The sequence below is a fragment of the Arthrobacter sp. AD-310 genome, from assembly GCF_054656615.1.
In genome coordinates this window covers 1-55,170 of the sequence record NZ_BAAHNO010000028.1, presented here as the reverse complement: position 1 = coordinate 55,170, position 55,170 = coordinate 1, and the positions used below count along the sequence as shown (strand labels likewise).

The 55,170-nt window shown below is 67.2% G+C and carries 52 protein-coding genes, 1 tRNA gene and 1 other RNA gene (1 of these 54 only partly in view); 30 read left to right on the top strand and 24 right to left on the bottom strand.

Annotated elements, in window-relative coordinates:
* A protein-coding gene (locus ACYQ1Z_RS16115) for an acyl-CoA dehydrogenase family protein (protein WP_459793552.1) crosses the window boundary here: on the bottom strand, window positions 1-1,106 show its 5' portion. 106 nt of this gene lie to the left of the window's left edge; the window shows 1,106 of its 1,212 coding nt (coding positions 1-1,106); the start codon lies at window positions 1,104-1,106; its stop codon lies beyond the left edge, outside the window.
* Window positions 1,103-1,936, bottom strand: a complete 834-nt coding sequence (locus ACYQ1Z_RS16110) for an SDR family NAD(P)-dependent oxidoreductase (RefSeq protein ID WP_459793551.1) — start codon at window positions 1,934-1,936, stop codon at window positions 1,103-1,105. Before ACYQ1Z_RS16110 ends, ACYQ1Z_RS16115 begins: the two co-directional genes overlap by 4 nt.
* A 150-nt stretch (window positions 1,937-2,086) precedes the next feature.
* Between ACYQ1Z_RS16110 and ACYQ1Z_RS16105 the strand changes: the two genes are divergently transcribed.
* Complete coding sequence (locus ACYQ1Z_RS16105; RefSeq protein ID WP_459793550.1) at window positions 2,087-3,325, top strand: glycoside hydrolase family 76 protein; 1,239 nt, start codon at window positions 2,087-2,089, stop codon at window positions 3,323-3,325.
* On the opposite strand, the gene ACYQ1Z_RS16100 is transcribed toward ACYQ1Z_RS16105, so the two are convergent.
* The 3 genes from ACYQ1Z_RS16100 to ACYQ1Z_RS16090 form a co-directional block, all read right to left on the bottom strand.
* Window positions 3,322-4,680, bottom strand: coding sequence for an HNH endonuclease (locus tag ACYQ1Z_RS16100; RefSeq protein ID WP_459793549.1), 1,359 nt, complete (start codon window positions 4,678-4,680; stop codon window positions 3,322-3,324). The two genes, ACYQ1Z_RS16105 and ACYQ1Z_RS16100, sit on opposite strands and share 4 nt — an antisense overlap.
* A 282-nt stretch (window positions 4,681-4,962) precedes the next feature.
* Entirely contained in the window at window positions 4,963-6,996 is a 2,034-nt protein-coding gene (locus tag ACYQ1Z_RS16095) for a glycoside hydrolase family 32 protein (RefSeq protein WP_459793548.1), read from the bottom strand.
* Between the two features lie 123 nt (window positions 6,997-7,119).
* Window positions 7,120-7,722, bottom strand: a complete 603-nt coding sequence (locus ACYQ1Z_RS16090; protein ID WP_459793547.1) for a YdeI/OmpD-associated family protein — start codon at window positions 7,720-7,722, stop codon at window positions 7,120-7,122.
* 131 nt (window positions 7,723-7,853) lie between these two features.
* Here ACYQ1Z_RS16090 and ACYQ1Z_RS16085 point away from each other — a divergent pair, with 131 nt between their 5' ends.
* From ACYQ1Z_RS16085 to ACYQ1Z_RS16060, 6 genes are all read left to right on the top strand, one after another.
* On the top strand, window positions 7,854-8,594 hold the full coding sequence (locus tag ACYQ1Z_RS16085; RefSeq protein WP_459793546.1) for a VOC family protein: 741 nt from the start codon (window positions 7,854-7,856) through the stop codon (window positions 8,592-8,594).
* 9 nt (window positions 8,595-8,603) lie between these two features.
* Window positions 8,604-9,143: an NUDIX hydrolase family protein gene (locus ACYQ1Z_RS16080; protein WP_459793545.1), complete on the top strand. Its 540-nt coding sequence runs from the start codon at window positions 8,604-8,606 to the stop codon at window positions 9,141-9,143.
* Between the two features lie 88 nt (window positions 9,144-9,231).
* A complete protein-coding gene (locus tag ACYQ1Z_RS16075; RefSeq protein ID WP_459793544.1) occupies window positions 9,232-10,311 on the top strand; it encodes a DUF6707 family protein in 1,080 nt (359 codons plus the stop codon).
* 48 nt (window positions 10,312-10,359) lie between these two features.
* Window positions 10,360-11,088 (top strand): SRPBCC family protein, encoded by a 729-nt coding sequence (locus ACYQ1Z_RS16070; protein WP_459793543.1) that lies wholly within the window; start codon window positions 10,360-10,362, stop codon window positions 11,086-11,088.
* A gap of 58 nt (window positions 11,089-11,146) precedes the next feature.
* Window positions 11,147-12,454, top strand: a complete 1,308-nt coding sequence (tgt, locus tag ACYQ1Z_RS16065; RefSeq protein ID WP_459793542.1) for a tRNA guanosine(34) transglycosylase Tgt — start codon at window positions 11,147-11,149, stop codon at window positions 12,452-12,454.
* Between the two features lie 157 nt (window positions 12,455-12,611).
* Window positions 12,612-13,547 carry a type IV toxin-antitoxin system AbiEi family antitoxin domain-containing protein gene (locus tag ACYQ1Z_RS16060; RefSeq protein WP_459793541.1) on the top strand — a complete coding sequence of 312 codons (936 nt, stop codon included), beginning with the start codon at window positions 12,612-12,614 and terminating at the stop codon, window positions 13,545-13,547.
* 112 nt (window positions 13,548-13,659) lie between these two features.
* Here ACYQ1Z_RS16060 and ACYQ1Z_RS16055 read toward each other — a convergent pair whose 3' ends face one another.
* Window positions 13,660-14,388 (bottom strand): queuosine precursor transporter, encoded by a 729-nt coding sequence (locus tag ACYQ1Z_RS16055; RefSeq protein ID WP_459793540.1) that lies wholly within the window; start codon window positions 14,386-14,388, stop codon window positions 13,660-13,662.
* Between the two features lie 211 nt (window positions 14,389-14,599).
* Between ACYQ1Z_RS16055 and ACYQ1Z_RS16050 the strand changes: the two genes are divergently transcribed.
* The 3 genes from ACYQ1Z_RS16050 (at window position 14,600) to ACYQ1Z_RS16040 (ending at window position 17,164) form a co-directional block, all read left to right on the top strand.
* A complete protein-coding gene (locus tag ACYQ1Z_RS16050; protein WP_459793539.1) occupies window positions 14,600-15,256 on the top strand; it encodes a TetR family transcriptional regulator in 657 nt (218 codons plus the stop codon).
* A gap of 44 nt (window positions 15,257-15,300) precedes the next feature.
* Window positions 15,301-16,212 (top strand): TIGR01777 family oxidoreductase, encoded by a 912-nt coding sequence (locus tag ACYQ1Z_RS16045; protein WP_459793576.1) that lies wholly within the window; start codon window positions 15,301-15,303, stop codon window positions 16,210-16,212.
* A gap of 94 nt (window positions 16,213-16,306) precedes the next feature.
* Window positions 16,307-17,164 (top strand): hydroxymethylpyrimidine/phosphomethylpyrimidine kinase, encoded by an 858-nt coding sequence (locus tag ACYQ1Z_RS16040; RefSeq protein ID WP_459793538.1) that lies wholly within the window; start codon window positions 16,307-16,309, stop codon window positions 17,162-17,164.
* 135 nt (window positions 17,165-17,299) lie between these two features.
* Here ACYQ1Z_RS16040 and ACYQ1Z_RS16035 read toward each other — a convergent pair whose 3' ends face one another.
* Entirely contained in the window at window positions 17,300-18,718 is a 1,419-nt protein-coding gene (locus ACYQ1Z_RS16035) for an MFS transporter (protein WP_459793537.1), read from the bottom strand.
* 215 nt (window positions 18,719-18,933) lie between these two features.
* On the opposite strand from ACYQ1Z_RS16035, the gene ACYQ1Z_RS16030 reads away from it, so the two are divergent.
* Genes ACYQ1Z_RS16030 through ACYQ1Z_RS16020 form a run of 3 tightly spaced genes read left to right on the top strand, consistent with a single transcriptional unit; the run spans window position 18,934 to window position 22,026 of the window.
* Window positions 18,934-19,602, top strand: a complete 669-nt coding sequence (locus tag ACYQ1Z_RS16030) for a response regulator transcription factor (protein ID WP_459793575.1) — start codon at window positions 18,934-18,936, stop codon at window positions 19,600-19,602.
* On the top strand, window positions 19,599-21,041 hold the full coding sequence (locus ACYQ1Z_RS16025) for a sensor histidine kinase (protein ID WP_459793536.1): 1,443 nt from the start codon (window positions 19,599-19,601) through the stop codon (window positions 21,039-21,041). The genes ACYQ1Z_RS16030 and ACYQ1Z_RS16025 overlap by 4 nt, the downstream gene beginning before the upstream one ends.
* Complete coding sequence (locus tag ACYQ1Z_RS16020) at window positions 21,034-22,026, top strand: TAXI family TRAP transporter solute-binding subunit (RefSeq protein WP_459793535.1); 993 nt, start codon at window positions 21,034-21,036, stop codon at window positions 22,024-22,026. The genes ACYQ1Z_RS16025 and ACYQ1Z_RS16020 overlap by 8 nt, the downstream gene beginning before the upstream one ends.
* 139 nt (window positions 22,027-22,165) lie before the next feature.
* Here ACYQ1Z_RS16020 and ACYQ1Z_RS16015 read toward each other — a convergent pair whose 3' ends face one another.
* The gene (locus tag ACYQ1Z_RS16015; RefSeq protein ID WP_459793534.1) at window positions 22,166-23,653 is read right to left on the bottom strand and encodes a helix-turn-helix domain-containing protein; all 1,488 of its coding nucleotides are present in this window, start codon (window positions 23,651-23,653) and stop codon (window positions 22,166-22,168) included.
* Between the two features lie 176 nt (window positions 23,654-23,829).
* Here ACYQ1Z_RS16015 and aceA point away from each other — a divergent pair, with 176 nt between their 5' ends.
* From aceA to ACYQ1Z_RS16000, 3 genes are all read left to right on the top strand, one after another.
* On the top strand, window positions 23,830-25,146 hold the full coding sequence (gene aceA / locus ACYQ1Z_RS16010; protein ID WP_459793533.1) for an isocitrate lyase: 1,317 nt from the start codon (window positions 23,830-23,832) through the stop codon (window positions 25,144-25,146).
* A 279-nt stretch (window positions 25,147-25,425) separates the two neighbouring features.
* Window positions 25,426-27,078 carry a malate synthase A gene (gene aceB, locus ACYQ1Z_RS16005; RefSeq protein WP_459793532.1) on the top strand — a complete coding sequence of 551 codons (1,653 nt, stop codon included), beginning with the start codon at window positions 25,426-25,428 and terminating at the stop codon, window positions 27,076-27,078.
* 298 nt (window positions 27,079-27,376) lie between these two features.
* The gene (locus ACYQ1Z_RS16000; protein WP_459793531.1) at window positions 27,377-28,300 is read left to right on the top strand and encodes an oxygenase MpaB family protein; all 924 of its coding nucleotides are present in this window, start codon (window positions 27,377-27,379) and stop codon (window positions 28,298-28,300) included.
* Window positions 28,301-28,354: 54 nt separating this feature from the next.
* Here the strand turns inward: ACYQ1Z_RS16000 and ACYQ1Z_RS15995 are convergent.
* Window positions 28,355-28,439 (bottom strand) — tRNA-Ser (locus tag ACYQ1Z_RS15995).
* A 321-nt stretch (window positions 28,440-28,760) separates the two neighbouring features.
* On the opposite strand from ACYQ1Z_RS15995, the gene ACYQ1Z_RS15990 reads away from it, so the two are divergent.
* From ACYQ1Z_RS15990 to recR, 4 genes are all read left to right on the top strand, one after another.
* Entirely contained in the window at window positions 28,761-29,111 is a 351-nt protein-coding gene (locus ACYQ1Z_RS15990; protein ID WP_459793530.1) for a hypothetical protein, read from the top strand.
* A gap of 15 nt (window positions 29,112-29,126) precedes the next feature.
* Window positions 29,127-29,223, top strand: an RNA gene (gene ffs, locus ACYQ1Z_RS15985) — signal recognition particle sRNA small type.
* Window positions 29,224-29,273: 50 nt separating this feature from the next.
* Window positions 29,274-32,504, top strand: coding sequence for a DNA polymerase III subunit gamma and tau (locus ACYQ1Z_RS15980; RefSeq protein WP_459793529.1), 3,231 nt, complete (start codon window positions 29,274-29,276; stop codon window positions 32,502-32,504).
* Between the two features lie 75 nt (window positions 32,505-32,579).
* Complete coding sequence (recR, locus tag ACYQ1Z_RS15975; protein ID WP_459793528.1) at window positions 32,580-33,179, top strand: recombination mediator RecR; 600 nt, start codon at window positions 32,580-32,582, stop codon at window positions 33,177-33,179.
* 15 nt (window positions 33,180-33,194) lie between these two features.
* Here the strand turns inward: recR and ACYQ1Z_RS15970 are convergent, their stop codons facing one another.
* The 3 genes from ACYQ1Z_RS15970 to ACYQ1Z_RS15960 all read right to left on the bottom strand — a co-directional run bounded on the left by ACYQ1Z_RS15970 (window position 33,195) and on the right by ACYQ1Z_RS15960 (window position 36,460).
* The gene (locus ACYQ1Z_RS15970) at window positions 33,195-34,286 is read right to left on the bottom strand and encodes a hypothetical protein (protein ID WP_459793527.1); all 1,092 of its coding nucleotides are present in this window, start codon (window positions 34,284-34,286) and stop codon (window positions 33,195-33,197) included.
* A 96-nt stretch (window positions 34,287-34,382) separates the two neighbouring features.
* Complete coding sequence (locus ACYQ1Z_RS15965; protein WP_459793526.1) at window positions 34,383-35,513, bottom strand: ABC transporter permease; 1,131 nt, start codon at window positions 35,511-35,513, stop codon at window positions 34,383-34,385.
* Window positions 35,510-36,460 (bottom strand): ABC transporter ATP-binding protein, encoded by a 951-nt coding sequence (locus ACYQ1Z_RS15960; RefSeq protein ID WP_459793525.1) that lies wholly within the window; start codon window positions 36,458-36,460, stop codon window positions 35,510-35,512. Before ACYQ1Z_RS15960 ends, ACYQ1Z_RS15965 begins: the two co-directional genes overlap by 4 nt.
* Before the next feature lie 218 nt (window positions 36,461-36,678).
* Here ACYQ1Z_RS15960 and ACYQ1Z_RS15955 point away from each other — a divergent pair, with 218 nt between their 5' ends.
* Window positions 36,679-38,037 carry an aspartate kinase gene (locus ACYQ1Z_RS15955; protein ID WP_459793524.1) on the top strand — a complete coding sequence of 453 codons (1,359 nt, stop codon included), beginning with the start codon at window positions 36,679-36,681 and terminating at the stop codon, window positions 38,035-38,037.
* Window positions 38,038-38,150: 113 nt separating this feature from the next.
* On the opposite strand, the gene ACYQ1Z_RS15950 is transcribed toward ACYQ1Z_RS15955, so the two are convergent.
* Complete coding sequence (locus ACYQ1Z_RS15950) at window positions 38,151-38,369, bottom strand: hypothetical protein (protein WP_459793523.1); 219 nt, start codon at window positions 38,367-38,369, stop codon at window positions 38,151-38,153.
* A 174-nt stretch (window positions 38,370-38,543) separates the two neighbouring features.
* Window positions 38,544-38,738: a hypothetical protein gene (locus tag ACYQ1Z_RS15945; protein WP_459793574.1), complete on the bottom strand. Its 195-nt coding sequence runs from the start codon at window positions 38,736-38,738 to the stop codon at window positions 38,544-38,546.
* Between the two features lie 126 nt (window positions 38,739-38,864).
* Between ACYQ1Z_RS15945 and ACYQ1Z_RS15940 the strand changes: the two genes are divergently transcribed.
* The 4 genes from ACYQ1Z_RS15940 (at window position 38,865) to ACYQ1Z_RS15925 (ending at window position 41,254) form a co-directional block, all read left to right on the top strand.
* Window positions 38,865-39,332, top strand: coding sequence for a MarR family winged helix-turn-helix transcriptional regulator (locus tag ACYQ1Z_RS15940; protein ID WP_459793522.1), 468 nt, complete (start codon window positions 38,865-38,867; stop codon window positions 39,330-39,332).
* A 122-nt stretch (window positions 39,333-39,454) separates the two neighbouring features.
* Entirely contained in the window at window positions 39,455-40,012 is a 558-nt protein-coding gene (locus ACYQ1Z_RS15935) for a subtilase-type protease inhibitor (protein WP_459793521.1), read from the top strand.
* Entirely contained in the window at window positions 39,984-40,922 is a 939-nt protein-coding gene (locus ACYQ1Z_RS15930; RefSeq protein WP_459793573.1) for a 3-methyladenine DNA glycosylase, read from the top strand. Before ACYQ1Z_RS15935 ends, ACYQ1Z_RS15930 begins: the two co-directional genes overlap by 29 nt.
* A complete protein-coding gene (locus ACYQ1Z_RS15925) occupies window positions 40,919-41,254 on the top strand; it encodes a subtilase-type protease inhibitor (RefSeq protein ID WP_459793520.1) in 336 nt (111 codons plus the stop codon). Before ACYQ1Z_RS15930 ends, ACYQ1Z_RS15925 begins: the two co-directional genes overlap by 4 nt.
* Before the next feature lie 176 nt (window positions 41,255-41,430).
* Here the strand turns inward: ACYQ1Z_RS15925 and ACYQ1Z_RS15920 are convergent, their stop codons facing one another.
* Together ACYQ1Z_RS15920 and ACYQ1Z_RS15915 are read right to left on the bottom strand one after the other, a co-directional pair.
* Window positions 41,431-44,538 (bottom strand): S8 family serine peptidase, encoded by a 3,108-nt coding sequence (locus tag ACYQ1Z_RS15920; RefSeq protein WP_459793572.1) that lies wholly within the window; start codon window positions 44,536-44,538, stop codon window positions 41,431-41,433.
* Between the two features lie 277 nt (window positions 44,539-44,815).
* Complete coding sequence (locus tag ACYQ1Z_RS15915; protein ID WP_459793519.1) at window positions 44,816-45,001, bottom strand: hypothetical protein; 186 nt, start codon at window positions 44,999-45,001, stop codon at window positions 44,816-44,818.
* A gap of 290 nt (window positions 45,002-45,291) precedes the next feature.
* On the opposite strand from ACYQ1Z_RS15915, the gene purS reads away from it, so the two are divergent.
* From purS to ACYQ1Z_RS15895, 4 genes are all read left to right on the top strand, one after another.
* Window positions 45,292-45,543 (top strand): phosphoribosylformylglycinamidine synthase subunit PurS, encoded by a 252-nt coding sequence (purS, locus tag ACYQ1Z_RS15910; RefSeq protein ID WP_050056479.1) that lies wholly within the window; start codon window positions 45,292-45,294, stop codon window positions 45,541-45,543.
* A 1-nt stretch (window position 45,544) separates the two neighbouring features.
* The gene (gene purQ, locus ACYQ1Z_RS15905) at window positions 45,545-46,318 is read left to right on the top strand and encodes a phosphoribosylformylglycinamidine synthase subunit PurQ (RefSeq protein WP_459793518.1); all 774 of its coding nucleotides are present in this window, start codon (window positions 45,545-45,547) and stop codon (window positions 46,316-46,318) included.
* Complete coding sequence (gene purL / locus ACYQ1Z_RS15900) at window positions 46,315-48,624, top strand: phosphoribosylformylglycinamidine synthase subunit PurL (RefSeq protein WP_459793517.1); 2,310 nt, start codon at window positions 46,315-46,317, stop codon at window positions 48,622-48,624. The genes purQ and purL overlap by 4 nt, the downstream gene beginning before the upstream one ends.
* Window positions 48,625-48,811: 187 nt before the next feature.
* Window positions 48,812-49,618, top strand: coding sequence for an SGNH/GDSL hydrolase family protein (locus tag ACYQ1Z_RS15895; RefSeq protein WP_459793516.1), 807 nt, complete (start codon window positions 48,812-48,814; stop codon window positions 49,616-49,618).
* A gap of 10 nt (window positions 49,619-49,628) precedes the next feature.
* Here the strand turns inward: ACYQ1Z_RS15895 and ACYQ1Z_RS15890 are convergent, their stop codons facing one another.
* From ACYQ1Z_RS15890 to ACYQ1Z_RS15875, 4 genes are read right to left on the bottom strand one after another with little or no spacing between them, the layout of a single operon-like run.
* Complete coding sequence (locus ACYQ1Z_RS15890) at window positions 49,629-49,922, bottom strand: DUF503 domain-containing protein (protein ID WP_459793515.1); 294 nt, start codon at window positions 49,920-49,922, stop codon at window positions 49,629-49,631.
* The gene (locus ACYQ1Z_RS15885) at window positions 49,922-50,239 is read right to left on the bottom strand and encodes a putative quinol monooxygenase (RefSeq protein ID WP_459793514.1); all 318 of its coding nucleotides are present in this window, start codon (window positions 50,237-50,239) and stop codon (window positions 49,922-49,924) included. The genes ACYQ1Z_RS15890 and ACYQ1Z_RS15885 overlap by 1 nt, the downstream gene beginning before the upstream one ends.
* Window positions 50,236-50,781, bottom strand: a complete 546-nt coding sequence (locus tag ACYQ1Z_RS15880; RefSeq protein WP_459793571.1) for a DUF1990 family protein — start codon at window positions 50,779-50,781, stop codon at window positions 50,236-50,238. The genes ACYQ1Z_RS15885 and ACYQ1Z_RS15880 overlap by 4 nt, the downstream gene beginning before the upstream one ends.
* Window positions 50,782-50,786: 5 nt before the next feature.
* Complete coding sequence (locus ACYQ1Z_RS15875; RefSeq protein ID WP_459793513.1) at window positions 50,787-51,242, bottom strand: MmcQ/YjbR family DNA-binding protein; 456 nt, start codon at window positions 51,240-51,242, stop codon at window positions 50,787-50,789.
* A gap of 45 nt (window positions 51,243-51,287) precedes the next feature.
* On the opposite strand from ACYQ1Z_RS15875, the gene ACYQ1Z_RS15870 reads away from it, so the two are divergent.
* On the top strand, window positions 51,288-52,316 hold the full coding sequence (locus ACYQ1Z_RS15870) for an isopenicillin N synthase family dioxygenase (RefSeq protein WP_459793512.1): 1,029 nt from the start codon (window positions 51,288-51,290) through the stop codon (window positions 52,314-52,316).
* Between the two features lie 29 nt (window positions 52,317-52,345).
* On the opposite strand, the gene ACYQ1Z_RS15865 is transcribed toward ACYQ1Z_RS15870, so the two are convergent.
* The 4 genes from ACYQ1Z_RS15865 to ACYQ1Z_RS15850 all read right to left on the bottom strand — a co-directional run bounded on the left by ACYQ1Z_RS15865 (window position 52,346) and on the right by ACYQ1Z_RS15850 (window position 54,866).
* A complete protein-coding gene (locus ACYQ1Z_RS15865; RefSeq protein ID WP_459793511.1) occupies window positions 52,346-52,771 on the bottom strand; it encodes a CoA-binding protein in 426 nt (141 codons plus the stop codon).
* A gap of 48 nt (window positions 52,772-52,819) precedes the next feature.
* The gene (locus ACYQ1Z_RS15860; protein WP_459793510.1) at window positions 52,820-53,680 is read right to left on the bottom strand and encodes a hypothetical protein; all 861 of its coding nucleotides are present in this window, start codon (window positions 53,678-53,680) and stop codon (window positions 52,820-52,822) included.
* Window positions 53,677-54,228, bottom strand: a complete 552-nt coding sequence (locus ACYQ1Z_RS15855; protein ID WP_459793570.1) for an RNA polymerase sigma factor — start codon at window positions 54,226-54,228, stop codon at window positions 53,677-53,679. The genes ACYQ1Z_RS15860 and ACYQ1Z_RS15855 overlap by 4 nt, the downstream gene beginning before the upstream one ends.
* Before the next feature lie 287 nt (window positions 54,229-54,515).
* Window positions 54,516-54,866 carry a YegP family protein gene (locus ACYQ1Z_RS15850; protein WP_459793509.1) on the bottom strand — a complete coding sequence of 117 codons (351 nt, stop codon included), beginning with the start codon at window positions 54,864-54,866 and terminating at the stop codon, window positions 54,516-54,518.
* Between the last annotated feature and the right edge of the window lie 304 nt (window positions 54,867-55,170).

The window sequence follows — 55,170 nt, the reverse complement described above, 5'->3', positions numbered from 1 at the left end:
CGTGCCATCCGGTAGTCGGTGAGGATGCCGTTGCCGCCGAGGATGGACCGGCCCAGCGCCACGGTTTCGCGCATCCTGGCGCTGAGGTAGGACTTTGCCAGGGCCACCTGCGGCATGTCCGCCATGCCCTGGTCCTGCAGCCGCGCCAGTCCCACCATCATGCCCATGCTCGCCACCGCGTTGCCGAGCATGGTGACGAGCTGTTGCTGAATGAGCTGGAAACTTGCGATGGGGCGGCCGAACTGGTGGCGTTCGACGGCGTACTGCCGGGCAACGTCGAAAGCGGCGAGTTGCTGCCCCACAGCCTGCCACGCCACGCTGATCCGCGAGCCGCGCAGCAGCTCCCTGGTGTCGTCAAAGCTGCTGATGGCGGCGAAGCGGTCAGCCTCTGCAATGCGGACGTCCTCGAAGACGATGTCCGCATTCTGCACAGTCCGGAGTGCGGTCTTGTTCTCGATCCGGCTCCGGTGCACGCCCGGGAGTGTGCCGTCCACGATGAAGCCGCGGACTCCCCCGTCCGCCTCATCCCGGACCCATACCAGCATGTAGTCACAGAACGTCCCGTTGCCGATCCACCGTTTGGCGCCGTTCAGCACCCAGGTGTCGCCGCCGTCGTCGGGCATTCCCGTTGCCGAGGAGATCCGCCGGGCGCGGGTCTCCATCCCGCCGGCCACGTCCGAGCCGTGCCCGGGCTCGGTGAGGGCGAAGGCCCCGGTGATGCGCAGGTCCGAGGCGTCCGCAAGCAGCCGCTGCTGCTGTTCGGGGCTGCCAAAGGTGTGGAGCGCCTCAACGAACAGGCCGTGGTGGACCAGGAAGAACGTGGCGATGGACGTGTCCGCGCGGGTCATTTCCGCAATCACCAGGCCTGCGAAAAGGTTGCTGTAGCCGCGGCGGGCGGGCGTGTTCAGTTCCAGGGCGGCCAGCTTGGGCAGGATGTGGGCGGGGAACTCGGCATTGTTCCACCACTCCCCTGCACATGGCGTGACTTCCGCGGCCAGGAAGGCGCGCAGTTCCGCGAGCTTGTCCCGTTCCTGCTGGCTCAGCAGGGCTTCGTAGGAGTAGAAGTCGGCTGTGGGCAGGTCCGGCAGGCTGGCTGAGTCGCTCATTTGGGTCCCATCCGGATGGCGCCGTCGAGCCGAATGGTTTCGCCGTTCAGCATGGCGTTGGCCACGATGTGTTCCACAAGCATTGCGTATTCCCCGGGTTTGCCCAGCCGTGAAGGGTGCGGGACCTGGGCTCCCAGCGATTCCTGCGCATCCCTGGGCAGGCCGGCCATCATGGGTGTTTCGAAAATCCCCGGGGCAATGGTGACCACTCGGACCAGCGAGCGCGCCAGTTCGCGGGCGATGGGGAGGGTCATGGCCGCCACCGCCCCCTTGGACGCCGCATATGCGGGTTGTCCGATCTGGCCTTCGAACGCCGCCACGGAGGCGGTGTTGATGATGACGCCCCGTTCGGGCCCGCCGAGGTCCGTGACGACCGGCTCGGTGGCCACCATCGCCGCGGCTGACAGGCGCAGCACGTTGAACGTTCCCACCAGGTTGACCTGGACCACGCGGTTGAAGGCCTCGAGCGGCAGGACACCTTCACGTCCCAGCACCTTCCCGGGGGTGGCGATGCCTGCGCAATTGACCACAACGCGCAGCGGCCCCAGCGCGGTGGCGGTGTCGACGGCGGCCTGGACCTCCGCCTCGATGGTCACGTCGGCGGGGGCAAAGGTGGCGGACTGTGCGGTGCGGCCTGGCGCGGGGCTGCCCGCTTCGCCCTCCGGCTTTGGAAGTGAAGCGTTCAGCTCATCGGCCAGGGCAGCCCCGGCTGACGGGGGAAGGTCCAGGACCACGACGGAGGCGCCGGCATTGAACAGTGCGCGTGAGGTGGCTGCACCCAGGCCGGAAGCACCTCCCGTGACCAGTGCGACGCTGCCTGCAATGTCCATCCATCCTCCTTGATGTGGCACCCCGCGCCCCGGCCTGGCGGCGGCGCATCAGTTAGTGAATGTTAACTGAAATGTTCCGCCCGCGCACGCCCCGCAGGTTGCCTGGCAGGTTGCCTGCGAGGCCGGACCGCCGTCGCTAGGGTGGGACCTATGACTTCCCGGGACGCCGCTGAACACCCCTGGCAGGAACGAGCCACCCACGCCGCACGGTCCGTGACGGCCCTTTTCGGCCGGAAGCTGCTCTTCCTGCCGGGCACGCACCTGGGCGCTGTCACCTGGCAGCCGGGCCAGCGGCACCGCTCGTGGCATGGGTGGCTCCCGGGGGCTACGGCGCGCGCCGCACTGCTCAGCCCGTGGCATTACTGGTGGCAGGCCCATTACGTCGACTGCCTGGTGGACACCGGCCGGCGGGAACTCGGTGGCGGAACAACGCCGCCCGCCCGGTTCAACGGTCCCGGCTGCCCCAGCGCCGGCCGGCTCGCTTCCCGGCTGGTGACCGCTGTCCGCCTCCGCAATGCCTTCACTTTCGTAAACAACTACTACGACGACATGGCCTGGCTGGCCTTGGCGACCCTCCGGCTGGACAGGCTGGCCGAAGAGACGCGGAAGCCGGGCCGCCGGCGCAACGCCGCGGTACGGAAGACACTGGCCCTGCAGTTCGATGCCGCCAGCACCGACCATATGGGCGGCGGCGTGTTCTGGAGCAAGAAGCGGGACTTCAAGAACACCCCCGCCACGGCACCCGTTGCGCTGTTCTATGCCCGCACGGGCCAGCGGGCTAAGGCGCAGGCCCTGGTCGACTGGCTGGACCGGACCCTCTTCGACCCGGTGCAGCACCTCTACCTCGATGGGGCACGGTCCGACGCTGCCGGAAACGTCACCATCGACCGGGCTGTGTACACCTACAACCAGGGACCGGTGCTGGGAGCCCTCCTGGAACTGGGCGGCGACGCGAACCTCGCCCGCGCTGCCGAACTCGTGGGCGCAGTGGACCGGCATCTCACCGTGCCGCCCCGGCCAGGCAGCGGGTCCGACGACTGGACCGTCCTCCGCTGCGAGGGCACCGGCGACGGCGGCCTGTTCACGGGAATCCTCTGCCGCTACCTGGCGCTCGCGGCCTTGGACTCCCGCCTGCCAGGCCAAACGCGTTCCACCGCGGCACGCCTTGTGACGGACACTGCCGAGGCGTTCTGGCAGGGACGGCGCAGCCTGGAGGCCGGCGAGGCCCCGGCCAGGTACGCGGCCAGGTACAGGGGCGGAAGCATCTTCTCGATCCATGCCGCCCGGCCCGCGGCGGACACCTACCCGCCGGGCACCGCCGTCGAGCTTTCCACGCAGCTGCAGGCGTGGATGACCCTGGAGGCCGCAGCCGCCATCAACCGCGCCTAACCTCCGCTTCCAGCCGGGGCCAGGTGTTTGAAGTGGGCCCGCTTCAGTGCCCGCGTCCGCTTGAGATGCGGACGACGCCGACTCGGCGGCGGGTTGTTGGATCTGTAAGTATGGCCGGTTGGAGTCTGAAGCTGGACGGTATGCCGGGCTCCAGGTACTGGAACCGGTTTTGCCGACCAGCCGGGGGCTTCCTTGTGATGGTTGCAGGCTTCGCACAGCCCTTGGCCGTTGCTGGCGGTGGTGGGGCCGTTGTTGTGCTGGGCGATGATGTGGTCGTCGTGCCGGATGGGCGCGTCGCAGTACGGGGTCCGGCAGACATCATCCCTCACCTGGATGAAACGGCGCAGCCTTGGCGGGAAGAACCTGGCTTTCGAGTCCATCGCCACCAGCTCACCAGTTGCTGGTGCTGTGTAGAGCCGGCGGACCCAGACAGTCAACTCCTGTTGACCGGGTCTGGTCGTGGACCCAGTTTCTTCCGGGCTTTCGCCGGACGCGGCGCCCATGTCCGCCCGAGGCTCAGGGAGAACCTCCGCGCTTCCGGCTCCCTCACCTTGCTGGACCGCCCAGTTCCGGAGCGCGTCCCGCGCCCATCCGGCGGGGACAATGCCATACCCGGTCAATCTAGCCGGTTCGCTGTCGCCCTGGAAGAGGCTGCGGTCAGTCATCACAAGCTGGAGCTCGATGCTGCTGACCCCGCCCGCGACACCGGTGGCACGCTCCACGAGGATGTCGGCCATGATCGCACCCTTGGACCGCTCATCCCCACTGGAGCGCAACGCGTCGGCTTCCTTGGTTAGCGATGCATAGACGGCCACGCCCGAGGCGACGGGCACCAATGCCGTCACGTAGGCCATGGTGTCCGGTGCCGGGCGTATCGTCACGGTCCGTTCGGTCACGGCATGGCTGGCCCGTTTCACGACCGATCGCGGGTCCTGCCGGTACGCCGCCGCTTTCACCGCGGAGATGATGGTGCGGTCCCCGGCGCCGTCGAAGGCGCCGGTGTCGGCGGCGAGTTCCTCATCCACCGCAGCCCGGTCCTCCACGGACAGGCACGCCGTCTCCCGAACCACCAAAGTGGTCCGCCACTCATTCAGCCGCCCGGTTCGGAAGGCCGCGAACGTCCGCGGCATCCCTGTCAACGCTTTCGCCAGGCCAAGCAATCGTCCGCCGCGGGCCGGGGACTCCCGCCGTGCCAACGCCACTTGCGCACCGACCCCGGCACCCTGCTCCTCCGTAGGGACCCCGGCTGCGGCCTGCTCCCGCCGCTGCCGGCGATCGAATGCCACAGTGATCTCCGCCTGCTTCGCAGCCGCCAAAGACTTGGCATCCTCTAGGTCACGGAGCTGGTCGATCATCCCCGGCGCATCAACCGCAACAGGGACAGCGGCAAGAATTCGAAGGGCGTCGGCTACAGTTGGCGCACTGCCCCGACCGGACATAAGAGAAGGGGGACCAGCAACAGTCAGCGAGTCAGGACCAAGGGGCACACCGCGGTGCCCCGCCCTCCCAACCCATGCCCCTGTCGCCTCCATGAACAAAGTCTTCCAGCACCCACCGACAATCCCGAGGACCAAAAGCCCTATGTGGAAAACTTGGAATCAGGAAGGCAACAGGAAGCCAGAATGGACGCCGCGGATTTACCGGATGCCCGCCAGCGGAGTTACGGTGCCGCCCTTCACCGTCACTTCCCCGCCGTCAGCCACGATCTGTGCTTCCTTCTTTCCGGGCTGCGGGAACACCAGTGAGGTCAATGTCTCGCGGCCGCCGTCAACGAAGACCTCGACGGAGGACCGGTCGATGTAGGCAGTGAGCCGCACGGAGTCGCCGTCCTTCGGCCCTTCCAAGGCCCGGGTTTCCCGATAAACGGGATCTACGCCCTTCCTCCCGGCGGAGTCTGCAACGGCATCGCCGTCCCGGACCACAAAGGCTTTGTTCGTGCCGAAGTCGTAGCCGACAGTGGCGTAGGTCCTGCCACCGCTTCGCAGGAGCAGGCGCCCCTCACCGTCCCCGGATGCCGGCCGTTCGAACTCCACATCCAGTTTGAACGCCCCGCTGTCCGGCACCGCCAACACCCCGCCCCCGGATGCGCCTCCGTCGGCAGGCAACGGTCCGGGAGGCACCGCAGCGGGCTCCCCCTCCAGCGTCCGCAGCCCCGGCGTCGGCGTGGACACCAAAGCCGGCCGCCCGCCGTCGGACGCCAACCTCAGATCCCGCACGACGGAGGCCGCCCCGAACCAGTTGTTGGTGGGCAGGTTTCTGGCGTACGCCCAGTTGTTCATCCAGCCGATGGCGTGCCGCGAGGCCTTCCGCTGCCCGTCCGTCAGGCGCGGATCATCCCAAGTGACGGCGGCGTAGAAGTCCGATCCGCCGTCGAGCCACTGGTGGCCGCCATCCGGCGTGAAGCCCTTGCCGTCAAAGGTCCCCGTCCAGTAGGCCAGCCCCGTGGTCCGGCCCTCCTCCGCCCCGTTGGCGCTGGCTGCCAGCACCCAGGTCCGCTTGGCGGGATCGCCGTCCACGTCCATCTGGAAGAAGTCCGGGCACTCCAGGATGCCCAGCCCGTCGCGCTTGAACGAGGAGACGTACGTCCACTTCTTCAAATCCGGGGACGTATAGAAGCCGATCTTGTGGCCCTCCGCGAGCAGCATCAGCCACTGGTTGTTGGCATCGTCGCGCACGATCCTCGGATCCCGCCAGTGCTCGGCGCCGGGGTTCTCCATCACGGGATTCTGCTCATAGTTCTGGAAGCTGTAGCCGTTGTCCGTCGAGTAGAACAGGGACTGCCGCTGGACCCCGTCATGCTGCTGCGTGAGGACCGCGATCACGGCGCCCTTGCCAAAGCCCGCGGTCCCCTCCGTGTCCACCACCGCCGAGCCGGTCTCGATGTCACCCAGCCCGTTGCGGAACTTCTCGATCGCCACGCCCTCGTTGTTCCAGTGCACCAGGTCTGTGCTGGTGGCGTGGTACCACTCGGTGCCGTTCCCCTCCGGGTAGTCCACGTTGTAGAGGTAGTAGTAATGCCACAGCCCGTCCAGGAAGAACGGCCGCTGGGGATCGTTCATCCAGCGCTGGTCCGGGGTGAGGTGGTAGGCGGGGCGGAAGCCGGGGTCCTCCGCGGGCGCCTCCAGCTTGGCGGCCTCCGGCGCCGGCCAGGCTTTGTCCACGCCGAGGTCGGTGAGCAGGGCATCGCGGGCTTCCGGGCTGATGCAGTCCGGAAGCCCGACGGCGGCGGCGTCCTCTTCCACGGCATCGTCCACGCTGCTGCGGAGGAAGACCGTCCCGCCCGCCCGGGTGCCCGCCAGCCAGCCGGTGCCGCACTCGATGCTGCGCACGTCCTCCACACCCTCGGTGAGGATGTCGCCGCCGCGCTCCGTGAGGGTGGCGTCGTTGCCCCGGAGCCAGAAGGACGCATAGGTGCCGTTCCGGTCCCTGGCCTCCGTTTGGGCCGCGGCCATACTGTCCAGGGTGCGCCCTGCGGCCTCAGCGGGACCGGACTTCGCGTTCCCGGCGAGGACCAGGGACACGCCCAGGACCAGTACAACCGTGGCCGCCGCCACCCACAAAAGCGGGCGCAGGAGCGGGCGGCGCAGGAGCGGCGCAGGGCTGCCGGGGAAGCGCCGGCGGGCGAAGCGTTGAAGGGCGGGAAGTACGGTTCCGAGGGGATTTCGGGGCATGGCTACATTTCCGTCGCTGAACGCACAAGTGCCGTCCCCCGGGAGTTGGGGAACGGCACCAGCGCAACTGAACCATCAATTTTACCGGTTCGTTATCAGGATCCCCAACTCTGTTGCGCCCAGTCAGGGCGCATCCACAGGACGCGCCTTCTGGGGGAAGAGGGTCTCCCCGCGCGCCAGCATGGCCACGAAATCCGCGATCCGCCGTGCCCTGGTGGCAGGCTGCTTGGCCGTGATCGTCCGGTAGATCAGGGCGTAACGGTTGGTCCTGGTGAGGACGTCGAACATGGCCTGGGCTGCCGGAACGGCGGCGATGGCTTCGGCGAGGTCCGCCGGCACTTCCGCCGTCGCCTGTCCGCCATAGGCGTTGTCCCAGCGGCCGTCCGCCTTCGCTGCCTCGACAGCGGCGCGTCCGGCGTCCGTCATCCTGCCTTCGGCCTCCAGCCGGGCAACGTGCCCCACGTTCCTGGCCGACCACGGGCTCTTGGCCGTGCGGCGCGTCCACCGCTGGAATGACGAGTGCTCGTCCCGGCGCCGCGTCTGCCCGTCGATCCAGCCAAAGCACAGCGCCTCGTCCAGGGCGGCCGCATAGTCCAGCTGCGTGACCTGCCCGCCCTTCTTGTGCAGGACCAGCCACACCCCGGGGCTGCTCTGGTGGTTCGCCTCCAGCCACGCCCGCCACGCTGCCGCGTCGGGCAGCAGCAGTTCCTCGAGTTCGATCGCCATGCGCCTATTCTGCTCCCAACGGGGCCCGGCACAAGCAGCCCGCAAGCAGAGCAACGGAAGCGGCTCCTCCTTGGGAAGACTCCGTGGCATCATGGCCTTAACGTCCCGTTGCCGAGATGAAGGCGAGTCCCATGCTCCGCGTCCGCCCCTTGCATTTCACGTCCAACATCGAGCCCTGGGACCGGCTGCTCAAGGCCCTGGGCCTGGTCCTGAGCGGCGGCGACGGCGGTTTACGCGTCTACGACGCCGGAGGGGGCAGGCTCGCCCTGCGCGAGGTTCCGGAAGGAGCGGAGCAGGACGGGACCACGGCGCTCGCCGTAGAGGTCGGCGACCTTGCGGAATTCGCCCGCCGCACCAACCTCGCCGCGGAAGACGAAGGCACCACGCCCGCGGAACTGGTCACCGCCGACCAGGGCGATGCATGCCGCATCACCGCCCCGGACGGCTTCAGCTTCCTTGCGGACAAAGCCGGGGACGGCAGCGAAGGCGCCGCGGACGCGGACCCGGCGCTCGCCGTCGTCGGCGTGTGGTTCACCGGCGACACCGGCGCCGCAGCCCGCACTCTCCGGCACGTGGGCGCGCGGCCCCGGCCAGTCCCGGACAATGACGAGACCGCCGACTTCACCGCCAAGAACGGCGGCGTCCTCCTGGTGCGGCCGGCGTCCGGACCGCCGCGGTCCGGCCTGGGCTTTGAGTACGACGGCGGCCTGGAGGCGCTGCGGGAACGCCTCGCCTCAGCCGGGTTCAGCGTGAGCCTTACCGAGGAGGCGTTCGGAAGCACCCTGCACGTCGCAAACCCCGACGCCACCGGCACCGACGCGCCCTCCGTCCCCGCGACGGTGTGGATCTCGCAGCACCGCCCCATGGGGTAGAAATAAACCATGAACGTGCGTACCCCTGACCCGAATCCCGGCTGGCTCTCCGAAGAAGACCTCTTTGAGGCGCGCGGGCGGCTGCCCATGGTCTATGTGGAGGCCGTTCCGGTCAGGCTGGATCCGCTGGGCTACGTGAACGAGGTCGGCACGCTGCTGCAGGCGGACGAGGACGGCACCATGGTCCGGTCGCTGGTCTCCGGCCGCGTCATCTACCGGGAAACCATCCGCGCGGCACTGCTGCGCCACATGGAAAAGGACCTTGGCCCGCTGGCCTTCCCGCAACTGCCCATCAGCCCCGTACCGTTCACGGTGGCCGAATACTTCCCCGCACCGTCGCAGACCGGCTTCACGGACGACCGGCAACACGCCGTCTCCCTGGCCTACGTCATCCCCGTCACGGGCGAGTGCGAACCCCGCCAGGACGCCCTGGAACTGACCTGGATGACGCCCGAGGAAGTCCTCAGCCCCGGCGTCCAGATGGAGTTTTCCGGCGGCCGCGGCGGGCTCATCCGGCAGGCCCTCGCCTTCGCCGGCGTCGGTTCCTGACGCCACCGCCGGGGCCGGGGGGTCCCCGGAAACAGGCGCCTGCCTTTGTAGACTTGAGGGCGGACCGCAAGAGAACTTAAGGACTCCCATGACCGAAACACCAGCCGCCCGTCACCATCGCGAACAGCAGGCTGGATCCCTGACCACCGGCAGCCTGATCCTCCTGCCGGACGGTGAACGGACGGCGGAGATCCATCAGGTGGAACTGGAGCGGGACGATTTCGGCGCCCCCGCGCTGGTGCTCGCCAGCCTTTCCGGCGGCGGTACCCTGCGCATCGCGGTCGGCTCCGCGGTGACGGTTGTCGATCCCTCCACGGCGGCGTCCGACGGCGTCGCGCACCTTCCGCTGGCAGCTGCCCGGCAGCTCGGGGTTTCCTCTCCGTCCGGCGAAGGACAGGCCCACGACGCTTCGCAGGCAATGGAACCCGGCCAGGAAACCGCAGCCGGGCAGGAGCAGCCCGGCGCCGGGGCGGCTTCCGCACCCGCGCCCGCCGCCGTCGTCGTGCCTCCCCTGCCTCCCCTCCCGCCCGCCGCCAACGGGCCCAGCGAGGAAGAACTCGCGCTCATCCCTGCGCCGGACGGCACCCCTGAGTCCGTGGTGGAGGCCGCCGCCGCCGCGCACCCGGACGCGATGGGCGTCCTCCTGCTGACGGACCGTCTCTCCAAGGGTGTCAACTTCAAATCCGGCAGCTGCCTGAAGGACCTCAGCGATCTCGCGCATGAACTGTTCGTCACGCTCAAGGACGACGACAACGCGCTGGCGGTTGCCGATCTCCTCACCGTCCTCCCCTACGACGGGAACCACGGCCGCTGGTCCTCGGTGGAGGCCTCTCTTGCCCTGGCCAGCTACATCTGCCGGCAGGACGGCCAGGACGAGCGCGCGGCGGTGTACGAAAAGCTGATCCGCACCCCGGAGAACCAGGAAACAGACCCATTCAAGGCCCGGATGGCCGCCAAGGTCCGGCAGCGTTCGCTCAACGAGCCCAACCTGTACGACAAAGAGATTTTCCGGTCCATCGACAACTCCAACCACGACGCCGAGCGGGAATGGCGGCTCCTGCGGCTGGAATCCCTGCTGTTCCTGCGCGCGCACGGCGGGTCGGAAACGATCGGGATGGCTGAACTGGAACGCCGGATCGGCAACGAACTCGAGGCCGTGCGCTCCTGAGCAAATTGCCCCTATCGGGCGCCGGGCCTGAGTTGTACATTCGGGGCTATGACGAACAATCTCAGCGTAGTGATTAACGCCGACGCGCCGCAGGTCTGGACCATGCTGCGCGAACCGTCCAGGGTGGCCCAGTGGCATGGCTGGCAAGCCGAGGACCTGGACGCCGAGATCAAGGAGATCTACTTTTCCGGCGACGTGGAGGAAGCCCCGGACCACACCAGCCTGACCGTCCACGGCGGGGACACCTTCGAGCTTCATCCGGTTCCGGGAGGCACCCGCGTCAGCATCACCCGCGGAGCGCTGGACCACAACTCGGAGTGGGCGGCATGGGATGAGGACATCACCCAGGGCTGGCTGACGTTCCTCCAGCAGCTGCGGTTCGCGCTGGAGCGGCACCCGCACGGCAAACGCCACACCCTGTTCCTGCACCTGACCGAGGGGCAGGGCTCGGCGATCGAGAAGCTTGGGCTGTCCGACCTGCCGGCGCCGGGTGAGCCGTACCAGGTGACCCTGGACACCGGAGAGCACATCAGCGGGAAGGTGTGGTTCAAGACCAGCCACCAGGTGGGCCTCACGGTCCACGACTACGCCGAACACGGCGAGGGGCTCCTTATCGTCGCCGACCACCCTGCCATCAAGGACGTGCGGGCGGAGGGTGACGGCTCCCTGGTCATTGCCTCCACCTACGACCTCGGCGCTGCGAAGGTTGACGCCATCCGGTCGTCGTGGGACTCGTGGCGGGCCACGCACTATGCCTCCTCGGAGCCGGTGAGCTAAGCCGACCCGCTGACCTCCCGGTTCCCGGCACCGGAAGGATTGCTGGCACACTGGTACGGTGCCAGCCAAGCCCGATACCGCCGCGTCCCTTCCTGCCCCCGCACCGCCCGCCAGCCAGGCCGCATTCTCGTTCGCGGTAGGAACCCGGCTGACGGAAACCTGCCCGCCGTCGGCCACGCAGGTTTCGGAGAACGGCGGGAAGTTCCTGGGCCGCACCGGCACCATTACCACCCCGCATGGCCAGATTCAGACGCCCGCGTTCATCGCCGTCGGGACCAAGGCCACGGTCAAGGCCGTGCTGCCGGAGTCCATGGCGGACCTCGGCGCCCAGGCACTGCTGGCCAATGCCTACCACCTGTACCTGCAGCCGGGAGCGGACGTCCTGGATGAAGCGGGCGGGCTGGGCGCCTTCATGAACTGGCCCGGCCCTACGTTCACGGACTCCGGCGGGTTCCAGGTGATGAGCCTGGGCTCGGGGTTCAAGAAGGTCATCGACATGAAGTCGGTGGACGCGTCCGGACCCGACGATGCCGTGGCTCCCGGCAAGGAACGCCTCGCGCACATCGACGACGACGGCGTCTGGTTCAAGTCCCACCTGAACGGGGACCGGCACCGCTTCTCCCCGGAAATTTCCATGCGGGTCCAGCACCAGATCGGCGCGGACATCATGTTCGCCTTCGATGAGCTGACCACGCTGCAGAACTCGCGCGGCTACCAGGAGGAGTCCCTGGAACGGACCCGGCTCTGGGCAGAGCGGTGCATCGCGGAGCACTTCCGGCTGACCGACGAGCGCGTGGGGAAGCCGTACCAGGCGCTGTTCGGCGTGATCCAGGGGGCCCAGTACGAGGACCTCCGGCGGAAGGCCTGCCGGGACCTGGGGGCCATGCCGTTCGACGGATTCGGGATCGGCGGGGCGCTGGAGAAGGAGAATCTCGGGACCATCGTGCGCTGGTGCAACGAGGAACTTCCGGAGGACAAGCCGCGCCACCTGCTGGGCATTTCCGAGCCGGACGACATCTTCACGGCCATCGAGAACGGCGCCGACACGTTCGACTGCGTCTCCCCCACCCGGGTGGCGCGCAACTCCGCGTTCTACACGCCCACCGGACGGTACAACCTCTCCGGTGCCAAGTACAAGCGTGATTTCGGGCCGCTGCAGGACGGCTGCGACTGCTACACCTGCTCCAACTACTCACGGGCCTACATCCACCACCTATTCAAGGCCAAGGAAATGCTGTCTGCCACCCTGATTTCGATCCACAACGAGCGGTTCGTGGTGAAGATGGTGGACGACGCCCGGCTGGCCATCGAGTCCGGCACGTTCTTCGACTTCAAGGCGGAGACCCTGGGCCGGTACTACTCCTGAGGCGGGTCTGAGGCGGGTCCCGCCGTCGGAATCGCTGGAACGGTGCGGGGACGCTGAACCGGATCAGCGTCCCCGCACCATTCCAGCGTCCCGGCGGTTTTCCACATAACGACGGCGGCACCTGGGCCACGCGCGGATCCCCCCTGAAGCTGGGTGGATGACACAGCTTCCTCCACTCCGGGTCCAGCTTCCGGCCACCCGAAACCTCTGGCGGACGGACCAACTTCGTACCGCGGGACTCAACTCGCGTGCGGTTCGCCGGCCGGTCAGCAGCGGGAAACTGGTCCGGCTGCGGTACGGCTGTTACATCCGGGGCGAAGTGTGGGAGAAGCAGTCCGCTTCCCTTCGCAGCCTGCAGCTGATCCATGGCCATGCCTACGGGACGTTGACGACGTCGACCGGCGGCTTCGTTTACAGCCACACCTCGGCTGCCCGGCTCCACGGCCTCTTCCTGTGGAATGTGGACGACGTGATCCACCTGCTGTTCCGGGTGCGGCCGTCCCGTGAACGCCTCGGCAGTGATATCCGTGGCCACATCCGCCCCTACACCGAGGCAGACGTCGTCACCTTTGGCAGCCTCCGCGCCACCTCCCTTGAACGGACCGTTGTGGACTGCGCGCTGACGCTTGACTACCGCCAGTCCCTGATACTCATGGACAGTGCGCTACGCCTCGGCGCAGATGCGGGCCTTATGCAGGCTGCGGCGGACGGGCTCGCCGGGTATCGCGGGATACGGAACCTCCGGGCGGCATTGGCCAGTGCAGATGCCCGGGCCGAATCGGCCGGCGAAACACTCACGCGGGAAGTCATCACGCGGCTGAAACTTCCAAAGGCCGAGGCCCAGGTAGAGGTCAGGAGCCGCGTCGGCTGGCACCGGCTCGACTTCGCCTGGAAGGAGAAGAAGGTGGCCCTCGAATTCGATGGGAAGGTCAAATACTTCGACTACAAGCCCACTGCCGAAGTCCTGTTCCAGGAGCGGCGCCGCGAAAAGGCGCTTACCGAGGACGGGTGGCTCTTCGTCCGCGTGGAATGGAAGGACCTGTTCCGGGAGCAGGAGTTCAAGCAGCGCGTCCTCACAGCCCTTCGGCGCTAGCGGCGCGTCCACCCCTGGGCGGCCTCCCGCCGTCGAAATCGCTGGAACGGTGCGGGGACGCTGAACCGGAACAGCGTCCCCGCACCGTTCCAGCGTCTCCGGTGTAGGAACCTTACGCGGAAGCCACCGTGCCGTAGCTGGGCTCGCGCTTCTTGACCCATCCGATAACCAGCGACGTCACCGGCACAAAGATGAACTCCACCAGAGTCTTGTACACAAAGCCCGCCACCACGTAGTTCATGAAGGTCCCCAGGTCCGTGATCCCGATGACAGAGGCGGCAATGCTGCAGAAAATCAGGGTGTCAACGAACTCCCCGGCCCCTGAGGAACCCATCAGGCGGGCCCACAGGGACTTCTCCCCTGTGCGTGCCTTCATCCGAACCAGGATCCATGAGTTGATGGTCTGCCCGGCAAGGAACGCCAGCAGCGACGCCAGCACGATCTGCGGCACGGGACCGAGGGCGCCTTCGAGCGCGGCCTGTTTGGAGGCGCCGAACTCGTCACCGAACCCGGGAAGGGCGATGATCACCCAATAGCAGAGGGATGCGAAGACGGACAGCGCAAACGTGGTGAAAATGGCCTTGCGCGCCACGTTGAACCCGTATACCTCGCTGATGACGTCGCCCAGGATGTAGGCCAGCGGGAACAGGAAGAAGCCGCCGTCGGTGACGATGGGGCCCAGGACCACACCCTTCGACGCACCGATGTTGGACAGGATCAGCACCACGGCCATAACGGCCAGCATGATCCCGAAGTATGGGGATCCGATGGCCGCGAATTTCGCGGCGGTCCCGGACGGTGTGGTTCCGGGCAGGGTGTACTTGCCGGAGGCAGGTGACATAGGAGGACGTCCGTTCATAGTGGTTCGCTCGGCGCCCGGCGGGGGCGGGGCCGGCTGTATTAGCACTGTCGCCCAATTGTCCCATCACTGTGCACGGGGACCCTCCCCACTGGGCCCAATAACCCGCCGCGCCGGCCAGCGCCCCAATTTCTGAACGCGTTCAAAAGGTATGGAATACTGTTTCTTGAACACGTTCAAATAAGAGGAATCCATGGCAGCCAAGAGCGAGCAGACCCGGCAGAAACTGGCCGAGGTGGCCCTGCGCATGTTCCGCGAAATCGGCTTCGAAAAGACCACCATGCGCGCCATCGCCGCCGAAGCCGGGGTGTCCGCGGGCAACGCCTATTACTACTTTGCCTCCAAGGATGACCTCGTCCACGAGCTCTACGTCCAGGTGCAGGCGGAGCACGCCGCCCGCGCGGCCGCTGAACTGCAAGCACCGGGGAGCCTGGCCCGGCGGCTCAAGGCCGTCCTCCACGCAGCGCTGGACGTAATGGCGCCCTACCACCGTTTCGGTGCCGATTTCATGGCCACCGCCATCCGCCCCAGCTCTCCGGTCAATCCTTTCTCCGCAGCGTCGTCCCCCGCCCGGGAGGCCTCATTGGAGATCTTCCGGCGGGCAGTGGATGGTGCCCGCCCCGCGGTACCGAAGAAGCTGCGGGGCGACCTGCCTGAGCTGCTGTGGCTTTGCTACATGGGCGTCACCCTGTTCTGGGTGTACGACACCTCCGACCAGCAACAGAAGACGAGGCGGCTGGTGGATGGCGCCGCCCCGCTGATCGCGCGCGGACTTGCGCTGGCACGCATCCCCGGAGTCGGCAAGGTCCTGGACGACGTCCTCAGCCTGAGCCGAAGCATCCGAGGCTAGCAACCCGGCAGCACATCATCGAGAGCAACAAAGTGGGGGAAATGATGAACAGAACCAAGACCGTGGTGCTGGCGGGGGCCTCGGGCTTCATTGGCAGGTACATCCGGGCACGCTTCCAGCAGGATGGCTGGACTGTGCGGACCATCGGGCGGAAGGGAGCGGGAAGCAACTCAGCACGGTGGAACGACGACGACGCCATGACCCGGGTGCTCGACGGCGCCGACCTTGTGGTCAACCTCGCCGGGCGGTCCGTGTCCTGCCGCTACAGTTCCCGGAACAAAGCCGCCATCCTGGAGTCACGCGTCCGGACGACCGAAGTGCTCGGCCGCGCGATCGCACGGTGCCCGCAGCCGCCGTCGACGTGGCTGAATGCAAGCACCGGGACAATCTACCGGGACGCCCGTGACCAGCCGCAAAGCGAGAACGACGGCGAACCCGGCACAGGATTCTCGGTCGACGTTGCCCGCGCCTGGGAGTCCGCGCTGGAAGCTGCCGCCACCCCGCAAACCCGCAAGATCCCGCTGCGGATCGCGATCGTGCTGGGCCCGGGCGGCGGCGCGCTAAGGCCGTTCTCGGTCCTGGCGCGGCTGGGCCTGGGCGGGCCCATGGGTGACGGAAACCAGAAGTTCAGCTGGATCCACCTGGAGGACCTGTACCGGAGCATGCGGTTCCTGCACAAGAGGACGGACATCACCGGCCCCGTCAATGTGGCCTCGCCCGACGTGGTGAGCAACCATGAACTGATGCGGCTGGTCCGCCGCGCCTACCGGGCACGCTTCGGGGTTCCCACCCCGGCGTGGCTCCTCAGCGCCGGCGCGCTGATGATCCGGACCGAAACGGAGCTGGTGCTCAAGAGCCGCTGGGTCCTGCCGCAGAAACTCCTGTCGTCGGGATTCATCTACCGCCATGCGGAACTCGGCGGCGCGCTCCAGCAGATTGCGAAAAGCCGCGGGTGAGCAGGCCGCGCTTGGGGTCCTGAACACAGCGGCGCCCCGTCCGCTGTACGGGCACACAAGGAAAACGCCCGACGCCGGATGGCAGGATGGGTGCATGACTTCCGTTTCCAGCAGCGCGGTCCGGCCCGCCAGTACTCCGGCCGTCGTCCTCACCATCGCAGGTTCCGAAGCTACCGGTGGCGCCGGCGCGCAGGCAGACCTGAAGACTTTCCAGGAACTCGGCGTCTTCGGTATCGCCAACCTGACCTGCATTGTGTCGTTCGATCCGAAGGACAGCTGGAACCACCGCTTTGTACCGGTGGACCAGCAGGTGATTGCCGACCAGCTGGAGGCGACCGCGGCGGCGTACGGTCCGGCGTCGGGTGCGCCTTCCGTGCTGGACACCGTGAAGATCGGCATGCTTGGCAGCCCCGCGACCATCGCCACCGTGGCCGGATCCCTGAAGGCCAACGCGTTCGGCAACGTGGTCCTGGACCCGGTCCTGATCTGCAAGGGCCAGGAGCCCGGCCACGCCCTGGACACCGACCAGGCACTGAAGGCGGAGATCCTGCCGCTGGCCACGTTCGTGACGCCCAACCACTTCGAAGCGGAGTCCCTGTCCGGCATGGACATCACGGATGTGGAGTCGCTGAAGGCTGCGGCCATCCGCATCCACGAACTCAGCGGCGCTGCGGTGCTCGCCAAGGGCGGGGTGCGGCTGGAAGGCCCGGACGCCGTCGACGTTTTCTACGACGGCGAAACCCTGGAAGTCCTGAGCGCACCCAAGGTGGGCGAGGTTGCCGTCTCCGGCGCCGGCTGCTCCCTGGCCGCAGCGGTGACCGCGGAACTGGCCAAGGGATCCTCGCCCCTGGAAGCCGCCCGGGCAGCGAAGGAATTCGTAACCGCCGGGATCCGGAACCGCGTGGCTTCAGGCGCTCCGTTCGATGCGCTGTGGCAGGGCGGCGCCCGCTAACCACAACCCCCTATCACTTTTGGCACAAAACCCTGGAACCCTCCTGCACGGATTGCAGGAGGGTTCCCGGTCTATCGGCGATTTCTGATGGAGCGTTGGGGGCGGCCCGATAACACCCGATGCTCCGTGGCGGACCTAGCGGCTGGCAGCTGCCAGGCGGTCGCCGTCGTCGTCCTTTTGCTCGGCCATGCCGGCGTCCCAGGCGTGGCCCTGTTCCTGGTCCAGGTGCGTGGCCTTCTTGTTCTTGAGGGCGAAGATGTAAACCAGCAGGGACAGGGCGATGGCGATGGTCACGTAGGTGAAGAACAGGTCCACCTGGCCGGCCTTCTGCAGCGCGGCGCCGATGAGCGGAACAGTCCCGCCGAACAGCGAGTTGGCGATGGCGTAGCCCAGCCCCACGCCCAGGGCGCGGATGGAGGCCGGGAAGAGTTCCGCCTTCACCAGGGCATTGATGGAGGTGTAGCCGCCCACGATCAGGAGGCCGCCGAGCATCAGCAGGAACGCGGTGAACGGGTCCTTGGTGCCGGACAGCGTGGACAGCAGCGGCCAGGTGAAGAGCACACCGGTGATGCCGAACCAGAGCAGCAGCGGCTTGCGGCCCACCTTGTCCGAAATCATGCCGTACACGGGCTGCAGGAGCATAAAGATGAAAAGCGCCCAGAAGTTGATCACCGAGGTGTCCGTCTTGGGAATGCCGGACGTATCGTTCATGAACTTGAGGATGAAGTTGGTGTACGTGTAGAACGCCACGGTGCCGCCCAGGGTGACGCCGATGCAGATGAGCAGCGGCTTCCAGTAGCGGGTGAAGAGCAGTTTCAGGGTGCCCGGCTGGGCCTCTCCCGCGACCGGGACGTGCGCGGCGCGGATCTGGTCTGCGGAGACCGTTTCCTCCATGGAGCGGCGGAGCCAGAGCACCACCAGCGCGGCGGCGCCGCCCAGGGCGAACGGAATGCGCCAGCCCCACTCGGTCAGGGCGTCGTTGCCGAGGGTGTTCTGCAGGATCACCAGGACCAGCAGCGCAAGCATCTGGCCGCCTACCAGCGTGACGTACTGGAAGCTGGAGAAGAAGCCACGCCGCCGGGACGTTGCCGCCTCCGACATGTAGGTGGCGCTGGTGCCGTACTCGCCGCCCACGGAGAAGCCCTGAACCAGGCGGACAAGGACCAGCAGCACCATGGCCCAGATCCCGATGACATCCTGGGTGGGCAGCACTGCGATGGCAAAGGAACCGGCAGACATCAATGTCACGCTGAGGGTCAGGGCTGCCTTGCGGCCGTTGCGGTCGGCATAGCGGCCGAAGAACCAGGCGCCGATGGGGCGCATGAGGAACGACGTCGAGAAGACGGCCATCGCCTCCAGGCCGGCCTGCAGGTCGTCCTTGGAGTTGAAGAAGTGCGCCTGGAAGTAGGCGGCAAAGACGGTGTAGACGTAGAGGTCGTACCACTCCACGAGGTTGCCGGCGGAACCCTTGAGGATGTTGCCCACGGCCCGGCGGGTCTGTGCCGCCTCAGACGGCGCTTCCCCCTTCAGCGGCGCTGCTTGTTCGGTGCTCATCATGAACCTTCCTTGGTCTGAAAGTCTTCCGGAAGCCGGAGGACCCCCACCAAAATATGGGTGATGCAGGGCACAACCCAACGCGGAACGGGTTTCCTAACACTTCCTTAGGTTTCGGGGCGGTAATGCCGCCTGCAGCCGGGAAAACGGTGCAGGCGGTAGTCTCCAATGGCGGGGGACGGCTCAACCCCGGCTTTAAGGACAAAGACATGGCAATGGACGTGCTGATCGTCGAGGACGACGACGCCATGGCAGGTGCGCTCGCGGCGGGTGTGGCGACGGCGGGCCTGAAGGCGACCAGGGTGTCCCGCGGGTCGGACGCCCTCCTGGCGCACCGCGATTACGAGGTGATCCTGCTGGACCTCGGGCTGCCGGACATGGACGGGCTGGACGTGCTGCGCAAACTGCGCCAGGTCACCGACTGCCCCATCCTGATTTTGACTGCCCGCGACGACGAACGCAGCGTGGTGCTGGGCCTGCGGTCCGGAGCCGACGACTACCTGGTCAAGCCGGTCAAGCTGGTGGAACTTCTGGCCCGCATCGAGGCGGTCACCCGCCGGGTGCGCCGCGGCAGCGGAAGCACAACGCACACCATCACGCTGGGCGACCTTGAGATCGACCTGGACAGGAGGACGGCCGCCAAAAACGGCGAGGTACTCCCGCTGACCGCCACCGAGTACGAGCTGCTGGCCCTGCTGGCCCGCAACGCCGGGTCGGTGGTGACCCGGGAACAGATCCTGGACGCGTTGTGGGGCGACGCCTTCCTCGCATCCTCCCGCTCACTGGACGTGCACCTGACCGGACTGCGGGCAAAACTGCAGAAGCCGGGCTTCATCATCAACGTCCGGGGCGTGGGCTACCGCGTGGAAACGGACCCGGCGTGAGGCTCCGTGTCCTGGGCGTCCTCAGCGTGCTGTGCCTGCTGGTGGTCTTCCTGGTATCCGGCACGATCCTGGGTTCCGCTGCCCGGGAACTGACCCAGGAAGTCCAGATCAACCGGGCCGCATCGCTGAACCGGCTGGCGCAGGTAGCTTTCGACGCCGCATCCGACGGTGACACGGTGCGGCTGCAGCGGGAAATGGACACCTACTCGTCGCTGTACGGCGAAGGGATCGTGGTGCGGCTCCAACAGGCAACACTGACCTCCGGGGGCCTCAGCGACGGCAGGCCCGATGTCCGGGACGCACTGTCCAGGACCGGACTCAACGTCAGCGATACCACGCTGGCACCGCTGGAGCCCTTCGGTTCCGGCGCGGAACTCATCTTCCGCCCGTTTGGCAGCGCCAGCCAGGTGCTCGGCGGCGTCGTCCTGGAAGCGGACCTCGACACAGCCCGCCAGAAACTCCGCGAGCGCTGGCTCCTCGTGGCCGCGGCCGCCGTCGTACTCGCCGCGGTGCTCCTGCTGGCGGCGTCCCGCGTTACGGGCTGGGTGCTCCGGCCCGTCCTGCGGCTGAACACGGCGGTGACCGAACTGGCCACGACGGGGCGGGCAGGGCGCCTGCCCGAGGACGGTCCGCCGGAACTGCGGGAGCTCAGCCGGTCCTTCACCGCCATGGCCCGCACCGTGGGTGACAGCATCGAAGCGCAGCGCCAGCTGATCGCGGACACGTCCCACCAGCTGCGGAATCCCATCGGCGCACTCCGGCTGCGGCTGGACGTGCTGCAGCTGGAACTCAAGACGGCACGGGACCACGACGCGGCAGGCAATGTGATGGCTGAGCTGGAACGGGTCGAGGAAATCCTGGACGGCGTGCTGAAGCTTGCTGCAGCCGAACACCGGGCCAGCGAAGACTCGGTGCGCGCCTTTGGCAGCCCGGTCGCCCGGCCCGCTGCCGGACCGGTTGATCCGTTCCCCGTCCTGCAGGGCGAAGTGGAGCGTGCCACCCCCGCCGCGGAACGGGCTGGAGTGCGCCTTGTCCTGGCCCCGCCGCCGCGGGACCCGGCGCTGGTTGCATGCCAGCCCGCCGAACTGGCGCAGATGGCCGGTGAGCTCCTCAGCAACGCCATCAAGTACGCCCCGGGGGCCACAGTGAACGCCTCGGTTACGGTGGCCCGGGGCGCGGTTGCGGTGGAAATTGCCGACGACGGGCCCGGGCTTTCAGAGCAGGAACGCACCTATGCTGCCACACGGTTCTGGCGCTCGCCCCGCCACGCGGCGGTCCGGGGAACAGGCCTGGGCATAACGATCGTGGACGAGCTGGCCGCTGCAAACGGCGGGCGTCTGGTGCTGGGCGCCGCCGCCCCGCACGGCCTGTCCGCCCGGCTGGAGTTTCCCCTCGCGGCCGGCACCCCGGGCACTGGACTGGGCGGTGGGCGTGGCTGACTTACGCCTGGACCTTCCGCGAAGGACCGCCCTCAAAGCCGGCCTCGGCCTTGTGGCGGCTGTAACCCTTCCCTCCGTCCTCGCCGCCTGCACGGCCGACCGCCCGGATGAGCTGACCGTGGCCGGGGGCGAACCCGGGGGCTTCTACCTGGAATTTTCCACCCTGCTCGCGGCATCCCTGGAACGCCATGGCGTGGCCGGCTCGGCGCGGGCGCTGTCCACAGGCGGGAGCCTGGACAACATTGCCGAACTGCGGGCCGGGCGGGCAACATTCGCTGTTGCCCTGGCGGACGCCGCCGGGCAACCCCAGGATCCGGGCGGAGCGGATGTAGCTGCCCTCGGCAAGGTCTATGAGAACTACGTGCACTGTGTGGTGCGCCGGGACAGCGGAATCACCGCCATCTCCGGCCTGGCCGGACGCAGGGTGGCCACCGGACAGCCAGGCTCCGGAACCTCCCTCACTACCCCCCGGCTGCTGGCGGCAGCGGGGCTCAGTACCTCTGCCGACGGCGCCCCGGCCGGGGACGGGACTGTCGCCGTCGTAAGCCTGGGACTGAACGACGGCCTCACCGCCCTGAAGGCAGGCACCGTGGACGCCTTGTTCTGGTCCGGCGGCGTGCCGACCGCCGCGATCACCGCGGCCGGGCAGGACGTGGCCCTGGCCTTGCTGGACCTGTCGCCGCTCCTGCCGGAACTGCGGCGGCTGCACGGAGCCCAGTACGACCGCGTGCTCATTCCCGAAGGCAGCTACCCCGGCGTTCCCGCGGTGTGGACGGTGGGAGCCGCGAATTTGCTCCTGTGCCGGGCCGACCTGGACCCCGCCACTGTAGAGCGGACGGTCCAGCTTCTGGTGCACCACGCCGGTGAACTGATTCCCCAGTCCAGCCTTGGCGTCCAGTTCCTCAGCCCGGAAACCCTGATCAACACCGCCGGCGTCCCGCTGCACCCGGCCGCGGCGGATGCCTACCGGGCGTTGCACGGGTAAACCAACACGCCATCACCTCCCGCCCCAAAACCCCAAGCGCGCCATCACTTTCGTCAGGAAAGTGATGGGGCATCAGGCAAAGGCGCGCAGGAACTGATGGCGCGTCAGGAAAAGGCGGGCAGGATCTGATGGGGCGTTTCTAAGATGCCGAGTGGGCCTGCAGGAAGCTGTACACCTCGGTCTCGTCCACGCCGGGGAAGGCGCCCGGCGGCATGGCGGCCAAGAGGTGGGAGTGGGCCCGGGCCGACGGCCAGGCGTTTCCGGCCCATGCCGTGGCCAGCTCTGCGGGTGGACGCTTGCAGCAGGTCGGATCCGGGCAGTTGGAGGTGGCCCGGGCCGTCGTTTCCCGCCCGCGGAACCACTTCACGTGCTGGTACGGCACACCGATGCTCAGTGAGAACTCGCCGGTCGCCGAGCGCTCGGTGCGCGCAGTGCACCAGTACGTGCCGGACGGGGTGTCCGTGTACTGGCTGTAGGCGCTGAACTTGTCCGGCACATCGAACACGGCGCGGGAGGTCCAGGCCTTGCAGGACGGCTGGCCCTCGATGGCGCCCGTGTGGTCCTGGGGGAAGTTCACACCGTCGTTCTCATAGGCCTTGTAGATGATGCCACTCTGGTGCGTCTTCTGGAAATGCGTGGTGATGCCCAGGTGCTTGGTGGCCAGGTTGGTGAAACGGTGGGCGGCGGTCTCGTAGGAAACGGCGAACGCGTCCCGGATGTCCTCCACGGCGATTTCCTTGGCCGCTTTCGCTTTTTGCAAAAATTCCACGGTGGCTTGTTCCGGGAGCAGCAGCGCGGCGGCGAAATAGTTGGTGGCCACGCGCTGGGCCAGGAAGTCACCGTAGTTCTTGGGCGTCTCGTGGCCCAGGACGTAGTGCCCCAGGGCCTGCAGCAGGACTGAGCGGGGGTCATGGTCCTGCCGCTGGCTCTGCGTGAGGTAAATTTTGCGGTTCTTCAAATCCGTCACAGACCGGGTGGAATGCGGCAAATCCCCCACATGGTGCAGGGTGAATCCGAGGTGCGCCGCGATGTCCGCGATGACGTGCTGGCTCAGCGGACCGGTGGTGTAGCCCACCTCCTTGAGGACCTTCTGCGCCTCGGCCTCGTACTCCGGGAAGTAGTTGCCGCGCTCCCGCATCATGGCCCGCAGTTCGCCGTTGGCGCGGCGGGCTTCTTCAGGGGTGGCCACCTGCTCGTTCATCTTGCGTTCCAGCTCGTGCAGGAGCCCCACCTGTGCCTCAAGGACATCCAGCGGAAGCCGCGAACTGATGCGGATTTTGGGCAGGTTCAAGGACTCGTAGAGCGGCCCGCGCTGGTACCGTTCCAGCTCGATCTCCAGGGCCGCGCGGCGGCTGGGCGGCTCCGCCCCGAGCAGCTGGTCGATGCTGACACCGAGCGCAGATGCGAGGTGCTGCAGCAGTGTGAGCTTGGGCTCCCGCTTGCCGTTCTCGATCAGGCTCAGCTGGCTGGGAGCGGTTCCGACGGCGGCGCTCAGGTCATCGAGGGTCAGCCCGGCCTGCTTGCGCAGGTGGCGCACCCGGCGGCCCAGCGCGATGACGTCCAGTTCGCCCGCGGAGGATGCGGGCGGCGGCTGCGAAACTTCCCTGTTCCAGCTTGAAGGCGACATTTCTGAAGAATACGTGAAGAAGTGCGTTTCTTTCCAGGGTTCTTCTCTAGAAAGGGGGTTGAAAGTGCTGAAAAGTAGTTGTCACGGAAAGAAACACCGCACCGGAAAAGCCGGTGGGAACCTCAACGACGCGGTTCCCGCCAACCACCTCCGGAGCTCAATCAAGGAGATCAACGATGACTGCAGCATTTGAGCCCACCTCGCAGACGCCGGAAGCGCAGGCTGCCGCCCTGGAGCTTGAATGGGCCGCCAACCCCCGCTGGGAAGGTGTGACCCGGGACTACTCAGCCTCCGACGTCGTCCGCCTCCGCGGACGTGTCTCCGAAGAACACACCCTTGCCCGCCGCGGCGCCGAGAAGCTGTGGAAGCAGCTCACCGAGGAACACAAGACCGGCGACTACACCAACGCCCTGGGCGCCCTGACCGGCAACCAGGCCGTGCAGCAGGTCAAGGCCGGGCTGCGTGCCATCTACCTCTCCGGCTGGCAGGTCGCCGCGGACGCCAACAACTCCGGCCACACCTACCCGGACCAGTCCCTCTACCCGGCCAACTCGGTCCCCACCGTTGTCCGCCGCATCAACAACGCCCTGCTGCGGGCGGACCAGATCGAATTTTCCGAAGGCGTCCAGTCCGTTGAGGACTGGCTGGTCCCGATCGTGGCCGACGCCGAGGCCGGCTTCGGCGGCCCGCTGAACGCCTACGAGCTGATGAAGTCCATGATCCAGGCCGGCGCCTCCGGTGTGCACTGGGAGGACCAGCTCGCCTCGGAAAAGAAGTGCGGCCACCTCGGCGGCAAGGTCCTGATCCCCACCCAGCAGCACATCCGCACCCTGAACGCAGCCCGGCTCGCGGCCGACGTCGCCGGCACCCCCACCGTCGTCATCGCCCGCACCGACGCCGAGGCAGCCACCCTGATCACCTCCGACGTCGACGAACGGGACCAGGAGTTCATCACCGGTGAGCGCACGGCCGAGGGCTTCTACAAGGTCCGCAACGGCATCGAACCCTGCATCGCCCGCGCCAAGGCCTACGCCCCCTACTCCGATCTGATCTGGATGGAAACCGGCACCCCGGACCTGGAACTGGCCCGCAAGTTCGCCGAAGCCGTCAAGGCCGAGTTCCCGGACCAGATGCTCTCCTACAACTGCTCGCCGTCATTCAACTGGAAGAAGCACCTGGACGACGCCACGATCGCCAAGTTCCAGCGTGAACTCGGCGCCATGGGCTTCACCTTCCAGTTCATCACCCTGGCCGGCTTCCACGCCCTGAACTACTCGATGTTCGACCTCGCCCACGGCTACGCCCGCGAAGGCATGAGCGCCTACGTCGAACTCCAGGAGAAGGAATTCGCCTCCGAGTCCCGCGGCTACACCGCAACCAAGCACCAGCGCGAAGTCGGCACCGGCTACTTCGACACCATTTCCACCGCGCTCAACCCGAACGCGTCCACCCTCGCCCTGGTCGGATCGACCGAAGAGGGCCAGTTCCACTAGCAACTTACGACGGCGGATCGGTCACCTTCGCCTTCGGAGCGGCAATGCTCTGCCTGCTATTCCCCGATGCCTCCCCAGCTTCGCAAGCTCAGCCGGGGCCCCCCGGCATCGTGGGCCCACCATGCCCGCCCCATGACCTCGTAGAACTCGGTCGGGGGCGGGCACAGGGCCCCTTTACGCAGGCTGCCGCATCACCGCTCCTTCGGCTTTGCGCGTTCCTCGCCCTTGGTGCCGCTACCCGCCGTCGAACTTCCCTTTTCGTCTTTAAGGAGACTTGAAATGAACCGCTTTACCGACTCATTTACGATCAACGGCATTACGATGACCGCGCAGCCCGTCTGCCGGCAGGATGAGGTGCTGACCCCGGACGCACTGTCCTTTATTGGCAAGCTGCACCGGGCTACAGCCGGCCGCCGCCAGGAACTGCTGCAGGCGCGCCGGACCCGGCGCGCGGAGATCGCAGCCGGCCAAGATCCGCGGTTCCTCCGGGAGACCGAGCACATCCGCAACGACCCGTCCTGGCGGGTCGCTCCCCCGGCCCCCGGCCTGGAGGACCGCCGCGTGGAGATCACCGGCCCGGTGGACAAGAAGATGACCATCAACGCGCTGAACTCCGGCGCCAAGGTCTGGCTCGCGGACATGGAAGACTCCTCCACCCCCACCTGGCGTAACGTCATCAAAGGCCAGCTGAACCTCACCGACGCCCTGGAACGCCGCATCGACTTCACCACCGACGAAGGCAAGGAATACAAGCTCAAGCCCGCCGGCGACCTGCCCACCATCGTGGTCCGGCCCCGCGGCTGGCACCTGCCCGAGAAGCACATGCTCATCGACGGCGAACCCATCGCCGGCGGCATCGTGGACTTCGGCCTGTTCTTCTTCCACAACGCCCGGCGCCTCCTCGCCCAGGGCAAGGGCCCGTACTTCTACCTGCCCAAGATCGAGAACCACCTCGAAGCCCGGCTCTGGAACGACATCTTCATCCTCGCCCAGGACCTGCTCGGCATCCCGCAGGGCACCATCCGCGCCACCGTGCTGATCGAAACCATCACCGCGGCCTTCGAAATGGAGGAAATCCTCTACGAACTGCGCGACCACGCCGCCGGCCTGAACGCCGGCCGCTGGGACTACATCTTCTCGCTCATCAAGAACTTCCGCACCCGCGGCCCGCGCTTCGTCCTGCCGGACCGGGCCCAGGTGACCATGACCCAGCCCTTCATGCGCGCCTACACCGAACAGCTGGTCCGGGCCTGCCACAAGCGCGGCGCAATGGCCATAGGCGGCATGGCCGCAGCCGTCCCCAACCGCAAGGACCCCGAGGCCAACACCATCGCCCTCGAAAAGGTCCGGGCAGACAAGACCCGCGAAGCCAACGACGGCTTCGACGGCTCCTGGGTGGCCCACCCGGACCTGGTGCCCGTCTGCCGGGAAGTGTTCGACGGCATCCTCGGCGACAAGCCGAACCAGCTGGACCGGCTCCGCGAGGACGTCACCCCGGACGACCGCGCCCTCATCAACGTGGCCGCCACCACCGGCACCATCACCGAACAGGGCATCCGCAACAACATCGAAGTGGGCATCCGCTACATCGAATCCTGGCTCCGCGGCAACGGCGCAGTGGCCATCCACAACCTCATGGAAGACGCCGCCACCGCCGAAATTTCCCGCTCCCAGCTCTGGCAGTGGATCTACGCCCGCGCCATCACCGACCACGGCGAGATCGTCACCCACGAATGGGTCGAGGAACTCCTGGACGCAGAATTTGCACGGCTGGAACGCTTCGACGGCGACCGGTTCGAAGACGCCCGCGACATCTTCGAAGAAGTCACCCTCGCCCGCGAATTCCCGACCTTCCTCACCCTCCCCGCCTACTCCCGCTACCTCACCGAGGCCCGGGAAAAGGCCACCGTAGAGGAATTCGCCGCGGCCTGACCAGGTTTCCGTCCGCCGGGCCGGCACGCCCTCCGCAACAGGCCCCTCCGAAATCCGGAGCGCCGGCCCGGCGACGGAACTTAACCCTCTCTTGTAGCGGGTAACCCCCCGATGCGCGCTCACTCTGACGCCCGCCGTCCTTGCGACTACCGCGATACGTGCCCACAATGAACCCCACGACGTATGCTCCGCCGTGTCATGACGGTATGACCTATGGGACCACACGCCCGGAAAAGTGTGAAGCCCTAATCCGCCAAATTTGCGCTGGTCTTGAGCCCCTCGTGGGCAACAATGGGATATGCGCAATGTCATCCGATATTGGCAGGACGAACTCAAGCGGACCTTCACGGGCAAGACCGGCGCGCCGCCCGATTGGGCGCTGCGCCTTGCTGACGGGGACGACCCCGGATACCACCTTCCAGGCTCTGCGGTGTGGGCGGTGCACGGGTCCATGCCGACGATTGTCGCCGGCATCCGGACCCTCCTTATGCAGTCACTGCACCCGGGCGCGCTTGCCGGTGTGCACGAGCACTCGAATTTCAAGGACGACCCCCTGGGGCGCCTGGCCCACACCATCCGATGGATCTTTACGGTGACGTACGGCTCAAGGGAGGCGGCGGCGGAAGCGTCCCGCCGGGTGCAGCGGCTCCATGAGCCCGTACAGGGGAAGTACAGCGACAACCAGGGGTCTTTGCGCAGCTACAGCGCCAACGATCCCGAACTGGCCGGCTGGATCCACATCGCGTTCACGGATGCTTTCCTCACCGCCCACAAAATCTGGGGCGGCAGCATTCCCGGCGGACCCGACGCGTACGTCCGGGAATGGGCACAGGCCGGACGGCTGATGGGTGTGGATGACCCGCCGGCCACCGAGGCGGAGATGCGCCGGCAGCTGGACCGCTGGTACGGCAGTGGCGAACTCCGTGTCGACGCGCGCGTGGCGGAGACGGTGGACTTCATCCGGCACGCTCCCCTGCATCCGATCCTGCGCCCCGGCTACCGGATTTTGTTCGCCGGGGCCGTGTACAGCCTGGAGCCCAGGTACCGGGAGATGCTCGGGCTCAAGGTTCCACGACTGGGCCCATTCCCCCTGCCGGTGAAGCTGGCCACGAAAGCTGTCCTCGGCGTCGTACGCCTCGCCCTGGGACCAAAAGGACCCAGCGAACTCGCCGCCAGGGCCCGACTGCGGCGGCTCGGCCGGCCGGAGGCGGACATCCCCTAGCCGCGGAAACGCAAGAACCCGGCCCCGCATAGGCGGGGCCGGGTTCTCAACCGGCGGAGAATGGGGGATTTGAACCCCCGAGGGCGTTAACCCAACACGCGTTCCAGGCGTGCGCCATAGGCCGCTAGGCGAATTCTCCAACTGCTTCTGAATCAAAAGCAGGTACTAGATTACCTGAAGATTCCCGCAACGCCCAATCGGGTGCCGGAGACCCCGTTTCCGGCAGGCCCAGGCCCCGGGCGCGGCAGCGGTGATGGGGCTTAACCAGAAATGGACGCCCCCAACGCGCCCATTCCCTTGGTACTCCGTTGAGCCGCCGGGTCCGGCCCCGTTCAGCCAGGCCACACAGCTCACCATCCGGGCATTGCCCCAATCGGTGTACATACCCATGATCGTTGGTGGTGAAGGGATAAGCAACGAAAAGGGGCAGATTCAAAGGCCGATCCGGCACGATGGAAGCATGACGGAGCTTCATGCCCTGGTGGTCTACACGCCCGCCACCCACACGCGGCAGGTCCTGGCGGCTTTGGGGGACGCGGGCGCGGGCAGGATCGGCAACTATACGCACTGTTCCTTCGTGACGCCCGGTACGGGCCGTTTCATCCCGCAGGAGGGCGCCGCTCCGTTCCTGGGGAGCCCCGGGGAACCGGAGGAAGTGGCGGAAGACCGGATCGAGTGCGTGGTGGAGGCCCCGGTCCTCCAGGACGTGGTAGCCGCTTTGCGGGTGGTCCACCCCTACGAGGAACCGGAATTTATGAGCTGGCCGGTGAACGGCTGGGGCAGGAGCGCCGATTCGAGTCACGCCGGATGATCGGGTAAAGTATCTGACGGCCCCTCATGTGGCGTCATCCTGTTGAACTCCCCCAGGACCGGAAGGTAGCAAGGGTAGACGGGCTCTGGCGGGTGCATGGGGGGTCTTTACTATTCCCCCACAGGGCGGCAGGATGTCGGCCCGGATTGGTAGGGTTTTTCTGTGACAGTTACTACCGCCCTCTACCGCAGATACCGTCCCGACTCGTTCGCCGACGTCATCGGTCAGGAGCATGTCACCGAGCCGCTTATGACGGCGCTGCGGAAAAACCGCGTCAACCACGCCTACCTGTTTTCCGGCCCCAGGGGCTGCGGCAAAACCACATCCGCCCGCATCCTGGCCCGCTGCCTCAACTGCGCGCAGGGACCCACGGACACCCCCTGCGGCCAGTGCCCCAGCTGCATTGAACTGGCCCGGGGCGGGCCCGGTTCGCTGGACGTCATCGAGATCGACGCCGCCAGCCACGGTGGCGTCGATGACGCCCGCGACCTCCGCGAGCGGGCCACCTACGCGCCGGTGCGCGACCGCTACAAGATTTTCATCATCGACGAAGCCCACATGGTCACCTCGGCAGGGTTCAACGCTCTGCTGAAGATCGTCGAAGAGCCACCGGAACACATCAAGTTCATCTTTGCCACCACGGAACCGGACAAGGTCATTGGAACCATCCGCTCCCGCACGCACCATTACCCCTTCCGGCTGGTGCCGCCCGAACCCCTGATGGCCTACCTTGAGCTCCTCTGCAACCAGGAAAACGTCCCGGTAGCCCCCGGAGTCCTGTCCCTGGTCATCCGCGCCGGCGGCGGTTCCGTCCGTGACTCCCTGTCCGTCCTGGACCAGCTTATGGCGGGCGCAGGCCCCAACGGGCTTGACTACGAGCTCGCCGTGGCGCTGCTCGGCTACACCCATGCCTCGCTCCTGGACGATGTTGTCGAGGCCATGGCCGCTTCCGACGCTGCCACGGTCTTCCGTGCCGTGGACCGGGTGATCCAGACCGGACACGACCCGCGCCGGTTCGTGGAGGACCTGCTGGAGCGTTTCCGCGACCTCATCATCGTCAAGGCAATGCCGGAAAGCGCCCAGACCATCCTTCGTGGCATGCCTGCGGACCAGATAGCACGGCTGCAGAACCAGGCCCATAGTCTGGGTTCGGCGGAACTGTCGCGGGCTGCCGACGTCACTAATACCGCCCTGACGGAGATGACGGGTGCCACGTCCCCGCGCCTGCACCTGGAGCTGCTGTGCGCCCGGATCCTGCTCCCCAGCTCCGACCAGAATGAACGCGGGATGGCGGCGCGTATCGACCGCGTGGAGCGCCGCCTCAGCTATGCAGGGAACGACGCCGGTGCTGCCGCCGGCGAGGGTGCCGGTGCCAGTGCCGATGCCGGTGCTTCAGGCGTGCCTGCGCAAGCCCAGCGGGTCAGCCCGGCCCCGCCGGTGGCGACGGAACCGGCTCCTGCCCGGCCCAGTACGCCCGAACCCGCTGCGGCACAGCCTTCCGCTGCCCTGCCCGTTGTGCCGCAACCGGCAGCCGAATCCGCTGCGGTTGGAACGGACCGGCAGGGACCGGCTGCCGCCGGGGACGCGCCGGCCGCAACTGCCGGCAGAAGTGGCCTGACTCCTCCCCGAGTGAGCACCAGTGACTGGCCCGTGGACGACTCCGCGGGAGCCCGTCCCCCGGCGGAGCGACCGGCCGCTGCCCGCCCGGCCCCGCAGGCGGGACCAGCTTCCGTCCGGGCGGAACCCGCAGGCGTTTCCGGGCAACCCGGTTCCGCCGGCGCCCCCGCCCCTGCCGGTGAGGCCCGAGCCCCCGCGTCCCCGGCCTCCGCGGCCACACCCCCGGCCGCAGCATCCGCGCGCGCCGGGATGGGCGACGTCGAGGTTCTGCGTCGGGCCTGGCCGGATGTCCTCCAAACGCTGGCAAAGATCAAGCGCAGCACGTGGGCACTTGTGGAGCCGAACGCGCAGGTCAGTTCCTTTGACGGCGCCGTCCTCACGTTGGCGTTCACGACGCAGGGACTCGCCGGCGCTTTCGGCCGCGCGGACCATTCCGAAAACCTGCGGCAGGCGATCCACAAAACGATGGGGATCGACTGCCAGGTCAACGCTGTTGCCGGCGGCGCCAGCCAGGCGAGCTCTGAACCAAACCCAAAAGCTCCGGCCAGCCCGCCAGCCACGGCCGTGGCTACGTCGGCTGATGTCGCCTGGGGCCTGGCACCCGCGCCGGCCCCCACAGCCCCGGACCAGAAGGCACCGGCACCAGCAGCATCGTCGGGGGCAGACGCAGCCGCACCAGCGGAACCTTTGCGGGCTGATGCGCCCGCGCCCGCTCCTTCTGTACCTGTTCACACGGCAGGACGCCCTGGATCCGGCAGCAGCGCAGTAGCCGGCACGGACGGTTCCGCACCCGTGCCGGCACCCGTGCGCTCCGAACCAAGCGGCGCGCCGGCGGCCGGTCCCGCCGCCCGCCCGGCTCCTGCCTCCCCCGCCGGCGGCACCAAGGATTATCCGGCCGCCAACGCCAGGCCCTACCCCGAACTTGCCGGGGACTACTCCTATTCGGACGACGATTGGGGGCCGCCGCGCGACGAGGACGCTCCCCCGCTGGAAGAAGAACCGCCCGCGGACTGGGAGCCGACGCCCCAGCGCACGCGCCCTGCCCCGGTAACCACGCCGCCGGACACCGCCCCGTCCGGCAACCAGGGAAACCAGCCGGCAGTCGGCGCGGCCGGACCCGGAACAGCCGGCCCCGCAACAACCCCTGGCACCGCCGTGTCCGCGCCCGCTTCCACGGCACAGGACTCGGCCCACGACCCGTGGACCCGTGCAGTGGAACAGGCGCCCGGAGTCTGGGTGGTGGGCAACGAAAGCAACGTTGGGAAGGCCCCAGCAACCGCGGACGAACAGTCCGGACAGGTTTCGGTGCCCCGGTACGAGCCGGCCACGGCCCAGGTCCCGCCGTCCATCCCGGTGACGTCCACGTCCAGTCCGGCACCCGCCAGGACTCCCGAATACGCGATGGCCTCCGCTCCCGCAGCAGGTCCGGCCACGGCCACGCCGCAACGGCCGGCACCCGCCGCCGGTCCCGCAGCCGCCCCGTCCACAGCGGGCACCCTGTCGCCGGTGGGAGCACCTCCGGCCGGGAACAGCGGTGCCCGGCAAAGCCTGTACCAGCGGCTGTCCAACAGCCCCGAAGCTGAAGCAGGCCGGGCGAAGGCACCCGCCAGGGCAACTGCCGCCGGCGCGACGTACGTGCAGGACATTCCCAGCGCGGACGATGAAACCATCGAAGAGTCCGGGGTGTTCGGCCGGGCAGCAGTGGAGCGAATCCTCGGCGGAAAACTGATCGAGGAGCGCTCGCACGACGGAAGCCCGCTCCCGCCCCGGTACTGACGGCCCCTCCCGCCGTCACTAGGGCCTTGCCACAGTTGCTTTACCCGCTATCCATACCAAGCTAAAGAGGGAAACGTGTACGAAGGTGCAGTCCAGGAGCTGATCGACGAGCTCGGACGCCTTCCAGGTGTAGGGCCCAAGTCCGCCCAGCGGCTGGCGTTCCACATCCTCGAAGCAGACCCGCAGGACATGAAACGCCTGGTGGACGCCATCACCACCGTCAAGGACCGGGTCAAGTTCTGCACCGTGTGCGGCAACGTCACCGAAGAGGAACTGTGCAACATCTGCCGCGACCCTCGGCGCGATCCCGCCGTGATCTGCGTGGTCGAAGAGTCCAAGGACGTCCTGGCGGTGGAGCGCACGCGTTCGTTCCGTGGCCGGTACCACGTACTTGGCGGGGCCATCAACCCGATCGCCGGCGTTGGCCCCGAACAGCTCAGGATCCGTGAACTCCTGACCAGGCTCAACGACGGCGCCATCCAGGAAGTCATCATCGCCACCGACCCCAACCTGGAAGGCGAGGCAACGGCCACCTACCTTGCCCGGATGCTCAAGACGATCGGCATCACGGTCACGAGGCTCGCGTCGGGCCTCCCGGTGGGCGGCGACCTGGAATACGCCGATGAAGTCACGCTGGGGCGTGCCTTCGAGGGCAGGCGCAACGCCCTCACCTGACCCGTCTACCGGTTGTCAGCGCGCCTTGTCAGGGCGCCGGCCGGTGACGGCATGCGCCCAGCCCAGCAGGACGCCTGCGACGCCTGTTTGCAGGACGAGCCCGACCACGGCCAGTGGCGCTCCGGGCGCATCCGTGCTCCGCGGTTCACCGTTGACGCACGGAACCCGGGTGCCGTCCGCCGCCTCCTGCAGTGCTGCCGAAAGCCAGCCGAGGAGTCCAGCGCCGTCGCCGGGTGCGCCGGCCAGCATGACAAACACGACACTTGGGCTGATGGCCGGCAGCCACATGATCCGGTCGGTGTGGTAGACCTCCCTGAGGCCGGCGGAAACAGCTGAGCACTGGTAGGCGATGACGGTTCCGTCCGGTGCCCGTTCGATGTTCAGCGCCACCGTTACCGGCTCGTCAGCACGCACCACAGGGACAAGCGCTGCCCCGGCGGCCGCTGTGCCGGCCACCAGGAAGAGGGCAAGCGCCCATCCGGTGATGCGCGTCAGGACGGTGCGCCGCCCGATTGCGCCAACGGCCGCCCCCATGCTGCCGAAAATGAACCCCTCCGCCGCGGCAACTTCGGCTGACACGCCGGCCACAGAACCCGGCTGGCCCGCAGCGCCGGCCTGTACCAGCAATGTCCCCAAAATGAGGAGGGCAAGGACCAGGCCCTGCAATCCGGCGGTCACCAGGGCCGTGACGACGCGAGCGCCCGTTCCGCCCCCTGTCGGGCGCCTGCAGGCAGACATCCCCCAGTGCACGGCAGCAAGGGCTGCCGCCGCCGGCAGGACCGAGGAAGCCAGCAGGTAGGTGAGCACAGGGGCCGGCAACCACTGCGTGGATTCCCCGGCCGGCCCCGGCAACAGCACCATGCCGGCCACACCGGCCCACGCGGCGCACAGGGTTCCCACTGCCATCCCCCAGAACCGGAGGGTGGCCAGGCCCGCCAGCCAGACGGCCGCTCCCGCCAGCGCTGCCTTTTGGAAGACGGGCGCGCGGCGGCGGATGCCGTCGTCGTCCCCAAATCCTGCCTCGAACGCGCTGCCCGCCCCGGGACCAATCGGCTCGAAATAGGGCTCGGAGACCGAGCCCAGGGAAGATTTCGGATCGTCGGACACGGGCAGTCCACCTTTCCACGGACAGGCCCCAGCCCCGCTTTGCCTTTATGGTGGTCCACCGCACCGTGGCTGTCCAGATGCCGGGGACCGGGACGCCTATGCGATGCGCATTCCCCTGGCCAGCCGGTGGGCCGGAGTCCGCAGCGCGCGCCAGCCGAAGCCAAGCAACATCCCCGCCAGCACAAGCTGCAGGCCCAGGCCCAAAGGCCACAACGGTGTCGACTGCCCCAGGTAGGCGGGCTGGACCTTGCCGTTGGCGCACGGGTAGGTACCCTCCGGTCCTGCCAAGGCACGCCGGGCATTCTGGCTGATGCCCTCAATTGCGCCAAACGTCGGGTATCCCGGCTGGCTGCGGCGGTCGGGATACGGAACGGCGTCCGCGACCACAACATACGGGTTCATGGCCAGCAGCCAGGCCACCCGTTCAGTCCGCATGGCCGGCTGCTCCCGGAGCGGACCGGCGCACGTGTATGCCGGCTCCTCCGGGCCGTTGGCCAGCGGTTCGTAGGCGCGGTACTGCGGCGTGTTGGCCATGATCGTCCCCTGCGAAAGCCCGGTGCCCAGCCCGAAAGCGATCAGGGTGCCGACCGTCAGCCCGGCCACGGCAAGATACGTCACAACAATGGAGAACAGCGGGCGCCCGGCGAGCGCGGAGATCCCGATACCGCAGGCGCACACCACCCCGACTTCGACGGCGAGCATCAACAGCGACACCAGCACGTGCCCCGGGGTCAGCCCGCCCAGCGCAACCCCGATGATGAGGAACGGTGTGCCGGCCGCGAGGAAAGCCAGGGCGGCCAGCCAGGCGGCGAGGAACTTGCCCCAGAGGATCTGTCCGGGTTCCAGCAGCGTGACCTGGAGGATGGCCAGCGTTCCGCCGGCGCGGTCGCCGTTTACCGCGTTGGCGGACAAGGCCGGCGCCACCAGCAGCGCGAACAACAGGACGAATGCGAGCACAACCTCGAAGATGGTGGATCCCGGGCCGTTTTGCTGCGGGAAGGGCCCGCCGTACATACGCTGGGCTTCCTGCGCCGCGTTCCAGCTGGCCCAGGTCAACCATGTCACCAGCGCGGTGAGGAGGAACCAGATGCCAAGCATGATGTACCAGCCGCGGGACCGCAGCCGCTGCTTCAGTTCAAGAACCACCACATTGCCCACGCCGGACAGGTAGGCGCCCGCAGCGCCTGGCCGGGAAAGGGCCGGCGGGTTGTCCGTCTGCTGGCTCATTGCCGCTCCCCCTCAAGGTCCATGTACGTCTCTTCCAGGGCTCCCGCGGCGGGTGCGAAAGAATTGATTCCGACGCCGGCAAGCACCAGGTCGCGAAGCAGCCGTTCCGCGTCGTCGTCGTTGGGGACCACCAGGCTGACGCCGGGCCGGCGGCCCTCCTCCGGCCGGAACGCCAGGCCCAGTTCGGCAAGCCTGGCGGCGAGGGCCGCGTTGTCCGACGCCGAGATCGCGTACCGGCGGCCGGCGGCGGCGGCCTCTTCGGTGGTCTGCTGCCGCACGGTCCTGCCCTTGTTCACGAACACCGCGCCGTCGGCGATTTCATCCAGCTCGCTCAGGACGTGGGAGGACACTACCACCGCTTTTCCCTCCGCAGCCAACTGCCGCAGCATGAGCCGCAGCTCCACACGCGCACCAGGGTCCAGTCCCGACGCCGGCTCGTCCAGGAGAAGCACCGACGGATCGTGGATCAGGGCCCGGGCAAGGCTGAGCCGTTGCTGCTGCCCCCTTGACAGCACCCGGGCGGGCTGGTCAGCCAGATCGGACAACCGGACCCGGCCAAGCATGGTTTCGACCCGCCGGCCAATTCCTGGTGCAGGAAGGCGGTAGAAGCGGGCCATCTGCGTAAGGATCTCGCGGGCCGTCAGTGACTCCCAAACGCCAAGCGTGTCCGGCATCCAGCCAAGTTTGCTCCGCACTTCCGCCCGGTGACGGGAGGGGTCTAGCCCATTCACGCTGATCGTGCCCGTATCCGGGGCCAACAGCGAGGCCAACATCAACAGGAGCGTCGTCTTGCCCGCTCCGTTGGGGCCGATCAGGGCCGTAACCTTGCCGGGCGGAGCGTGGAAGTCCATGTGCTCTACCGCACGCACCGTGCCGAAGCTCCTGCTGACGGCCCGGGCCGTGATTCCGCCCCCGGTCCCGCCTGGGATGTCCAAATTTTCCGGCATTACCGCCATGTGTTGCGCACCTGTCCCCCACAGTTGAAGCAAGCTGATTCCTTGAGCGTACGCCTGCGACTCCTGCCCGGCGCTGCTCCCGCGGCTGAGATTCGGTCACAATTCAACGCCCCGCTGCGGGCAGCGATAAACTGTCCCGGGAAAGTCCCGCCATTCAGGCGTCAGGCTGCCTGGTTTCCAGAACTCCACGATCCAATGAAGGTACGCGCATGAGTACGCCCATCACCGAAGTGCACAACGCAACACAGCCGCAGGGGCTGTCCGCAGGCCGCGCGGTGACTAAACAGCTCATTGTGCAGAAGTTCGGCGGCTCCTCCGTCGCGGATGCCGACGGCGTCAAGCGCGTCGCGAAACGCGTTGTTGACGCGCAGGCGGCCGGCAACGAGGTTGTGGTCGTGGTTTCCGCCATGGGCGACACCACCGATGAGCTGCTGGACCTGGCCGCCCAGGTCACCGACGCGGCACCGGCCCGTGAAATGGACATGCTACTGTCCGCCGGTGAGCGCATCTCCATGGCACTGCTGGCCATGGCCATCAACAAGCTTGGCGCCTCCGCCCAGTCCTTCACGGGATCTCAGGCGGGCATGATCACCGACGGCATCCACGGCAAAGCCCGGATCATCGACGTCGACCCGCACCGGATCCGCACCGCCCTGGACAAGGGCAACATCGCCATCGTGGCCGGATTCCAGGGCATGAGCCGGAGCACCAACGAAATCACCACGCTCGGACGCGGCGGTTCGGACACGACCGCAGTTGCCCTGGCGGCCGCCCTGGAAGCCGACGTCTGCGAAATCTACACAGACGTCGACGGCATCTTCACCGCCGACCCCCGGGTTGTCCCCTCGGCACAGAAGATCGAGACCATCTCCAGCGAGGAAATGCTCGAGCTTGCAGCATCCGGCGCCAAGATCCTCCACCTGCGCTGCGTCGAGTACGCCCGCAGGTTTGGCGTGCCGCTGCACGTGCGGTCCTCGTTCAGCCAGCATGAAGGCACCTGGGTCATTCCCAGCGCCGAAGACAAGATCACCACACAAGAGGGAGTTGCCTTGGAGCAGCCAATCATCTCCGGCGTTGCGCACGACCGTTCCGAAGCGAAGGTCACCGTTGTTGGCGTTCCGGACATCCCCGGCAAGGCGGCCGCAATCTTCCAGGTCATCGCCGACGCCCACTCCAACATCGACATGATCGTCCAGAACGTCTCCACCCACGGCACCGGCCGGACGGACATTTCGTTCACGCTGCCTATCGTTGAGGGCGCCGACGCCCTGGCCGCGCTCCACGCCGCCCAGGACCAGATCGGCTTCGAAAGCATCGAGTACAACGAGCAGATCGGCAAGCTCTCCCTCATTGGCGCCGGCATGCGTTCGCACCCCGGCGTCTCGGCCACCTTCTTCAAGGCCCTGTCCGACGCCGGCATCAACATCAACATGATCTCCACCTCCGAGATCCGCATCTCGGTGGTCACGCACGCCGACCTCCTCGACGAGGCCGTGCGCGTGATCCACAAGGCTTTCGACCTCGACGCCGAAAGCGAGGCCACGGTCTACGGCGGCACAGGCCGCTAACCGGTACCTCCCGCGTCAGGCCACAGGGCAGTTACGCGAAAAGCCGGGCCGCCTTCCGATAGTTCGGAAGGCGGCCCGGCTTTTGCATGTCCGGCGGCCAGTCCAGGTTTCGCCTACGGCCTCTCCCGGTCAAGGTCTTCGCGGCGGACAGCGTAGTGGTGGCCGGACGAATCGGTCTCCACCACAAAGTGCGTCAGTTCTTCCTCGGAGGCCTGTTCAAACGCATCGTGCTTGTGCACTACCGGCGTATCAGGGTCGAGCCGGGTGGCAGGTCCGAAGAAGAAGCGCAGCCTGTCAGTTGCGCCCATGAACCCGCGGATAACATGTGCCATTGTTCCACCCCCTTCCCGGTCATCGGGGCAAAGAGCTGCTGCCTCCTGCCGGAGCCAGTGCCCTCATTTTACGCCCGGGGGCCGGAAAAGCACCCGGGCAGCCGGGCCGGCACAAGCATGGCCGGCGGCACGTGCGGAAACCGGGCGGACCGCCCCCTCGTGGCTACCGGGGTGTCAGCGCAGGGATTTGTCGTCCGGGTTCCGGGGAACCACGTAGGTGCTGCCGTCTGGCCGCGTGATGGTCTCCCACTGCTGGGTCTCGGCCTGCCGCTGGGCGAGCAGCCTGCGGTTTTCATCCGTCATGTCGTTCACCAGGGAGGAGCGGTTGGCGGGCCCGAAAATTGCCCGCAGTTTGCCTGTGGCCCGCATGAACCGCTGCGAGGCGTTTTCCCTGTTCTCCGAGTTGCCCTTGCCCACGCGCCGACTCCTTCCACTGTCGCTGATCCTGCTAAAAGTGTACGCTAATCATTAGTGCACTAACAATTGGAGGACGGCATGACCACGTCAGTATCGGCAGAGGCAGGACAGGAAGAGGATCTGCTCCTCGAGCACCAGCTCTGCTTCGCCCTCACCGTGGCAGCGCGGAGCGTCGTTGGCGCGTACAAGCCGGTCCTCGAGAAGCTCAACCTGACCCACCCGCAGTACCTGGTGATGCTGTGCCTGTGGGAAAGCAGCCCGCGGACTGTGCGGAACATCAGCGAAGCCCTGGCCCAGGAGCCCGCCACCATTTCCCCGCTCCTCCGGCGGCTGGAGGCAGGAGGCCTCATCACGCGGCGCCGCGCCGACGGGAACGAGCGTGCCCTCGCCGTCGAGCTCACGCCCAAGGGAGCCGCCTTGAGGCAGCAGGCGCTGCAGGTTCCAGGCACCATGATGGACCGGCTGGGCCTGACCCGCAGCCAGGTCGCTGAACTGCACGCCTCCATGATGGGGCTCATCGCGGCGACGTCCGGCAATGGCTCCTAGTCCGCCGGCAGGGGCAACGCAGGGTCACTTCCGGCCCTCTGGGAGCCTCGAAAACGGCCACAAGTAACCCCGCGTTGACAACCCGGCCAGCTAGAATCGAAGGATGAATGAGGGGCGAGACCATGCGTAACCCACGGCCGCAACTGGCGGCGCTGGCATTCGCGGCGCTGGTCCTGACGTCCTGCTCGCCCACACCGGACGGCGGTTCAGCCACGTCCTCGGCGTCGGCCCCCTCTCCTTCAGCCACGGCAAGCCCAACCCCGGAACCCTCGCCCGACACGGAAACATCCGTCCCGGCCCCTGCCCCGGAAACACCGGCGCCGTCTGCCGGGCCGGGTCAGGGCCAGGCCGAACTGGCCATCACCGTCATTCCCGCCGAAGGGGAGCCGGAGGTCAACTACACCCTCGTCTGCGAAGACGGTGTCCCGGCCGGGGAAAGCAGCCATCCGTCACCGGAGGCGGCCTGCGCTGCCTTGAAGAACAACGCCGCTTTGCTCAGCCCGGCAAAGCCCGGAACTGACCAGGCATGCACCGAGCAGTACGGCGGGCCGCAGAGGGCGACCGTTTCCGGCGTCGTAGACGCAGTCCCCGTGGAGGCGGAGTTCGCGCGCACCAACGGTTGCGAAATCAGCGCCTGGGATGCCGCAAAGGATGTACTGGGTGCCGCAGGTGGCGCTTAGGCTCCTGGGGGCGGATGAGTGGCGCGCGAGGGAGGAAGCCCACGGGCAGCGCGTCAGCCGCTACGCCGGCCCTTACCTTGCACGGCGGTCCGCCGGGCAGAAGCACCCGGTGGAAGATTTCCTCTTCACGTATTACACCCAGAAGCCGGGGCAGCTGAGCCGTTGGCATCCGGGAGCGGGGGCCGTCCTCACCGGTGATGGCGCGGCGGCCCGCAGCGGGTGGAAGCACTACCGGACGCTGGACGACGGCGAACTGGCCTTCCTGGGGCTGCCGTCGGGAAGCACGGCAGTCACCATGGACCTTGGCGGCTTCCTGGCCGACCGCCGGGAGGCGGTGGCATTCGCGGAGATCATCCTGCGCGGCACCGCGGCGCGGCCGGCCCAGTTCGGTTGCTTCGGCCTGCATGAGTGGGCGATGGTCTACCACCAGGACAAGTTCGATCTGCGCCATGAGTACCTGAACCTGCGCCTGGGGCCGGCCGGTACCGACAGGGTGGTGGAGGAGAACAAGATCCGCTGCACACACTTTGACGCGTTCCGGTTCTACACCCCTGACGCTGTCCCGCTGAATGAGCTTGCGCCTACGAGGGAAACCCAGCGGCACCTGGAGCAGCCGGGCTGTCTGCACGCCAACATGGACCTGTACAAGTGGGCCTACAAGCTGCTGCCACTGCTCCCCAGCGAGCTGGTGATGGACTGCTTTGAACTCTCATGGCGGATCCGGGTGATGGACATGCAGGCATCGCCCTATGACCTGGCGGAATGGGGCTACCCGCCGATAGCCATTGAAACGCCGCAGGGCAAGGCCGCCTACGTGGAGCAACAGCGTTCCTTCGCCGCTGAGGCGGCCGTCCTGCGGGACAGGTTATCGCAGGAGCTGGCCGCGGTTTCCGCCGGCGTGACGGAATGATCGACCTCACCATACGGCTTCGGGAGGACCCGTCGGCCGGTGAACAGGTGTTCCGGCTGGCTTCCGAAGACGGCAGCAGCGCCGCGGACAGCAACCTGCCGGATCCGCAGGCGGCCCTGGCTGCCCTCCAGAGGTTCGGCGAACGGATTTTCTTTCCGGAGCCCGGTCCCCCGCAGTTGTGCACGCAGCAATACGGCGGCCCCCAGGTTGCCGTGGTCACCGGGACGTTCCACGGCCGGCGGATCGAGTGCGTGTTCAGCCGGACCGACGGCTGTGAAATCTCCCGGTGGAACGCCATGGCACCCCTGCTGGGCGGCGGCCGGAACGTCTGAGAACCGCTGTGGCTCCGCGGAGGGGCGTCCGCGGCGCTCCGGAGGGCGCTCCGGAGGGCGCTCCGAAGCAAGGGACCCCGGGCGGCCGTTGCCACCCGGGGGCCCCTCGCTGCCTTGACAGGTTCTGGTCAGAAAAAACTGACGCGTCGAGCTTGGTTTACTTATTGACGGGGACGTCAGGCTGCGGGTACCGCCTGGGCCAGGCCGATGGCAGTGCCGGCTCCCGTTCCAGCAGGGGCAGCCGCTCCCACCTGGACGTTGACCCAGGTCCGGATCCCGTTCTCCCCCAGGCGCAGGCGGGACGCATAGGTTCCGTCCGCCAGTCCCGCCCAGGACAGCGTGGCCGTCGTGGCGGTGCCGTTGGAGGCGGTGATGGGATTCGGTTCCACGGTGAGGTTGCCGGCATCGCCGGAGAAGGTCACGGCCTGTACGGCTGCGGTGGCTGCCCCGTCGTCTGGAGTGGAGTACAGGTTGGCCACGATGTAGTACGTCCCGGCGCGCGGGGACTCCAGGTCCAGGAACTCGCTGGCGGCGGCAGTGGCCACCTGGGTTGGCGTCAGCCCGCCCGCAGCATTCGGCACGTACACCACCATGTCCCAGTCGACGTCGTCGGACTGCGCCTGGATGCCCAGCCTGGTGAAGGAGGCACCTTCCGGGACCGTCACCTGCAGGAGTGCGTTGTGCGCGTCATTCGTCGGCGCGTACCCGCCCGGCGTTTTGGTCACGGCGGTCTGGTCCAGTGGTGCCAGGCCTTCCACACCGACGGCGATGGGCTGGTCCGAGCCGGATACCAGTTCCATGGTGCCGCTGCCTGTCCCGGTGGCTGAGCTGAAGGAGAAGGCCGGAGCGATCTGGGCGTCAACGGGCCGGATGGCCATCGGTGAGCTCACGGTCCGCGGGCCCTTCCATACCAGCGTTCCCGTGCTGAACTTGCCGGCCGGTGCGCTGACGTTCCGGATGGTCAGGGTCACTTCCCGCGTCTGGCCCGCCTTGCCAAAGTTCAGGACTTTGGGTTCAACCTGGACGCTGAAGCCCGGCATGCTGACCTCGGAGCGGTACGTGCCCGGCACGAGCGCCGTCAGTTGGCGCTTGACCTGCACTTCGCCCACGAGGCTGCCCAGCGCGATGGACGGCAGGTTGAGGTCGCGGGCTGCAATGGTGCCCGCCTGTGGAGCCCCCGTATCAACGCCCTGGCCGTTGAGGAAGCCAAGCCAGTCCCTGATGCCCGAGTTGTAGACCATGCCGGGATCGAAGACCCTGGTGGCGTCGATGTGGCCGGCGCCGCCCTGGAACGGATCCGTGTTCGCGGAGCCATCCGCGTTGACCAGAGGATAGGCCGTGGTCATCATGGCGGACTTCACCATGGCCGGCGTCCATGCGGGCTGCCTGCTGAGGACCAGGGCACCGAAGCCCGCAATGTGGGGAGCTGCCATGGAGGTGCCGGACATAAAGCCGAACTGGTCACCGTCGTTTCCGATCGTCGAGACCCCGGCCAGGACGTTTACGCCGGGGGCTGTGATGTCCGGCTTAAGCAGGTCACTTCCGGAGGCCAGGCTGGGGCCGCGGGACGAGAAACCGGCGATCTGTGGTGCGGGTGACTGCGGCTGGCCTGTGAGGTCGCCCTTGACCAGGCTGACCGTCAGGGCGGGGTTTGCCTCCAGCCTGGACTTCAGTTCGAGGCTCTTGGGCGCGTTGACGTGGACGGTGGGAAGGACGTGGTTGTCCGCGTCCTCAGAGCTGCTGGTGAGGTTCACCAGTATCATGCCGACGCCGCCTTTGTCCTGGACTTCCTGGCTCTTGGCGGTCCGGTCAACTACGCCGCGGTCACACACGACGACCTTGCCGGCCACCTTCGACGGGTCCAGAGTGCCGGGGCCGCAGAGGTTGGCGTTGGCTGCTCCCGCCGCCGCGGCCGCTGCGGCCACAATCACAGGCTTGTTTGCCACTTCCGTCTTCATGATGGAGGCGCCCCGGTACAGGGACCCGTCTGAAACCTTGACCGTTCCGAGCAGGTCACTGGGGAAGGTGGACGCAGCAACGGTGGTGAGCCAAGGCGAGGCGTGATTGACGGTGGACGCTGCCGGGCCGGAATTGCCGGCGGAGGCGGAGACGAAAACACCGGCCGCCGCAGCGTTGAGGAACGCCAGCGCCACCGGGTCGGTGGTGCTGTTGTTGTTGCCGGAAATGGAGTAGTTGAGGATGTCCACCCCGTCCTTGAGGGCAGCCTCCACGGCCTCCACCGATGCGGACGAGTAGCAGCCGCCGGTGTCCGGATTGTTGTCTTCCCAACATACTTTGTAGACAGCTACCTTGGCCGCGGGAGCCACGCCTGAGCTGCGGCCGAAGCTGGAGCCGTCGATGACCTGCTCCACGTTGGCGTTCCCGGCCGCGGTGGTGGCCGTGTGGGTGCCGTGGCTGCCCACGTCCACGGGCGAGATAAGCTCCTCCTTTGCCCGGTCCTGCGGGGCGACGTACTGCAGGAAGGCATCCGCGAAGTACCGGGCGCTGATGACCTTTGAGTTGCACAGTGAACCGTTGAAGCCGGCACCGGACTGCTGGCCCTTTTGGCATTCGCCTTCAAACGTGGTGCCGTCAGCCTTAAGCATGGCGATCCTGCCGTCCGCGGTCCGGTAGGGGACGCCCACCTGCGCCGCCCCCTGCAGGGGCTGCAGGGGTTCTCCCTGGAGGAACGGGTTGTCCGGGGCGTAGCCGGAGTCGATGACTCCTATCACCACGCCCTTGCCGGCGTTGGCCTCACCGCCGAACTGTTTCGCCCAGGCGCCGTCCGGACCCGTGAGCTTGAGGAAGTCGGTGGTGGTGTAGTCGGGGGCGTTTTCTACGTCCGGCGCCACCGCCAGCACGCGGCCGTCTTTCGAAAGGGCAGTGGCCTGGGCAGCGGTGAGCCCGGCGCTGAAACCGTTCAGGGCGGCCGTGAACTGCTTGACCGGTGCAACGCCGTGGCTCGCTGCGACGTCCCGCTGCAGGTTGCGAAGGTGGGCATCGTAGGCCTTGTAGTTGGGACTGCCTGCGTCGAGCTTCCTGCCGTTTTGGGGTTTCGTTGCCCCGAGTCCCGCCGTTCCCCCTTCGTAGGCGGCGGCAGCAGGCCCGGCCAGCACCACGATGTACCGCCCGTCCCTGAACTGGGTGGGCCCCTCGCTGGCGACTGCTGCCTGCTTGTCCTGGCTGGCCGGCACCGCAGAGGCGGGAGTTACGGCCATGGAGGTCAGGAGGAGCGGCAACCCGACGGCCAGGGCCGCCGCCTTCCGGAATCCCCCGCCCCGGATGGGGCTACTTCCAGTTGATTTCACGTGCAACCCTTTCACGATGTACCGGGCCGGCGGTATGGCGGACCGGAAACGACTGGCCGGGCACATTGAATTACAGATCTTGTAAATTCATGCGACCAGCCGGTTCAAACAGTACAGAGTGAGAGCGAAATATGACATAGGCCACAACATGCAATTTGCTTTGTGTCATACGGCCAGGCGGTGAGGTGCGTAAGTGCACGAAAAAGGGCGCCCCGCAGGGCGCCCTGGCAGTTGCAGGAGGAGAGGGAGGCGCCTACTGGCGCGGCGTCCGGACCACCTCACTGATCCACTGGCGGGTCTTCTCGTCGACAGGGCCCGCGACCCGGTTTTCGCGGGCAATGCGGTCGGCTTTGATCTTCTGGAACACCATCCGGCCCAGCCCGGCGAATACCGCCGCGGCCATCACCGGCAACAGGACGGACCGTGAATTCTCTCCCATTCCGCCATCCTAGTGAAGGCGGCTGGCCAACTCCAGAACCGGCGCCGGACGGCGCAGCCAGCGCCCGCCGCGGCAGGAGCCGCCGGCCCGGGACGGCCGAATACAGGGAGTGCCGCCGGGGCCGGTAGAATGATATAGCAAGCTCGCGGAGCGCCCGTCCTCACGGTGACCCAACACAGTGAATGAACACAGTGAACCAACACAGTTGACCACGGTGTCCCACCCGGTACGGCGTGAGACGGCACCACTCCGCTGCGCCCTTACCCAAGCTCATGCACAGGAGTTACCGGATGCCCCGGATCGTTGTTGACGTCATGCCCAAGCCCGAGATTCTGGACCCGCAGGGGAAGGCAATCGTTGGCGCTCTGCCCCGGCTGGGCTTCACCAGCTTCAGCTCTGTCCGCCAGGGCAAGCGTTTCGAACTGACCGTCGACGGCGAGGTGACCGAGGACATCCTGGCCCAGGCACGCGACGCCGCCGCCACGCTCCTCTCCAACCCTGTGATCGAGGACGTCGTCAACGTCGAGGTCGTCGAGGCCTGAGATGACTGAACTTCCCCTGATCGGCGAGGCTGTGGCCGTCGCCGCCAACCCGCGCCTCGCTGGCGCAAAGATCGGCGTCGTGACCTTCCCCGGAACCCTCGACGACCGTGACGCCGCCCGTGCCGTGCGCCTCGCCGGCGGCACCGCCGTCGAACTCTGGCACGCGGACACCCAGCTTGGCGACGTGGACGCCGTCGTCATCCCGGGCGGCTTCTCCTACGGCGACTACCTGCGCGCCGGTGCCATCGCCCGCTTCGCGCCCCTGATGTCCAGGATCATCGACGCCGCCAACAGCGACGCGAAGCTTCCCGTCCTGGGCATCTGCAACGGCTTCCAGATCCTCACCGAGTCGCACCTGCTGCCCGGCTCGATGATCAAGAATGACCACCTGAAATTCCTGTGCCGGGACCAGGTCCTGCGGGTGGAGAACAACACCACCGCGTGGACCCTTGACTACGAGGCGGGCCAGGAAATCACCATCCCGCTTAAGAACCAGGACGGCCAGTACATCGCCGACGAGAAGACCCTGGACGCCCTTGAGGCCGAAGGCCGTGTGGTGTTCCGCTACATGGGCTTCAACCCGAACGGGTCCCGCCGCGACATCGCCGGCATCTCCAACGGGGCCGGGAACGTGGTGGGCCTCATGCCGCACCCCGAACACGCCACCGAGCCCGGCTTCGGCCCCGAGTCGCTTGATGGGATCGGCGGGTCCGACACCGACGGCCTCGGCTTCTTCACCTCCGTTTTGACCAAGATTGTGGGAGGCGACAAGTGAGCATCGAAACCAGCAAGAAGTTCAACATCGACACCGTCGAGAACGCTGCCAGGACCCCGGACACCGAACTGCCCTGGGCAGAGCTGGGCCTCAAGCAGAACGAGTTCGACGAGATCGTCAAGGTCCTGGGCCGCCGTCCCACCGGCGCCGAGCTGGCCATGTACTCCGTGATGTGGAGTGAGCACTGCTCCTACAAGTCTTCCAAGAACCACCTGCGCCAGTTCGGCGAGAAGGTTACCCCGGAGATGAAGAAGGACATGCTGGTGGGCATCGGCGAGAACGCCGGCGTGACCAACCTGGGGGACGGCTGGGCCGTGACCTTCAAGATCGAATCGCACAACTCGCCGTCGTTCGTTGAGCCCTACCAGGGTGCCGCGACCGGCATCGGCGGCATCGTCCGCGACATCATTTCCATGGGTGCCCGCCCCGTTGCCGTCATGGACCCGCTGCGCTTCGGCGCCATTGACCACCCGGACACCGCCCGCGTCATGCATGGCGCCGTGGCCGGCATCGGGGGCTACGGAAACTCCCTCGGCCTGCCGAACATCGGCGGCGAGATGGTCTTCGACTCCGTGTACCAGGGCAACCCGCTGGTGAACGCGCTGGCCGTTGGCGTTATGCGCCATGAGGACATCCGCCTGGCCAACGCCTCCGGCAAGGGCAACAAGGTGGTCCTGTTCGGTGCCCGCACCGGCGGCGACGGCATCGGGGGCGCCTCCGTGCTGGCTTCGGAGTCCTTCGACGACACCAAGCCGTCCAAGCGCCCTGCCGTCCAGGTGGGCGACCCGTTCGCCGAAAAGGTCCTGATCGAGTGCTGCCTGGAGCTGTTCAAGGGCTCCCTGGTTGAGGGCATCCAGGACCTCGGCGCAGCGGGCATCTCCTGCGCCACCTCCGAACTGGCCTCCAACGGCGACGGCGGCATGCAGGTTGAGCTGACCTCCGTGCTGCTGCGCGACCCCACGCTGACCCCGGGCGAAATCCTGATGTCCGAGTCGCAGGAACGCATGATGGCCGTGGTTACCCCGGAGAACGTGGAAGCGTTCGAGGCAGTCATGGACAAGTGGGCCGTGGAATACGCCTGGCTGGGCGAGGTCACGGACACGGGCCGCCTCATCATCACCTGGGACGGCGAAGTGATCGTCGACGTCGATCCCCGCACCGTGGCGCACGACGGCCCGGTATACGACCGTCCCTACGCCCGCCCCGAGTGGCAGGACAGCCTCCAGGCGGACACCTTCACCGGGTCCGTGCAGGATGCCGGCCGCCCTTCCTCCCCGGGCTCCTTGGCCGCCGCCGTGACGGAACTGGTGTCCTCCCCCAACATGTGCTCCAAGTCCTGGATCACCAACCAGTACGACCGCTACGTGGGCGGCAACACCTCCATGGCGTTCCCCGACGACGCTGGCGTGGTCCGCGTGGACGAGGAAACCGGACTGGGCGTCGCCCTGGCCACCGATGCCAACGGCCGGTACACCTACCTGGACCCGTACCACGGCGCGCAGCTGGCACTGGCTGAGGCTTACCGCAACGTCGCCACCTCCGGCGCCGTTCCCCTGGCCGTCAGCGACTGCCTGAACTTCGGCTCCCCCGAGGACCCGGATGTCATGTGGCAGCTCGCCGAGGCCATCCGCGGCCTGTCCGACGCCTGCCAGGTGCTGGGCATCCCCGTCACGGGCGGCAACGTGTCCCTGTACAACCAGACGGGCACCACGCCCATCCACCCCTCCCCCGTGGTGGCGGTCCTGGGCAAGCTCGACGACGTCGCCCGCCGCACGCCGTCGGGCTGGCGTGAGGACGGCCAGGCGATCTACCTGCTGGGCACCACCGCTGCCGAGCTGGACGGTTCGGAATGGGCCAACCTGCGCGGCCACCTGGGCGGACAGCCGCCGAAGGTGGACCTGGAGGCCGAACGCGCCCTGGGCGAAATCCTGATCAACGCGTCCCGCGACGGCATGATCGACTCGGCGCACGACCTCTCCGAGGGCGGCCTGGCCGCCGCCCTGGTGGAGTCCTCGCTGCGCTATGGCGTCGGTGCCCGGATTGCGCTGCAGGACGTCCTGGACCGCGACGGCGTGGACCTGTTCACGGCGCTGTTCTCCGAGACCCAGGGCCGCGCCATCGTGGGTGTCCCCCGCTCCGAGGAAGTGCGCTTCACCGACATGTGCACCGCCCGCGGCTTCGCCCACACCCGCATCGGCGTGGTGGACGCAGCCAGCGGCACCCTGGAGATCAATGGCGTGGACAGCCTGTCCCTCGACGCCCTCCGCGAAGCCCACGAAGGGACCCTGCCGAAGTACTTCGGCTAAGGCATCACCTGGTATTGAGCCCGCTGGGCCGGTTAATTCCGGTCCCGGCGGGCTCTTTCCACTTAAGGCATTGAACCGGGCCGCTGCTCCCGTATACAGGCGGCCTACCGGGGCGTAGCGTTTCCCTATCACCATTCAGCGTAGAGACCGCCGCAAGGATGCGGACGGCCGGCCCGAGGAGGCTGACATGCGCAAGCTCATGAAAATCCTGCTGTTCCCGTTCCTCTTCTTTTTCGTTATTGCCGGGGCGCAGCCCGCGAATGCGGCCCCACCCACCTATCCCCCCAGCATTGCTGCGCTTGGGGATTCCATCACCCAGGCCACCGACGTCTGTTGCTGGTACGGAAATCACCCCGCACAATCCTGGTCGACAGGCGACGGCCAGTTCGACGGCATCAGCAGCCACTACGAAAGGCTGGTGCAGCTTCAGCCGGGCAGCGCTGTTACTAGCCAGAACTTGTCCGTGAGCGGCGCCAAAGCAGTGGATCTTGTACAGCAAGCCGGGGGCGTTACTGCGGGGACCGGCTACGTCACCATACTTATCGGAGCCAACGACCTGTGCACGTCCTCGGCAGGAACGATGACTTCGGAATCCGACTTCCGGAACAGCGTTTCCCAGGCCTTGGCCATACTTAAGGCGAACAATCCGACGGCGAAAATCTTCGTCAGCAGCATTCCGGACATCTATCAGTTGTGGAGTGTCCTCCGCACCAGCGCGACGGCCCAGCTTGTCTGGTCAGCGGCGCAGATTTGCCAATCCATGCTCGCACCCTCCAACACCGAAGAAATGCGCCAGCAGGTGGTGCAGCGTGAAGCTGCCTTCAACCGGATCCTCGCGGAAGTCTGCGGACAGTACGACAACTGCCGCACCGACCGTAACGCTGTTACTCGCTACAAGTTCACGTCTGGCGACGTAAGCCGGCTCGACTACTTCCACCCGAGCCTGCAGGGCCAGGCCAAGCTTGCCGACATCACGTGGAAGGCGGCCTGGTAACCCCGGGACCTCAGTCCTCGCTGTGCAGCTCCCGCTGCCGGGCGCTGAGGAGTTCGATCTCCGGGCGCCCGGCAACAAAGCGGTCGACGGCGTCAAGCACCTCCACGAGGTGGCCCCGGTCGGCAGCCACCATGCCCACACCGATCCTGGTGCGACGGTACTGGTCGTGGTCCCCCACCTCGGCGACGGACACATCAAAGCGGCGCCGGAGCTCGGCGAGCAGCGGCCGGACCACGGACCGCTTACCCTTCAGGCTGTGAACGTCGCCGAGGAGGATGTCGAACTCGACCCAGCCAATCCACATCAGATGGTGAGCTCCCCCATCCGGTCCCAGCCGTCACCGTCGAGCTGGCGGCTGATGATCCGGGGAGTCTCTGCAAGGGCCGGGCGCATGTCCTCAAGGCCCCTCCTGAAGTGGTCGCTGTTGACATGGTCGCCCGCGGCGTCGTCCTTGAAGGCTTCGACGAGGACGAACTCGTTGGGATCGTCCACGCTGCGTGACCAGTCGAACCACAGGTTGCCGGGTTCCTGCCGGGTCGCCTGCGTGAAGTCCTCAACCAGCCCGAGCCACCGCTCCGACCATTCCGGCTTGACCTTGAACTTGACGACAATAAAGATCACGAAGATGTTCCTTCCGAGGCGAGTTGGCGTGCCCCTTCAATGTACCGGGAAGTAACGTAGCGCTGGGCCGCCCGGGTTACCAGTCCGCCTGTGGCATAGAACCAGTTAGCGGGTTTACTGAAGGCCCGGATGCGCAGGAGCACGCCGCCCTGCTCATCGATAACCACCTCGAAGGACTCCTCTCCGCGTGCCGGGTGGCCGGGCAGCGTCCCGTACCCGAAGCCGGCGGACTGCGGCAGCAGGCCGGGCACAGGCTCCCGCACCCAGACCACCTCGCACGGCGCCCCCAGGCGGAAAGGCCCGACGCCGAAGCCGCTCACCACGCGTGCCCCTGGAACGACAGTGGGCGAATCGGCACGGACGCGCAGCCCTGCCCGCCGCTGCAGTTCCCATCGCAGGATGCCGTGGGCGACCCGCTGGTACACCTCCATCCCGCTGCCCAGGCGAGCCTCCTCCAAAACCCGTGCGAAGCCAGCCGGAGCGTCCCCGTGCTCGGTGCTGCCCACGCCGGGATAGTTCAGCGAGCCCTCCGCCAGCCGCATCGCCGTCACCGGCCGGTACTTTCTAAACCGGTACTTTCTAAACCGGCACTTTCGAAGCCGGCCAGCCGTGCCCAGCCCAGCTGTTCCTGCTGCCTCCTGGGGAGTCCGGCCACCACAAGGTCGTAGGAGTCCTCCACCAGGTCGCGCACCATGTCGTCGGGAAGGGTACCGTCCAGGCGGACACCGTTCCAGTGGGTCTTGTTCATGTGCCAGGCGCCCGTGATCGCCGGGTGGGCCGCGCGCAGCTGCACCGCCAGCGAGGGCTCACATTTGAGGTTGACGTAGAAGTCCCGCGGGTCCATCGAGGACAGGGCAAAAAGCTTCCCGATGTGCCCGGCCCTGGCAGGGCTCGTGGTGCCCCCGGCCCGGACTTTGAACACGGCGGTCTCCGGACCAAAAGGGTAATCCTCATAGGAGCCGGGGAAGGACAGACAGATTTTCCGTAGCGCGTCGGGGTCCATGAGGCCAGCCTATAAAGCCGGCCGGAGCGGTGCTAGTCTGCGAGGATGTCACACGATCAGGGCACCATACCTGTTCTGGACCTGAGCACCGCACGGCAGCCCTACGGGTCTTTCAGTCCGGAATTCATCGAGCAGTTGCGCTACGCCACGCACAACGTAGGGTTCTTCCAGGTCACCGGTTACGGCGGTACACCCGGCCAGGCTGACCATCTCCTTGACGTTGTGCGGCGCTTCTTCGATCTTCCGCTCCAGGAACGGCTGAAACTGGATAACCGTCTGTCACCGCACTTCCGCGGGTACACGCGCATGGGCACGGAGGTCACCCAGGGCCGGGCGGATGCCCGTGAACAGATTGACTACTCCCCGGAACGGGAACCCGTCCGCGACTACCCGCCGGACCAGCCGTACTGGCTCCTTCAAGGCCCCAACCTGTGGCCGGACGAATCCTTTCCCGAGCTCAAGCCTGCCGCGATGGAATGGGCAGGGCTTATGTCCGCAGTGGGCATGGAACTGCTCCGGGCCATTGCCGTCTCACTGCAGCTGCCGGAGGACTACTTCGACGAGCCGTTCCGGGACTCGCCTGCATGGATGGGAAAGCTGGTGCACTACGTCGGCGGCGTCGTGGAGGCAGCCGGCGACCAGGGCGTGGGTTCCCACGCGGACTATGGCTTCGTCACCCTCCTCCTGCAGGATGATGTGGGCGGCTTGGAGGTGCGTCCGCCCGGCACGTCGGAGTGGCTGCCCGTCGAGCCCCTTCCGGGCGCCCTGGTGGTGAACCTCGGCGAGATGCTCGAGGTGGCCACGGAAGGGTACCTGGCGGCGACAATCCACCGCGTGCAGGCACCGCCGCCTGGTGTTGACCGGTACTCGGTGCCGTTCTTCTGGTCGCCCCGGCTCGATGCGGTCATCGAGCCGGTTCCGCTTCAGCCGGAGTTGAAGGCCGCGGCCAGGGGCATCACGGACGACCCGAACAATCCCCTGCTGGCCTCCTTCGGCCTCAACATGCTGAAAGGGAGGATGCGCGCCCACCCGGATGTCACGCAGCGGCATTATCCCCACCTGGTGCCCCGCTAGGGCAGGACCATACCCGGCGTCGCCGACTGCTAAAGCCGGAACTTCCAGGCTTGCTGCGCCGGGCAGACGTCCATCACCACGTCCAGGCCCGCGGCTTTGGCCCGCTCCGCCGCGGCTTCGTCGATCACGCCCAACTGCAGCCACACGGCCTTGGCGCCCACGGCGATTGCTTCGTCAATCACTGCACCAACCTTTTGTGAGTTCACAAAGCAATCCACGACGTCGATGGGGTGCTTTTCCGCCGGAATGTCGTGGAGGGTACGGTACCCCTGTTCGCCGTGCACGGGGTCGCCGGGAAGGTTGACGGGGATAATTTCCATGCCCATCCGGTCCCGGATGAACAGCGAGGTGTCGTAGGCGGCCCGCCACTCGTTGGTGGTGAGGCCAACGATCGCCCAGCGGCCTTTGGTTTTCATCAGGCGTTCGATGACAGCGGGATCGTTAACGTGGGCCATCCGCTTAGCCTACCGCCGCCGTACAGGGTCCCGGCAGCAGCAGGGCATCTAGCGCTTGAACTTCTGCAGCCAGCTCTGCAGTGCGGGCTTGCCGGCGGCAGTCGTTGCCGCGACCGGACGGAGCACGTTGTCCAGCGGCTTCGCGGCCTCATCGGTGAGTCTGCCGTCCCCGGCAAGCCCGTTTCCGTTGGTGCCCGCCGGAACGTCGAAGGCAGGCTCCCCGGGTCCCCCGGCTCCTGGTGCCGGATTCACCACGGACGGTCCTCCCTGGTCGTCCTGCGTACCAGCCCTGCCGGTGCCGCCGTCATTGCCGGCGGATTCGTGGCCCGGCAGGTCCCCCGCTCCCACAGGTACGGCTCCGGGGTTTTGGTCCGCGGACGTCTGCCCTCCGCCGTCGGTTTGAATCGGGCCGGATCGCGGCGCCGGAGACGCCCCCTGGGTGTCCTGCCCCGGCTCCGCCACCTGGCCGGTGCCGCGTGAGGGGTCGGCAGGGAGCGTCCCGGAGGCAGGGGGCTGCACAGGAAGCGCCCACGACGGCGACCAGCCTGCCAGCAGTTCCTGGACCGAATGGCTGCCTTCCTGTCCGGGAGCTGGAGCGCTTGCGGCGACTCCGCCCATGCCCGTAGCCATGCCGGCGATCAGCGCGACGCCCAGGAGCGTGGGCCTGTGGCCGGTGCGGCGACGACGGCGGCGTGCGAGTTCGTCGGCGGCCGCGCCAACGGCCGGCGCCGGCAGTTGACTTGGCGCTGCCAGCAACTTAGCCAGCTCGCCGGTGGGAGCAGGCGCAGGCAGCGAGCGGAGTGCTCCCAAGGAGAGGAGGACGGCGCGTGCCTCCCCGTCCCCGGCGAGACCGGAATCGAGGAGCATGTCGTCAACCAGAGCGTCGAGGCGCTCCTGGTGGGCTGTCATGGTGCCAGAAACTCCTTTACTACCGAAAGTTCCCGGAGCTTGAGGATCGCCCGACGCTGGAGCTGCTTTACTGCGCCGGCGCTTTTGCCCATTGCTTCCGCCGTCTGCTCCACCGTGAGTCCGGCGACGAGGCGCAGGGACAAGACCTCGCGCTGATCCTCCGCCAAGCCGTCCAGGAGCCGGCGCACCTCCTGCGGGGACAGCCGGTGCAGGGCCTCGGATTCAGCGGACGCATCTTCCCTGGCATCCAGTTCGGGTTCAAAGGACAGCTTTGCCGGCGTCCGGCTCTGCCTGCGGTGGTCGTCCACCATGCGGGCGTGGGCCACGGAGAACAGGAAAGTCCTCAGCCCTGCGGCGCCGCCTTGAACGGAATGCAGGCGTGGCAGGACGGAGAGGAACACCTCCTGCATTGCCGCCTCCGGATCTTCGACTCCCCGGGCCGTGAGATAGCCCAGGACCTGTGATGCATAGGTCCGGTAGACGAGGCTGAAGACGTCCGCCTGGCGGGAGGGGTCCCGCAAAGCCTCATCAGTCAGTGCATCGGTCACGGACGTAGTGCTTTCGGTCAAAGGGTTTTTGTGGTGTCGGGACGGCGTTCGCGGAACGCATTTTCCCGCACTACTTTACCCTTCGGTAACTACTGCGCCCGGAACCGCCACGGCGCTACCGGTTCCGGCGCATCGCAGCTGTCCCTGCCGCCGGATCAATGGAAGAGCCGGCCTGGAACGTGATGGGGGACAAGTTCCAGGCCGGCGCTACATAGGGGTAATCGCTGGAGTTCCCCTGAGGGTTACGCGGTTACGAATAATTTTTGAAAGTTTTTTTGAGCATGCCGTCACGGTGCCAGGGCACGGGTCCAACGCGGTGAAAGTGCCGGCCTGCGCGGCCCCTTGGCAAGGGTGAAAGTGTGGGCCCGTGCCGCGGCCCGGTGGCCGCAGTCTGGCTGGGTATCCGCCGGGAGTGGAGCGGGCGCGGCTGCAGGAACCGGACGCGCCACCGCTCCCGCGGGACAAAGATCGGTCACCAGGCCGGTGCCGGCGCACTCCCGGACCGCGGCGATCCCGGCGGCCACGGCGCGCTTGTCCGCAAAACCCTGGGAGACAGCCATGACCATGCCGTCCGGTGCCAGCAGGCGGAACCTGTACAGCGAATCCGCGTCAACAAACACTTCGAAGCTCCCGGCCATATCGCATCCTTCCGGTTTGCGGTCATTCTGCCAGCGAGGTCCTTGCGCCGGTGCGCCGACGCATCGCTGCGTTGTCTCCGCGGGTTTGTGTGGAACCGTGCTGGTGATCAGTTCACCTGGTATTAAGAGTTTGCGGCCGGGCCCCGGGACGAACAAGACCGCCCGCGTTAACCCTGTGTAAATTGCTCTGCGGCAGGGAAAAGCCGGCGGGGGGGGGGGGGGGGGGGGGGGGGGGGGGGGGGGGGGGGGGGGGGGGGGGGGGGGGGGGGGGGGGGGGGGGGGGGGGGGGGGGGGGGGGGGGGGG

What these genes read in the sequence shown, in the direction of transcription:
- ACYQ1Z_RS16110 (WP_459793551.1), bottom strand. Translation starts at nt 1,936, where the DNA reads ATGGACATTGCAGGCAGCGTCGCACTGGTCACGGGAGGTGCTTCCGGC.
- ACYQ1Z_RS16105 (WP_459793550.1), top strand. Translation starts at nt 2,087, where the DNA reads ATGACTTCCCGGGACGCCGCTGAACACCCCTGGCAGGAACGAGCCACC.
- ACYQ1Z_RS16100 (WP_459793549.1), bottom strand. Translation starts at nt 4,680, where the DNA reads ATGATCGACCAGCTCCGTGACCTAGAGGATGCCAAGTCTTTGGCGGCT.
- ACYQ1Z_RS16095 (WP_459793548.1), bottom strand. Translation starts at nt 6,996, where the DNA reads ATGCCCCGAAATCCCCTCGGAACCGTACTTCCCGCCCTTCAACGCTTC.
- ACYQ1Z_RS16090 (WP_459793547.1), bottom strand. Translation starts at nt 7,722, where the DNA reads ATGGCGATCGAACTCGAGGAACTGCTGCTGCCCGACGCGGCAGCGTGG.
- ACYQ1Z_RS16085 (WP_459793546.1), top strand. Translation starts at nt 7,854, where the DNA reads ATGCTCCGCGTCCGCCCCTTGCATTTCACGTCCAACATCGAGCCCTGG.
- ACYQ1Z_RS16080 (WP_459793545.1), top strand. Translation starts at nt 8,604, where the DNA reads ATGAACGTGCGTACCCCTGACCCGAATCCCGGCTGGCTCTCCGAAGAA.
- ACYQ1Z_RS16075 (WP_459793544.1), top strand. Translation starts at nt 9,232, where the DNA reads ATGACCGAAACACCAGCCGCCCGTCACCATCGCGAACAGCAGGCTGGA.
- ACYQ1Z_RS16070 (WP_459793543.1), top strand. Translation starts at nt 10,360, where the DNA reads ATGACGAACAATCTCAGCGTAGTGATTAACGCCGACGCGCCGCAGGTC.
- ACYQ1Z_RS16060 (WP_459793541.1), top strand. Translation starts at nt 12,612, where the DNA reads ATGACACAGCTTCCTCCACTCCGGGTCCAGCTTCCGGCCACCCGAAAC.
- ACYQ1Z_RS16055 (WP_459793540.1), bottom strand. Translation starts at nt 14,388, where the DNA reads ATGTCACCTGCCTCCGGCAAGTACACCCTGCCCGGAACCACACCGTCC.
- ACYQ1Z_RS16050 (WP_459793539.1), top strand. Translation starts at nt 14,600, where the DNA reads ATGGCAGCCAAGAGCGAGCAGACCCGGCAGAAACTGGCCGAGGTGGCC.
- ACYQ1Z_RS16045 (WP_459793576.1), top strand. Translation starts at nt 15,301, where the DNA reads ATGAACAGAACCAAGACCGTGGTGCTGGCGGGGGCCTCGGGCTTCATT.
- ACYQ1Z_RS16040 (WP_459793538.1), top strand. Translation starts at nt 16,307, where the DNA reads ATGACTTCCGTTTCCAGCAGCGCGGTCCGGCCCGCCAGTACTCCGGCC.
- ACYQ1Z_RS16035 (WP_459793537.1), bottom strand. Translation starts at nt 18,718, where the DNA reads ATGAGCACCGAACAAGCAGCGCCGCTGAAGGGGGAAGCGCCGTCTGAG.
- ACYQ1Z_RS16030 (WP_459793575.1), top strand. Translation starts at nt 18,934, where the DNA reads ATGGACGTGCTGATCGTCGAGGACGACGACGCCATGGCAGGTGCGCTC.
- ACYQ1Z_RS16015 (WP_459793534.1), bottom strand. Translation starts at nt 23,653, where the DNA reads ATGTCGCCTTCAAGCTGGAACAGGGAAGTTTCGCAGCCGCCGCCCGCA.
- aceA (WP_459793533.1), top strand. Translation starts at nt 23,830, where the DNA reads ATGACTGCAGCATTTGAGCCCACCTCGCAGACGCCGGAAGCGCAGGCT.
- aceB (WP_459793532.1), top strand. Translation starts at nt 25,426, where the DNA reads ATGAACCGCTTTACCGACTCATTTACGATCAACGGCATTACGATGACC.
- ACYQ1Z_RS16000 (WP_459793531.1), top strand. Translation starts at nt 27,377, where the DNA reads ATGCGCAATGTCATCCGATATTGGCAGGACGAACTCAAGCGGACCTTC.
- ACYQ1Z_RS15990 (WP_459793530.1), top strand. Translation starts at nt 28,761, where the DNA reads ATGACGGAGCTTCATGCCCTGGTGGTCTACACGCCCGCCACCCACACG.
- ACYQ1Z_RS15965 (WP_459793526.1), bottom strand. Translation starts at nt 35,513, where the DNA reads ATGAGCCAGCAGACGGACAACCCGCCGGCCCTTTCCCGGCCAGGCGCT.
- ACYQ1Z_RS15960 (WP_459793525.1), bottom strand. Translation starts at nt 36,460, where the DNA reads ATGCCGGAAAATTTGGACATCCCAGGCGGGACCGGGGGCGGAATCACG.
- ACYQ1Z_RS15955 (WP_459793524.1), top strand. Translation starts at nt 36,679, where the DNA reads ATGAGTACGCCCATCACCGAAGTGCACAACGCAACACAGCCGCAGGGG.
- ACYQ1Z_RS15950 (WP_459793523.1), bottom strand. Translation starts at nt 38,369, where the DNA reads ATGGCACATGTTATCCGCGGGTTCATGGGCGCAACTGACAGGCTGCGC.
- ACYQ1Z_RS15945 (WP_459793574.1), bottom strand. Translation starts at nt 38,738, where the DNA reads ATGCGGGCCACAGGCAAACTGCGGGCAATTTTCGGGCCCGCCAACCGC.
- ACYQ1Z_RS15940 (WP_459793522.1), top strand. Translation starts at nt 38,865, where the DNA reads ATGACCACGTCAGTATCGGCAGAGGCAGGACAGGAAGAGGATCTGCTC.
- ACYQ1Z_RS15935 (WP_459793521.1), top strand. Translation starts at nt 39,455, where the DNA reads ATGCGTAACCCACGGCCGCAACTGGCGGCGCTGGCATTCGCGGCGCTG.
- ACYQ1Z_RS15930 (WP_459793573.1), top strand. Translation starts at nt 39,984, where the DNA reads ATGTACTGGGTGCCGCAGGTGGCGCTTAGGCTCCTGGGGGCGGATGAG.
- ACYQ1Z_RS15925 (WP_459793520.1), top strand. Translation starts at nt 40,919, where the DNA reads ATGATCGACCTCACCATACGGCTTCGGGAGGACCCGTCGGCCGGTGAA.
- ACYQ1Z_RS15915 (WP_459793519.1), bottom strand. Translation starts at nt 45,001, where the DNA reads ATGGGAGAGAATTCACGGTCCGTCCTGTTGCCGGTGATGGCCGCGGCG.
- purS (WP_050056479.1), top strand. Translation starts at nt 45,292, where the DNA reads ATGCCCCGGATCGTTGTTGACGTCATGCCCAAGCCCGAGATTCTGGAC.
- purQ (WP_459793518.1), top strand. Translation starts at nt 45,545, where the DNA reads ATGACTGAACTTCCCCTGATCGGCGAGGCTGTGGCCGTCGCCGCCAAC.
- ACYQ1Z_RS15895 (WP_459793516.1), top strand. Translation starts at nt 48,812, where the DNA reads ATGCGCAAGCTCATGAAAATCCTGCTGTTCCCGTTCCTCTTCTTTTTC.
- ACYQ1Z_RS15890 (WP_459793515.1), bottom strand. Translation starts at nt 49,922, where the DNA reads ATGTGGATTGGCTGGGTCGAGTTCGACATCCTCCTCGGCGACGTTCAC.
- ACYQ1Z_RS15880 (WP_459793571.1), bottom strand. Translation starts at nt 50,781, where the DNA reads ATGCGGCTGGCGGAGGGCTCGCTGAACTATCCCGGCGTGGGCAGCACC.
- ACYQ1Z_RS15875 (WP_459793513.1), bottom strand. Translation starts at nt 51,242, where the DNA reads ATGGACCCCGACGCGCTACGGAAAATCTGTCTGTCCTTCCCCGGCTCC.
- ACYQ1Z_RS15870 (WP_459793512.1), top strand. Translation starts at nt 51,288, where the DNA reads ATGTCACACGATCAGGGCACCATACCTGTTCTGGACCTGAGCACCGCA.
- ACYQ1Z_RS15865 (WP_459793511.1), bottom strand. Translation starts at nt 52,771, where the DNA reads ATGGCCCACGTTAACGATCCCGCTGTCATCGAACGCCTGATGAAAACC.
- ACYQ1Z_RS15860 (WP_459793510.1), bottom strand. Translation starts at nt 53,680, where the DNA reads ATGACAGCCCACCAGGAGCGCCTCGACGCTCTGGTTGACGACATGCTC.
- ACYQ1Z_RS15850 (WP_459793509.1), bottom strand. Translation starts at nt 54,866, where the DNA reads ATGGCCGGGAGCTTCGAAGTGTTTGTTGACGCGGATTCGCTGTACAGG.